The following is a 57,367-nucleotide window of genomic DNA, read 5'->3' as shown; positions in this document are numbered from 1 at the left end:
ACGAGGCGTTTGCCGCGCAGGCGTGCGCGGTCACGCAGGAGCTCGGCCTCGACCCGGCGAAGGTCAATCCGAACGGCTCGGGCATCTCGCTCGGCCATCCGATCGGCGCGACCGGCGCGCTCATTACGGTGAAGGCGCTGTACGAACTCAAGCGCATCGGCGGACGCTACGCGCTCGTGACGATGTGCATCGGCGGCGGTCAGGGCATTGCGGCGATCTTCGAGAACGTTTGATAATCGGCCGCTCGGGATCCGAACACGGAGAAATCGTCATGACCATCGAAACCGTCGGCGTCGTGGGCGCCGGAACCATGGGCAACGGCATTGCGCAGACCGCCGCCGTTGCCGGACTCAACGTCGTGATGATCGACGTGACCGATGCCGCGCTCGACAAGGGGCTCGCGACGCTGAAGGGCAGCCTCGAGCGGCTCGTGTCGAAGGACAAGCTCGATGCGGCCACGCGCGATGCGGCGCTTGCGCGCATCGCGACGTCGACCGATTACGCGAAGCTCGCGTCCGTCGACATCGTGATCGAAGCGGCGACCGAGAACGTCGAGCTGAAAAGCCGCATCCTGAAGCAGATCGAATCCGTCGCGCGGCCCGACGCGATCATCGCGACGAACACGTCGTCGATTTCGATCACCGCGCTCGCGGCGCTGCTGGCCGATCCGTCGCGCTTCGTCGGCATGCACTTCTTCAATCCGGTGCCGCTGATGCCGCTCGTCGAAATCATCCGCGGGCTGCAGACGAGCGACGCGACGGCGGCGGCCGTGCGCGCGCTGACCGAGCGTTTCGACAAGTCGCCGATCGGCGTGCGCAACGCACCCGGTTTCGTCGTGAACCGGATCCTCGTGCCGATGATCAACGAGGCGTTCTTCGTGCTCGCGGAAGGGATCGCGTCGGCCGAGGAGATCGACGCGGGGATGAAGCTCGGCGCGAATCATCCGATCGGGCCGCTCGCGCTCGCGGATCTCGTCGGGCTGGACGTGTGTCTCGCGGTGATGGACGTGTTCCTGAAGGACTTCGGCGACCCGAAGTATCGCGCGTGCCCGCTGCTGCGCGAGATGGTTGCCGCGGGGCGGTTGGGGAGGAAGACGGGGCGGGGCGTATACGAGTACGCGTAGTCGTCCGCGATCGCGGCCGTGGCAAAACGGCCGCGCGATCCGATGCACTGCGGAGAACCGCGTTGCCGTCCCGGCAGCGTATCCGCGCATGCCCCGCGCTCAATACCCCGAATCGCTCGCGTCCCGATCGGTCACGATCGCGACCCCCGAACTCGTGCCGAGCCGCGTCGCGCCGGCCTCGAGCATCGCGAGCGCCGTCGCCCGGTCGCGCACGCCGCCCGACGCCTTCACGCCGAGCGTCGGCCCGGCCGTCCGACGCATCAGCGCGACATCGCCGAGCGTCGCACCGCCGTGACCGAACCCCGTCGACGTCTTCACGAACGCGACGCCCAGTTCGCGACACATCTCGCACACGCGTACCTTCTCGTCGTCGGTCAGCAGACCGGTTTCGAGGATCACCTTGAGCGGCACCGCGCCGCACGCACGATGCACGGCGTCGATATCGGCCTTCACGTCACCGTCGCGGCCGCTCTTCAGCGCGCCGATGTTGATCACCATGTCGATCTCGCGTGCGCCCGCGTCGATCGCAGCCGACGCCTCGAACGCCTTCGCGGCCGACAGCGCCGCGCCGAGCGGAAAGCCGACCACCGCACAGACGAGCACGCCGGTGTCGGCGAGTTCGCGCGCGGCGAGCGGCACGTTCGCCGAATTCACGCAGACCGAATAGAAGCGATGCTCGGCCGCCTGCCGGCAGAGTTCGCGGATCTGCGCGTCGGTGGCGTCAGGCGCGAGCAGCGTGTGATCGATGGTGCGGGCAAGCTGGGCGTTGGAAAGCGGCATGTTTGTGAACTCCACGGCGATGTGCCGGAACGGCACACGCAAAGTTGATGTTTTCACATCGGTTTGTTACAAATACGACATTCCGTCCGGGCCCGCGTGCCCGGCACGACGACCGACGGGCACGCAGGATACAGGCATGGAAACGAGGAAGGGCGAACGGATCAAGACGTTGATGAACGTGCTGCAAGGGCAGAACGCGATTCATCTGAGAGAAGTCGCCGAGTTGTTCGGCGTGTCGGAGATGACGATCCGCCGCGATCTCGCGGACAACCCGCACGGGCTGAGCCTGATCGGCGGCTACGTGACGCGCCATTTCGCCGCGCAGCGCAGCGACATCGGCGAATACCTGATCAGCGCCGAGAACAACCGGCAAATCGAGGAGAAGCGCCGGATCGGCAAGCTGGCCGCGCAGTTCGTGACGACGGGCGACACGATCTTCGTCGACTGCGGATCGACCACGCCGTTCATCGTCGATTTCATTCCGGACGACCTCGAATTCACCGCGGTGTGCAATTCGCTGAACGTGTTCGCGAAGCTGCAGCAGAAGCCGCATTGCAGCGTGATCCTGTGCGGCGGCGTGTATCACCGCAAGAACATGGTGTTCGAGTCGGTCGCCGAGGCCGGCATCCTCGATACGGTGCGCGTGTCGAAGGCGTTCATCTCGGCGGCGGGCGTCAGCGATCGATGCGGCGTCACGTGCTTCAACTTTCACGAAGTCGATGCGAAGAAGAAGGTGATGCAGCGCGCGCAGAACCGCTTTCTGCTCGTCGATCACACGAAGTTCGACGAAGTGCGCGCCGCGTATTTCGCCGAGCTGACCGACTTCAACTACGTGATTTCCGACGGACAACTGAGCCGCCGTTACGAAACCGCGATCCGCGAACACGGAATCGCGCTCGTGACCTGACGAACGGCGGCCGCGCATCGCTTCACGCATCGCGCGCCTCCGTCATCGCGCGCGCTTCGGCCGCGTTCAGATAGCCGGTGACGACGTCGAACCGGCGCGTCGCGCCCGGCGCGAGCGTTGCGACGTGGCCCTTGCGGCGCTCGGCCTCATAGCCTTCCGGCTCGCACGTCGACGGCAGCGCGAACGCGGCGACCTGCTGATCCGCGTTGTGCAGAATCCAGCGCGTCGCGTGCGGAAACTGCTCGGGGCGATACGCGGTGTGAAACGCGCCGCCGTCCGGATGCGCGAGCAGGAAATGCGCGACGCCATGCGCGTCGGTCTGCACGCCGTCCATGAAAAACACGATCTCGGGATCGTACAACGCCGGCGAATCGAGCACGACGAGCCGTTCCGGTTCGCGCGCGAGCGTCGCGGTGTAGTCGCGCCACGCGTCGGTGGGCTTCACGTGCGCGGGCACGCTGCCGCGCACGCGCAATCCGCCGCGCGGCAGCGACTGCACGAAGCGGCCGCCCGGCACGTACGCGTAGTTCAGATGCGCCATGTACATCAGCTCCATCGGCGCGCCGGCGAGATTCGTCACGTCCATCGCGATCGTCATCCGCGCGTCGTGCTCCGCGAGCCGCACCGACGGACGCGCGACGTAGCGGCTGCCGAAACCCTGCACGTATTCGTATTCGCCGGTCACTTCGACAGCGGCGCCGTGCGCATCGGCGCCGACGATCAAGCTCGCGCGATCCATCGGCGCGCACGGCATCTCGCCGTGCAGCGTGTGCGTGTCGTTCGGCCCCGGGCAGCCGTTGCGCAGCAGTCCGCTGTGGAACATGAAGCAGCCGTACGTATCGACGATCGATGCCGCGCGCTTCGGCTGCCGGAACATGTGCTTCATCGTCAGGTCGCGGCCGTCGAACGCGGCCGCCCAGATCATCTGGCCGAGATACGGCAGCACGACGACGTGACCGCGCCGGTTCTCGATCTTCAGCGCTTCGACGCCGGACGGATACGCGAACGCGGTCACGACGAGGCCGTCGGTGCGATACAGCGTGCGCGGCATCTCGCGGAAGTCGTCGCGCCGCAGTTCGATCTCGCCTCGCATGTCAGGCTCCCGACGTGTGGCGCGTGTCGACGTAGCGTGCGGTCGCGTCGCCGTCGCCGTCGGCGGCGGCGGCGGCGTCCGGCGTGGCGGCCGGCAGGTGGCGCAGGCAGTAGAAGCCGTAGTAGACGATCACGACGAAGCATGCGAGCGGCACGACGAACGCGAGCTGCATGTTGCCGCCGGTATGGTCGGAGATCAGCCCCTGGATCAGCGGCACGACCGCGCCGCCGACGATGCTCATCACGAGAATCGAGCCGCCGTATTCGGTGTCCTTGCCGAGGCCGTCGATCGTGAGGCCGTAGATCGTCGGCCAGCACGGGCCGAGAAACACGCTGACGCCGACGGCCGCATAGACGGCCGTGATGTTGTGCACGCTGATCGTGTACGCGAGCAGCGCGATGCACAGCACGCCGTAGACGATCAGCACTTTTGCCGGGCCGACGCGCTTCATCACGAGCGTCGCGATCAGCTTGCCGACGAAGAACGCGAAGAACGTCGCGAGCAGATAGCGCGACGCGCCGCGTTCGGTGAGCCCGCCGATCTGCATCGCGAGCCGGATCGTGAAGCTCCACACGCCGACTTGCGCGCCGACGTACAGGAACTGCGCGACGACGCCCGCGACGAAACGCCGGTTGCCGGCAAGGCGCGCGAGCGTGCCGCGCGCGTCGATCCGGTGCGCGGCCGCGCTCGCGCCGTTGCCCTTGCAGGCCGGGTACGGCGTCAGCGCGAATACGACGAACACGGCTGCGAGCACGACGATCAGCCATTTGTACGGCTCGAGCGTCGCCTGGATCATCGCGAGCTGGTGCACGTGCGCTTCGGCGGCCGACATCGCCGCGAGCTGCGCGTGCGACGCATCGCCTTCCTTGAAGATCAGGAAGCTGCCCATGTAGACGCCCGCCATCGCGCCGAACGGATAGAACGTCTGCGAGATGTTCAGGCGGCGCGTGCTGGTTTCGCGCGGCCCCATCAGCGTCGAATACGAGTTCGACGCGGTCTCGAGGAACGACAGGCCGGCCGCGATCACGAACAGCGCGACGAGGAACATCCCGTACTTCGCCATCGACGCGGCCGGGAAGAACAGCAGGCAGCCGATCGTGTAGAACAGCAGGCCGACGAGGATCGTCGTCTTGTAGCTGAACTTCTTCACGACGGTCGCGGCCGGGATCGCGAGGAAGAAGTAGCCGAGATAGAACGCGGACTGCACGAACGCCGATTCGAAATCGGACAGGAAGAACGATTTCTTGAACTGGGCGATCAGCACGTCGTTCAGGTTCGCGGCGGTGCCCCACAGCGCGAACAGGCAGCAGAGCAGCGTGAACGCGAACAGCGGCGTGCGGTTCAGGTAGTAGCCGTCGGGCGTGTGTTCGATCCGGGTTCGGCTCATGGGTGTCTCCTTCCGAAGTGGTCTCGTCGATGGACGGCGCCGTTCAGAGGCCGGCGTCGTGCAGGAAGCGTTCGAACGTCGCGGCGTCGGCGTACGACTTCTGCGTGCCGAAGCCCGTGACCGAATGCGCGGCGTACGCGGACGCGTAGCGCATCGCGTCGAGCGCGTCGCGCGATGCGGCGTAGTAGCGCGCGAAGCAGCCGATGTATGCGTCGCCGGCGCCGGTCGTGTCGCGCGCGTCGACCGCGACGCCGCGCACATGCTGTGCGCTGTCGCGCGATACGAGCAGCGAGCCTTTGTCGCCGAGCGTGACGAGTACGTGCTTCAGCCCGCGTGCGACCAGCGATTCGGCCGCGCGCGTCGCGGTTTCGCGCGAGTCGACCGGCATCCCGGCCACGGTCGCGAGCTCGGTTTCGTTCGGCACGAAGAATTCGACGGAGCGGATTCGCTCGAAGTCGAGATCCGCGACCGCGGGCGCGGGGTTCAGCAGCACCGGAATGCCGTGTCGCGCGCCGAACTCGATCGCGTGATAGACGGTGTCGAGCTCGATTTCCAGTTGCAGCACGATCAGCGCGCATTCGACGAGCCGCGGTGCGGCCGCGTCGATGTCGGCCGGCCTCAGGTGGCGGTTCGCGCCCTTGACGATCAGGATGCTGTTGCTCGAATCGGGCTCGACGAAGATCGGCGCGACGCCGCTCGGTACGCCGGCGACCCGGCTCACGTGCGTGGTGTCGATGCCTTCGCGCTCGAAGTTGCGGATCGTGTTGTCGGCGAATACGTCGTCGCCGACCTTCGTGACCATCACGACGCGCGCGCCGAGGCGCGCGGCGGCGACGGCCTGGTTCGCGCCCTTGCCGCCGCAGCCGAGCTCGAAGTTCGGCGCTTCGAGCGTTTCGCCCCGGGCGGGCATGCGCGTGACGTAGGTCACGAGATCGACCATGTTGCTGCCGATGACGGCGATTGTCTCCATCTGCGTCTCTTCCTTGGAATGAGGCGTCGCATCCGCGAACGGAGCGTGCGACGAGTGATAATAAAATCACAAACAATGTGAGAATGCAATCAAATAGATGTGAAGGCGCTCACGATCGGACGGCGTGGCGATCGCTTGGGGCGGCGGTTCATCGCGTGGCAGGCGTGCTGGTCGACGTTGCAGGACAGCGTGCCGCGCGAGCGCGGCACGTTCGTCGGGCGGTTTCCTGACGGCGCCGCGGTCGAGCGCGACCGGCACGCTAGTGCAGTACGGCGGCGGCTACGGAAGCGCTTTTTCCGTGCTCGCGGGCGCGTCGGCGCGGGCCGGCGCGACGGGGGCGACGTTCGCGGTACGCCGCGCGGTCGCCCGGACGCGCGGCGCCGCTCGATCGTCGTCGTGGCGGCGCGCGTTGCCGCCGGCATTGCGCGTCGCGCACGCGCCCGCTCCGCCCGAGTTCCTCGAGGCGCCGCCGCCCGGCCGCATGAAGCAGCGTCCGGGCACACGAATTGCACGCCGCCGCGACCAGAACCGCTTCGGAGATCGACCATGAAACGACCCTGGACGCGACGCCCGCTGCTCGCGATCTATGCGCTCGCAACGTTCGGATTCGGCAGCGTCGCGGCGTCGGCGGCGCCCGACGTGTCCATCGCGCGCGCGGACTACGGGAAGACCGCATCCGGACAGGCAGTGAGCCGCTACACGCTCGCGAACGCGCGCGGCGTGACGCTGCGGGTGATCACGTACGGCGGCATCGTCACGAATCTCGACGTGCCGGATCGGACGGGCAGGATCGCCGACATCGTGCTCGGCTTCGATTCGTTGCGCGATTACGAAGCGCACAACGGCAATATCCATTTCGGCGCGTTGATCGGCCGCTATGCGAACCGGATCGCGGGCGGGCGCTTTTCGCTCGACGGCACGACGTGGCAGCTGCCGGTCAACGACGGCCCGAATACGCTGCACGGCGGCCCCGACAGTTTCGATGCGAAGGTGTGGACGGTGGTCGGCACGCGCAGCGACGCGACGAGCGCGAGCGTCACGCTGCGCTATGTGAGCCCCGACGGAGAGAACGGCTTTCCCGGTACGCTGACGACCGACGTGACCTACACGCTGACCGGCGACAACGTGATACGCATCGACTATCGCGCGACGACGGACAAGGACACGGTCGTCAACCTGACGAACCACAGCTATTTCAATCTGGCCGGGCACGATCGCGGCAGTGTCGAGCATCAGCTGATCGAGATCGCCGCGTCGCGCTTTACGCCGACCGACGCGACGTCGATTCCGACCGGGCAGCTGGCGGACGTCGGCGGCACGCCGATGGATCTGCGCGAGCCGACGCCGATCGGCGCGCGTCTGCGCAGTGCATATCCGCAACTCGTCATCGCGCACGGCTACGACCAGAACTGGGTGCTCGACCGCGGCGGCCGATCGACGCCGGAATTTGCCGCGCGCGCGTACGACCCGGCGTCGGGACGTTTCCTCGAGCTGTATACGACGCAGCCGGGGCTGCAGTTCTATACGTCCAACGGGCTGAACGGCAGCGTCGTCGGCAAGGGCGGCACCGTTTATCGGCAGACGGACGCGTTCGCGCTCGAGGCGGAACATTTTCCCGATTCGCCGAACCATCCGTCGTTCCCGACGACCGTGCTGAAGGCCGGACAGACGCTGCACGAGGTGACGTTGTGGAAGGTCGGCGCGCGTTGAACGACGGCGCCGCGACGACCGAACGCGCGACGGTCAATGCGACGACACATATTCGGCATCCGCGAACGGCGCCGGAATCGCGAAGCTGTCGCGCATGCGCTTCGTCTCCTTCGCAGGCGTCAGCCCGAACAGCCGCTTGAATTCGCGGCTGAACTGCGACGGGCTCGTATAGCCGACCGCGTAGCCGGCCGCCTCCGCCGTCAGGTCCTCGCGTACCATCAGCAGGCGCGCCTGATGCAGGCGCGTCGACTTCAGATACTGCATCGGCGGCACCTGCGTGATCGCCTTGAAGTGGCTGTGAAAGCTTGCCACGCTCATCCCCGCTTCGGCCGCGAGCTGCCTGACGTCGAGCGGCTGCGCGTAGTCGGCGTGGATGCGGCGCAGCGATCTGCCGATCCGGCCGAACTGTCCGCGCATCGCCAGCGCGCTGCGCATCGCGCGACCCTGCGCGCCGGTCAGCACGCGGAAATACAGCTCGCGAAGCAGCGCCGGACCCAATATCGCGGCCTCGAGCGGCCGATGCATCGCTTCGACGAAACGCAGCACGGATGCGTGCATCGCGTCGTCCATCGGCGTCGACATCATGCTTCTGGGCGCCTGCACCAATTCGGCGCCGCCCTCGCGGTCGATCCGTTCCGCGAGCTCCGCGGCGAGCGCGAAATCGAGGTGCAGATACAGCGCGAGCAGCGGGCGGTCGGGCGTCGCGTCGGTTTCCATGCTGAACGGCACGGGAACGGACACGGCCAGATAGTGATGCTCGTCGTACAGATAGCGTTCGCCGCCGAAGTAGCCGCGCTTGCTCCCCTGACACACGATCACGATGCCCGGATCGTACAGAACCGGCGTGCGCGACAGCGCGCGGTTCGAGCGCAGGATGCGCACGCTCGGCAGCGCGGTCAGGTTGTAGCCCTCGTGCGGCGCGAGCTCGAGCAACAGCGCGACGAGACGCTCGCGGTTGCGCGACGCCGGCGATGGATCGCGGGTGGGCGAGTATTCGGCGCTCATAGTTTTGTGCAAGAAAATCAGCGGATTCGGACTTATTCGGCGTCGATCGTCAAACTAGTATGCATTCTCCAACGATATTCGGAGAAGCGCCAATGGAATCCGCCAACATCATGCTCATTACCGGCGTCAGCAGCGGCTTCGGCCGTGCGCTCGCACAGGAAGCGCTCGCCGCCGGCCACACGGTGGTCGGTACGGTGCGCAGCGAGGAGGCCGCGCACGCGTTCGCCGCGCTGTCGGAGCGCGCGTTCGCGCGCGTGCTCGACGTCACCGACTTCGATCGGATCGACGGCATCGTCGCGGAAATCGACGCGAGCGTCGGGCCGATCGACGTGCTCGTGAACAACGCCGGCTACGGCCACGAAGGCGTGATGGAAGAGGCGCCGCTCGCCGAGATGCGCCGGCAGTTCGACGTGAACGTGTTCGGCGCCGTCGCGATGATGAAGGCCGTCGTGCCGTACATGCGCGCACGTCGCCGCGGCCGCATTCTGAACATCACGTCGATGGGCGGCCACATCACGATGCCGGGCATCGCGTACTACTGCGGCAGCAAGTTCGCGCTCGAGGGCGTGTCGGAAGCGGTCGGCAAGGAACTCGAGCCTTTCGGCATCTCCGTGACGGCCGTCGCGCCCGGGTCGTTCCGCACCGACTGGGCCGGCCGCTCGATGGTGCGAACGCCGCGCTCGATCGCCGACTATGACGACCTGTTCAATCCGATTCGCCGTGCGCGCGAGGAGAAGAGCGGCAAGCAGCTCGGCGATCCGGTGAAGGCAGCGCGCGCGATGCTCGCCATCATCGACGCGCAGCGTCCGCCCGCGCATCTGCTGCTCGGCAGCGACGCGCTTCAGCTCGTGCGTGCGAAGCTGGCCGCGCTCGAACAGGAGATTCGGGCATGGGAGACGCTCACCGTGTCGACGGACGGCTGAAACGGCCTCGGGGCCGAATCGGCTGCGTTCCGCACGGCGCGTGGGCGGCGCGGCACGCTGCGATGCGGACCTGGCGTGCCGACCGCCGCCGCGCGACGACGCCGGCGGCGGTCGTCCATGGACGCCGCGACCCGCGCGCCGCCGTCCGGCGGTGCCGCCGCTTCAGCGGAAAGCCGCGCCGCCGCCGTCAACCTTCGGGACGGTGGCAGACCACTTCGATGTTGTGTCCGTCCGGGCCGATCACGAACGCCGCGTAGTAGTTCGCGTGGTACTGCGGCCGCAGCCCGGGCGGCCCGTTGTCTTTCGCGCCGGCCGCGAGCGCCGCGCGATAGAATGCGTCGACTTGCCCGCGATCGTCTGCCGCGAACGCCAGATGAAGATGCGCGGGTTTTTCATCGGTCTGAAACAGGCATAGCGACGGCTTGCCGGGCGGGCTCATTTCAACGCCGTACGTCGGCGTTCCCTCCGACACGATCGCGACGCCGAGCGGCGCGAGTGCGTCGAGAAAGAAGGTTTTGCTCGCTGCATAGTCGCTGACGCCGAATTTGACGTGATCGAACATGCGTTCTCCTGATGCGGGACGACGCACCGCTTGACGTGGCTGACGGATCGCCACGATGTTGCCACAGGCGCCGCCGACGACGGTCGGACACGGCGCCGCCCCGATGCACGCATTGCCCGAAGCTGTCGCAGCAACCGCGTCGATGCCCGACGCTGCGCCGTTCACGATGCCGTCGCAGTTCCCGGCTACAACTCGGACGGCGCTCGTCGAGCGTCGCGCCGTGCCGTGTTGCCGTCGCGACGCCAGGCGGCGATGCGATACCGATGTCCGAACCCTGGCTTTGCGCCAGTACGCCGCGTTGATCCACCGTCAAAGGAGTCCATAGCCATGCCGACCATCACCACGAACGACAGTGTCGAGATCTTCTACAAGGACTGGGGGCCGAAGGATGCGCAACCCATCGTGTTCCATCACGGCTGGCCGCTTTCGTCCGACGACTGGGACGCGCAGATGCTTTTCTTCGTGCAGAAAGGCTATCGCGTGATCGCGCACGACCGGCGCGGGCACGGCCGCTCGTCGCAGGTGCCGGACGGGCACGACATGGATCACTACGCGGCGGACGCGTTCGCGGTCGTCGAGGCGCTCGATCTGCGCAATGCGGTGCACATCGGCCACTCGACCGGCGGCGGCGAAGTCGCGCGCTATGTCGCGAAACATGGGCAGCCGGCGCGGCGCGTCGCGAAGGCGGTGCTGGTCAGCGCGGTGCCGCCGCTGATGCTGAAGACCGAAGCGAACCCGGAAGGCTTGCCGATCGACGTGTTCGACGGCTTTCGACACGCGCTTGCGGCGAATCGCGCGCAGTTCTTTCTCGACGTGCCGAGCGGTCCGTTCTACGGATTCAACCGCCCGGGCGCGACGGTGCAGGAAGGCGTGATCCGGAACTGGTGGCGGCAGGGCATGGCCGGCAGCGCGAAAGCGCATTACGACGGCATCAAGGCGTTTTCGGAAACGGATCAGACGGAGGATCTGAAGGCGATCGACGTGCCGACGCTCGTGCTGCACGGCGAAGACGACCAGATCGTGCCGATCGCCGATGCCGCGCTGAAGTCGATCAAGCTGCTGAAGAACGGCACGCTGAAAACGTATCCAGGCTATTCGCACGGAATGCTGACCGTCAACGCGGACGTGCTGAACGCGGACCTGCTCGCGTTCATCCAGTCGTAACGGCGGCAAGCTGTGCATGCCCGCGTCGGCGCGGTGCGCGGCGACGTCGGGCACGCGCAGCCGCACGCACGCGTGCGGCGCTTTTTCGTCGCAGCGCTCGACGTTTCGTCAGCCCGTCGCGCTGACGCTCGCGTCGCCGGCATCGCGAATCGCGGCCGTCAGATCGTCGATGCCGACCATCAGCTCGCGGACCTGCCGCAGCGACGGATATTGATTCAACACCGCCCGCCACTGCGGCAGCTCCAGCAGCGCATGCCATACGACGGCCAGATCGTCCGGATCGGCGGGGACGTGTCGCGCGAGCGCGCTCGCATAGTCGAGGCTGGCCTGCGCGGACAGCAGCTGCATCCGGCTCGCGGCGCTCAGCAGCCGCGGCGAGCGTTCGGCCGGCGCATCGCAGCAATAGAGCACCTCGCGCGATAGTGCCGCGTGCTCGGTACTCAGCATCGCGAGCGACGCGCCGTGTATGCGCACCGCGCCTTCGCGGGTATCGAACGAATAGATCGTGTCGTCGTCGGCCTGCGCGAGCAGCGTCAGCCCGCGCAGCAGGCGCGGCAGATCGGTCGTCGCGGCATCCGCGGACGCCTTCGCCTCGACGAGAAAGCGCACGTTCCACGCGGCGGCCGGCGCGCCGTCGCGCGGCCGTTCGAGTAGCACCGCATCCCATTCGGTCTTCGCGCGGTCGTGTTTGCCGGGTATCGACGCGGGCACGCGCATCGACGTCACCACGCGGTACGTCCGCCGCTCGTCCATCGCGTCGAGCCGCGCGGCGAGTTCATCGAGCGCTTGCGCGGCCAGCGCCTCGACCGCCGCGCCGCGCTGCTGCGACGTCGCGCCCTGCGCGGCAGCGAGCGGGCTGCCTTCGGCCGGCCCGCGCCGTTCCCACAGCGCGCGATACTGCTCGACCTGCGCGTCGGAGGCCAGCGCATCGACGCGCAGCAGGCGGCCGAGCGCCGGGCTGTCTTTCAGTTCGGCGACGTTGCGCTCGAATGCGGCGTCCGTTGCCGTTTCCGGCAGCGCGAGCAACTGCTGCAGCGTCGAATCGAGCTCGGCCCAGCGCGCGGCGGCGGCCGCCGCGTGCAGGCGCGCGAGCGCGTCGCGCTGCCACGCCTGCGCATGACGTTCGAGCTTGGCCGGATGCGCGATCGCGTTCACGGCCGCGCGCAGCGCGCGGCGATCCTGGTCGGCATGCGCGGACAACGACGCGTATTCGCGCACGCTCGGCGCGCCGTGCCGCAGCATCGCCGCCCGAAACGCCGGATCGCCGGCACGCGCATCCATTGCGTCGCGGATCATCTGCGCGAGCGCGTCGACGAAGTGGCGTTGCAGCGCCGGCTCCGGCGTGCGGCCGTCGGCCAGCATCCGGCGCGCGTCCTCGATCGCGATTGCAATTGCGGTAGCCGGATTCGACGCCGCGGCGACCGACGCCGCGCGATCGAGCGGCGGCAGCCGATAGCGGCGATCGACGGCGTGCAGGATTTCGTCGAACAGGGCGGGCAGCGGTGTCAACGACATGGCAGAGATCGGGGAAAGCGATGAAGCGCTCGAACCGCGCGATGTGCAACGTTATCACGCAAGCTCGACTGCGGCTTGCGTGCGGTACGGTGTGCCGCGCGGGAATCGCGCATTCGGCGCTGGGATGTCGCCGCCGTGATCGCCGAGCGGCAGGTGCGATGCCGCCGAAATCGTTGTGTCGTGGCGGTTACGGATCGCAGGAGCGGGACAACGACGTTGCGCACGGTCTGGCCGGTCTGCGGCGAAGCGGCGCGGCGGCGCCGCGCCCGTGCACCGCGCACCGCGCGCCGCGTGTGGCGCTCCGCCGGCGGAATTCCGACGCGGCATGTGGCTCTCGCGCCGCACGCCGCGACTTCTTACGCGGTCAGCGTCACCGACAGGCTGCCGAGATCGCCGAACCGCACGGTCAGCACGTCGCCGAGCGGCACGTCGATCACGCCCGCGTACGAACCGGTCGTCACGATCTGGCCGGCGCGCGCCGCATCGCCGCGCGACGCGAGGAAATTGACGAGCCATACCAGCGGCTTCAGCGGATCGCCGTCCGGATGAAGGCCGTCGATCGTGCGGTTCAGCGCGCCGTCGAACGACAGTGCGAACCCGGCGAGCGGCGCGCGCACGCCGTCCGGCACGACGGGGCCGACGCACAGCCCCTGATTGAACTGGCCGTCGGCGAGCAGCTCGAATTTCGACGCGCGTGCCGGCTCCGCATAGCGGCAACCGAGCACTTCGAGTACGAGACGCACCTCGCGAATCGCGTCGCGCACGTCGTTCTCGTCGTACGGCTGCGCGCGTGCGGGCAGATCGCGGTCGAGCACGAAGGCGATTTCCGGTTCGATCCGCGCGATCGGCGTGTCGCCGGCGACGCGGTACGCGTCGCCGGCTTCGCGAATCGTCGACGCGAAGATCGGCGCGACGATCACGCGGTCGGGCGGCGGCGATGCGCATTTCCATCCGCCGACGGCTTCGCCGAGCAGGTCGGCAACGCGATGCTGGATCGCCAGTGCCGTGTCGACGTCCTCGGGGCGGAATGCATCGGGCAGCAGCGGGCCGGGCACGCCGGCATGGCGGGCGGCGACGAGATGCTGGGCGGCGCCGTCCACGCGTTCGGTAGTCGTTGTCATGTCGGTTGAGCAAGTTGAAGATGAGCCCGGCAAAAAAGGGGCCGGACGAAGGTTGAAGGTTTGATGATAGCGCCTTCGGCGCAGTCGCTGCGCGGCCCGCCGCCGCGCGCGGTGCGGCGCCGGCCGTGCCGGTTCGTGCGCGCTCGGCGAACGCACCGATTGCCGCCGCGTGTCGGTTTGCCGCACGGGCGCGCACCGGCGGTGCTTGATCGCCGTCAACGTCGGCACCCGCCGTGCGCCGATGATGGTGACATGGCCGCGCGCACCGCAGCGTGCGGCAGTTCACGCGAGCGAGGTCGATATGTACGAGAACATCATGGTGGCCGTCGACGGCAGTGCGTCGTCGAAGCAGGCGCTGGCCGAAGCGTTGAAGGTGGCGCGCGCAAGCGGCGCGCACGTCAGCGTCGTTTATGTGGTCGACAAGTCGCCGCTGTTTACCTATGCGGGCCGTTTCGATCCGCATGCGCTGATCGACGAAATCCGCAGCGACGGCATCAAGGTGCTGCGCGACGCGGAGCGCGCGATCGCGCAGGCGGGTGTGAGCGGCGATGCCGAACTCGTCGAAACCGAAAGCGTCGGCGAAGACATCGCGGAACGCCTGCAGCGTTACGTGGACGAGCATCGCATCGATCTCGCGGTAGTCGGCACGCATGGGCGACGCGGGCTTCGACGCGTGCTGCTCGGCAGCGTCGCCGAACGGTTCCTGCGGGGTGCGCGTTGCCCGGTGCTGATGATTCGCGGCGACGACGCGGCGGCTCCGGAAACTGCCGCGGCAGCGTAAGTCCGCGCGACGACTTATCGTCCGAATCGCGCATTCGACGCGCGCGCGTCGAGCTGCGCGATATTCGCTTTTGCGATTCGACGGTTTTGCCACGAATAAAACGCTTTCAACGGGATTTTCCCATTCCTGCAAGAAGGAGCCGCATTGCATGATCGCGGCGGCTTCTTTGCGCATTCGCATGCGCGCCGCATAACGACCGAATATTCGCCAACGTCGCGATCGTTTTCGGCAGCATTTTCCCGCTATATCCGGAAATCCTCCGCCCGGCCGATATGGTCGGCGCCGCGTCGCGCCGGCGATTCCCGTCCGCGGAACGCTCGCCCCATTTCTTGAATTATTACGACGCGAAGAACGATATCGTGATTTGTATCAACTCGTGATACGTCGATCGGAAAGACAATCGACTCGATACGGTCGAAAAGCACGCAACGGCAAATAGCCGTGCTTTACAAACCGATTCGACTCCTTGAATAACCAGGGTCCGCCCCAGACCGAAAAAACGAGATCCCCATGAGCCATTTTCTGGATAGATTGCGTTATTTCACGACAACGAGGCCGCGCTTTTCCGACGGTCACGGCGCCGTCACGGACGAGGACAGAAAGTGGGAGGACGGCTACCGGCTGCGCTGGCAGCATGACAAGATCGTCCGCTCGACGCATGGCGTGAACTGCACGGGTTCGTGCTCGTGGAAGGTCTACGTGAAAGGCGGGATCGTCACGTGGGAGACGCAGCAGACCGACTATCCGCGCACACGCCCCGACATGCCGAATCACGAGCCGCGCGGCTGCTCGCGCGGCGCGTCGTACTCGTGGTATCTGTACAGCGCGAATCGCCTGAAGCATCCGCTCGTGCGCAGCGCGCTCGTGAAGCTGTGGCGCGAACGGCGTCGCACGCTCGCGCCGGTCGATGCGTGGCGCTCGATCGTCGACGACGATGAAGCGCGCCGTTCGTATCAGAGCCGGCGCGGGCTCGGCGGCTTCGTGCGTGCGAGCTGGGACGAAGTCGACGAGATCGTTGCGGCCGCAAACGTCCACACGGTCGAGCGGCACGGCCCCGATCGCGTGGTCGGCTTCTCGCCGATTCCGGCGATGTCGATGGTGTCGTATGCGGCCGGCTCGCGCTACCTGTCGCTGATCGGCGGCGTGTGCCTGAGCTTCTACGACTGGTATTGCGACCTGCCGCCAGCGTCGCCGCAGACGTGGGGCGAGCAGACCGACGTGCCCGAATCGGCCGACTGGTACAACTCGACGTTCATCATGATGTGGGGCTCCAACGTCCCGCAGACGCGCACGCCGGACGCGCACTTTCTCGTCGAGGCGCGCTATCGCGGCACGAAGGTCGTGTCGGTGTTTCCCGACTACTCGGAAGGCGCGAAGTTCGGCGATCTGTGGCTGCACCCGAAGCAGGGCACCGATGCGGCGCTCGCGCTCGCGATGGGCCACGTGATCCTGAAGGAATTTCATGCGGCCGGCATAGGCGCGGCCGGCATCGGTGTGGCCGGCTCAGGCGCGGCCGGCAAGAGCGACTACTTCATCGACTACTGCAAGCGCTATACCGACATGCCGTGCGTCGTGCGCCTCGTGCCGCACGGCGACGGCTACGTGCCCGAGCGGCTCGTGCGCGCGTCCGATTTCGACGACGCGCTCGGCGAGGCCGCGCGCCCGGAATGGAAGACCGTGATGATCGACGATGCGACCGGCGAATTCGTCGTGCCGGTCGGATCGATCGGCTTTCGCTGGGCGCAGCAGGCCGACGGGGACAACGCGGACAACGGCAAGTGGAACCTGCGCGGCGAGACGTCGAAAGGGGCGGCGCTGTCGCCGCGGCTGTCGTGCGCGGCCGAGCACGACGACGTGGTCGACGTGCTGTTCCCGTACTTCGGCAACCAGCCGCACGCGCACTTCAACTCGACCGCGCACGGCTCGACGCTGTCGCGCCGGATCGGCGTGCGGCGCGTCGCGACGCGCGGCGGCGAGATGCTGGTGGCGACCGTGTACGACCTGTTCGTCGCGAACTACGGGGTCGATCAGGGACTCGGCGGGCGCGACGTGGCCGCGAGCTACGACGACGATGTTCCGTACACGCCGGCGTGGCAGGAGGCGATCACCGGCGTGAAGCGCGCGGACGTGATCTCGGTCGCGCGGCAGTTCGCGGAGAACGCGCACGACACGCAAGGCAAGTCGATGGTGATCGTCGGCGCGGGGATCAACCACTGGTTCCACATGGACATGTCGTACCGCGCGATCATCAACATGCTGATCATGTGCGGCTGCATCGGCAAGCCGGGCGGCGGCTGGTCGCATTACGTGGGCCAGGAGAAGCTGCGTCCGCAAACGGGCTGGACCGCGCTCGCGTTCGCGCTCGACTGGAATCGCCCGCCGCGCCAGATGAACGCGACGTCGTTCTTCTACGCGCATACCGACCAGTGGCGCTACGACCCGATGGACCCGAGCGCGCTGCTGTCGCCGCTTGCGGATGCCGCGCAATTTCACGGCTCGCCGATCGACTACAACGTGCGCGCGGAACGGATGGGCTGGCTGCCGTCCGCGCCGCAGCTCGCGCGCAATCCGCTGCAGGTCGGCGCGCAGCTCGCTGACCCTGCGCGCGCGGGTGCCGACGTCGCACAGCAGCTGAAGTCCGGCACGCTGCGCATGGCGAGCGAAGATCCGGATGCGCCCGAAAACTTCCCGCGCAACCTGTTCGTGTGGCGCTCGAACCTGCTCGGCTCGTCGGGCAAGGGACACGAGTATTTCCTGAAGCATCTGCTCGGCACGACGCACGGCGTGCAGGGCGACGATCTCGGCGCCACCGGCGGCGCGCGCCCCGAGGAAGTCGCGTGGCACGACGACGCGCCGCGCGGCAAGCTCGACCTGCTCGTCACGCTCGACTTCCGGATGTCGACCACGTGCATGTATTCGGACGTCGTGCTGCCGACGGCGACGTGGTACGAGAAGGACGACATGAACACGTCCGACATGCATCCGTTCATCCATCCGCTGTCGGCGGCCGTCGATCCCGCGTGGGAATCGAAGAGCGACTGGGAAATCTTCAAGGGCATCGCGAAGCGCTTCTCCGAGCTGTGCGACGGGCATCTCGGCGTCGAGCGCGACGTGGTGCTCGCGCCGATCGCGCACGACACGCCCGGCGAACTCGCGCAGCCGTTCGACGTGCGCGACTGGAAGCGCGGCGAATGCGAACCGGTGCCCGGCCGCACGATGCCGGCGGTGACCGTCGTCGAGCGCGATTACCCGAACACGTACGCGCGCTTCACGTCGCTCGGCCCGCTGATGGATACGCTCGGCAATGCGGGCAAGGGCATCGGCTGGGACACGAAGGACGAAGTGAAGCTGCTCGGCGAACTCAACTACACGGTCGCCGGCGGCGCCGCGCAGGGTCGCCCGCGCATCGACACGGCGCTCGATGCGGCCGAGGTGATCCTCGCGCTCGCGCCCGAAACCAACGGCGAGGTCGCGGTGAAGGCGTGGCGCGCGCTGTCCGGCGTGACGGGCATCGACCATACGCATCTGGCCGCCGCGCGCGCGGACGAGAAGATCCGCTTTCGCGACATCCAGGCGCAGCCGCGCAAGATCATCTCGTCGCCGACGTGGAGCGGGATCGAATCCGAGCACGTGTCGTACAACGCCGGCTACGTGAACGTGCACGAGCTCGTGCCGTGGCGCACGCTGACCGGCCGTCAGCAGCTTTATCAGGACCATCCGTGGATGCGCGCGTTCGGCGAGTCGCTGTGCGTGTACAAGCCGCCGGTCGACACCGGCAGCTATGCGCACATGGTCGGCCGGCGCTCGAACGGCAACCCCGAACGCGTGCTGAACTTCCTGACGCCGCATCAGAAGTGGGGGATTCACAGCACGTACACGGACAACCTGCTGATGCTCACGCTGTCGCGCGGCGGCCCGATCGTGTGGATGTCGGAAGACGACGCGAAGGCGATCGGCGCGGCCGACAACGACTGGATCGAGTGCTACAACTCGAACGGCGCGTTGTGCGCGCGGGCCGTCGTCAGCCAGCGGATTCCGTCCGGGATGGCGATGATGTACCACGCGCAGGAAAAGATCGTGAATACGCCGGGCTCCGAAATCACCGGTACGCGCGGCGGCATTCACAACTCGGTCACGCGTATCGCGCTGAAGCCGACGCACATGATCGGCGGCTACGCGCAGCTGTCGTACGGCTTCAACTACTACGGCACGGTCGGCTCGAATCGCGACGAGTTCCTGATCGTGCGCAAGATGAACAGGGTCGACTGGCTCGACGGCGAAGAAGCCGGAACCGCCACGCACGCAGCCCGCGCCGGAGAAACGTCATGAAGATACGCGCACAGATCGCGATGGTGCTGAACCTCGACAAGTGCATCGGTTGCCACACGTGCTCGGTGACCTGCAAGAACGTGTGGACGAGCCGCGAAGGGATGGAATACGCGTGGTTCAACAACGTCGAGACGAAGCCGGGCATTGGCTATCCGAAGGACTGGGAGAACCAGGACCGCTGGCGCGGCGGCTGGCGGCGGCGCGCGGACGGCAGCATCGAACCGCGGCTCGGCGGCAAGTGGCGGCTGCTCGCGCAGATCTTCGCGAACCCGCATTTGCCGGAGATCGACGACTACTACGAGCCGTTCACGTTCGATTACGCGCATCTGCAGCAGGCGGGCGACACGCGCGCGATGCCGGTCGCGCGGCCGCGCTCGCTCGTGAGCGGCCAGCGGCTCGAGAAGATCGAGTGGGGGCCGAACTGGGAGGAGATCCTCGGCGGCGAGTTCGAGAAGCGCGCGCAGGACTACAACTTCGAGAACGTGCAGAAGGCGATCTACGGGCAGTTCGAGCACACGTTCATGATGTATCTGCCGCGCCTGTGCGAGCACTGCCTGAACCCGGCGTGCGTCGCCGCGTGTCCGTCGGGCTCGATCTACAAGCGCGAGGAAGACGGCATCGTGCTGATCGACCAGGACAAGTGCCGCGGCTGGCGCATGTGCGTGTCGGGATGCCCGTACAAGAAGATCTACTACAACTGGCAGAGCGGCAAGGCCGAGAAGTGCATCTTCTGCTATCCGCGCATCGAGGCCGGGCAGCCGACCGTGTGCTCTGAAACCTGCGTCGGGCGCATCCGCTATCTCGGCGTGCTGCTGTACGACGCGGACCGGATCGGCGAAGCCGCGAGCGCCGAGCATGAAAAGGATCTGTACGAAGCGCAGCTGTCGCTGTTTCTCGACCCGAACGATCCGGCCGTGATCGCGCAGGCCGAACGCGACGGCGTGCCGGCCGCATGGCTCGACGCCGCGCGCCGGTCGCCGACATACAAGATGGCGATCGACTGGAAGATCGCGTTCCCGCTGCATCCCGAATACCGGACGCTGCCGATGGTCTGGTACGTGCCGCCGCTGTCGCCGATCAACGCGGCCGCGAACAGCGGCGCGCTCGGAATGAACGGCTACCTGCCGGACGTCGATTCGCTGCGCATTCCGCTGCGCTATCTCGCGAACCTGCTGACGGCCGGCGACGAAGCGCCGGTGAAGCGCGCGCTCGAACGGCTGCTCGCGATGCGCGCGTTCATGCGCGCGCGCCACGTGGACGGCATCGACGCGCGCGGCGTGCTCGACCAGGTCGGGCTGTCGGTCGCGCAGGTCGACGACATGTACCGGTATCTCGCGATCGCGAACTACGAGGACCGTTTCGTGATTCCGACGACGCACCGCGAATACGCGGAGAACGCATACGACCTGCGCGCATCGTGCGGGTTCTCGTTCGGCAACGGCTGTTCGGACGGCCGCTCGACCGCCAGCCTGTTCAGCACGAAGAAGGGCACGAAAACGATTCCGATTCGCGAGGCATCCCGATGAACACCGCACCCGATCCGACCTATGCGGCGCTGTCCGTGCTGCTCGACTATCCGGACGCGTCGCTCGTCGACGTGCTCGATTCGATCGACGCGCATCTGCGCGAACATGCATGCTTGCCGAAGGCGGTGCGCGCGGGCCTCGACCGGTTCTTCGCGTATCTGCGCGAGCGCGACCTGCTGACGCTGCAGGAAAACTACGGCGCGCTGTTCGATCGCGGCCGCGCGACGTCGCTGCACCTGTTCGAGCACGTGCACGGCGAATCGCGCGACCGCGGACAGGCGATGGTCGACCTGCTGCAGATGTACGAGCGGCACGGGCTCCATCTGAACGCCGGAGAACTGCCCGACTACTTGCCGGTGTTCCTCGAATACCTGTCGCGGCTGCCGGCGCCGCAAGCGCGCGAGCTGCTCGGCGAGACGGGCGACATCCTGCGCGCGCTGGCCACGCAGCTCGCCGAGCGCGGCAGTCATTACGGCTGCGTCGTCGGCGCGCTGCTGCCGATGGCGGGCCTCGCGCCGATCGACGCGCCGGCCGCCGCGCACGACGACGTCGGCGCCGCCCGCCCGACAGCCGACGACTACCGCGCGCTCGATGCCGCGTATGCGGACGAAGCGGTGCGCTTCGTCGGTGCGGCGACGCCCGCGCCGGTCGACGAACCGGTGCACTTCTACGAACGGCGGCCTGCGCGGCGCGAGCATGCGCGGCACTCCAACGGGGGAACGCGATGAACGGCTACCTGCATCAATTCCTGTTCGGAATCTATCCGTACATCTGTGTCGCCGTGCTGCTGGTCGGCAGCCTGATCCGCTTCGACCGCGAGCAGTACACGTGGAAGAGCGATTCATCGCAGCTGTTGCGGCACGGGATGTTGCGGCTCGGCAGCAACCTGTTCCACTGGGGCGTGCTCGTCGTCGTGATCGGACACTTCGCGGGTTTTCTCGCGCCGCACTGGCTCGTGTCGCCGTTCCTGTCGGCGTCCGCGCACCAGCTCGTCGCGATGGTGGCCGGAGGCGCGGCCGGCGTCGCGGCGATCGTCGGGCTGACGATCCTGATCTGGCGGCGCGTCGGCGACGTGCGTATCCGCCGCAGCAGCCGCCGGTCGGACATCCTGATCGTGCTGATGTTGTGGGCGCAACTGGCGCTCGGGCTCGGCACCGTCGTGCTGTCGACGCGCCACATGGACGGCGCGATGTTCGAGCAGCTGACCGACTACGTGAAAGGCGTGGTCACGTTCCGGCCGGACATCGCGAACCTGCTCGTCGGTGTGCCGCTGACCTACCGGCTGCACATCCTGCTCGGCTTCACGATCTTCCTGGTGTCGCCGTTCACGCGGATGGTGCACATCTGGAGCGGCATCGCGTCGGTCGCGTATCTGATCCGCCCGTATCAGCTCGTGCGCAAGCGCTGAGGAGACGCAATGAACGGCGTTCTGTCCGAAGCCGCGTCCGTGCCGCTTGTCGTCGACGGCGTGGCGATCGGCGACGAAGCGATCGCGGCCGAGGCCGAGCATCACCGCGATGCGCGCGATCCGCTCGACGCCGCACGCCGCGCGCTCGCGGTGCGCGAGCTGCTGCGTCGGCGCGCGGTATCGCTCGCGCTGCTCGACGAGCACGCGCCGCTCGACGATGCGGCGGTCGATGCGCTGCTCGAACGCGAGCTCACGCACGTGCCCGAGCCCGATCGTGCGGATTGCGCGCGCTATTACGCACGGCATCCGGCGCGCTTTCGTCGCAACGACGTCGTGCATGCGAGCCACGTGCTGTTCGCGGTCACTCGCCGCGTGCCGCTCGTGCCGCTGCGGGCGCGTGCGGAAAGCGTGCTCGCCGGCGTGCGCGCCGCGCCCGACACGTTCGAAGCGGTGGCGCGCGCATCGTCGAACTGTCCGTCCGCGCAGGTCGGCGGCAGCCTCGGGCAACTGCTGCGCGGCGACACCGTGCCGGAATTCGAAGCCGCGCTGTTCGACACCGACGCGCTCGGCGTGCTGCCGAAGCTCGTCAATACGAGGTTCGGCTTTCACATCGTGCGCATCGAGCGCCGCGTGCCGGGCGACACGGTGCCGTTCGACGAAGCCGCCGCGCAGATCGCCGTGTATCTGTCCGCGCGCGTGCGCGAGCGGGCGATGCGGCAGTACGTGGCGATACTCGCGGGCGGCGCGCGTCTCGAAGGCGTGCGCTTCGACGGCGCGAACGGACCGCTGGTCCAATGAAACGGGGATTTTCGTATGGCAACCCAACAACGTAACGTCGGCCCGGCCGCGCACACGCAGGCGGTGCCGCTGCGCGCGTGGTCGGTGCTCGCCGCGAGCACGCTCGCGTTCATGGTGTGTTTCGTCGTGTGGATGATGTTCGGCGTGCTGGGTGTGCAGCTGCGTACCGATCTCGGCTTGAACGGCACCGAGTTCGGGCTGCTCACATCGACGCCGGTGCTGACCGGCGCGCTGATGCGTCTGCCGCTCGGCACGTGGACCGACCGCTTCGGCGGCCGCATCGTGATGACGGTGCTGCTCGTCGTGTGCGCGGTGCCCGTCTACGTCGTCAGCTACGCGACGCAGCTGTGGCAGTTTCTCGTGATCGGGCTGTTTCTCGGCTGCGTCGGCGCATCGTTCGCGGTCGGCACGCCGTACGTCGCGCGCTTCTTTCCGCCGCAGCGGCGCGGGCTTGCGATGGGGGTGTTCGGCGCGGGCACCGCCGGCGCAGCGGTGAACCTGTTCGTCACGCCGCTGCTGCTCGACGCGTACGGCTGGCGCTTCGTGCCGCGCGTGTACGCGGTCGCGCTGCTCGTCACGGCCGCGATCTTCTGGTTCGCGTCGGCGCGCGATCCGGGTGCGGGCAAGCGCGGCGGCTCGTGGCTCGACGCGTTCAAGGTCTTGCGCGATCCGCGCGTATGGCGCTTGTGCCAGTACTACTCGATCACGTTCGGCGGCTTCACCGCGCTGTCGCTGTGGATTCCGCAGTATCTGAAGAGCGAATACGGGATGTCGCTCGTGATGGCGTCCGCGTTCGCCGCCGGCTTCTCGCTGCCGGGCTCGGTGCTGCGCGCACTGGGCGGCGCGCTGTCCGACCGCTTCGGCGCACATGCGGTCACGTGGTGGGGACTGTGGGTCGCATGGATCTGCCTGTTCCTGCTGTCGTACCCGGCGACCGACTTCGTGATCCACACGATCGACGGCACCGCGACGCTGAACGTCGCGATGCCGGTGGCCGGGTTCGTTGCGCTGACGTTCGTGCTCGGTGCGGTGTTCGCGCTCGGGATGGCGTCGACGTTCAAGTACGTCGCCGACGATTTCCCGGACAACATGGGCGTCGTCACCGGCATCGTCGGGCTCGCGGGCGGGCTCGGCGGCTTCCTGCTGCCGATCCTGTTCGGCGCGCTGCTCGACCTGCTGCGCGTGCGCACGACGTGCTTCATGTTCCTGTACGGGATCGTGTGGGTGTCGCTGATCCTGATCTATCTGACCGAGGTTCGCCGCACGCCGGTGACCGGCTGACCGCGCGCGCTTGATCCGCTCGTGCGGTGCCGGCCGCATCCGGCATCGCGCGTTCGCGCGTCGCGTGAGCGACGCCCGGGCGACCTCGCGCTGCCCGGCGTATTCTGTGACGCATCTGCGCAATCGTCGCGCATTCGCTGGAGCAGACGAATGGAGACAACCCGATCCGCACGCGCGATGCGGCTCGTCCGCCGGGGATGCCGGGCGCTCGTCGCGGCGCTTTGCGTCGCCTGCAGCGCGCCGTCGTTCGGCGCCGACGGCGCCGCCGCGCTGCTCGAACGCTACCGCAGCCTCGGCGACCAGTTGAAGCGCAACCCGTTTCATCGCCCGCTGTACCTCGAATCGTCGGAGGCATCGTCGACGCTGAAGGGCGACATCTACGCCGTGGTCGACTATCCGTTCTCCGTCGTGAACGGCAAGCTGAACGATCCGTCGCAGGGCCCGGCGAACTGGTGCGCGGTGCTGATCCTGCATCTGAACACGAAGTACTGTCATGCATCGAGCGGCAGCAACGGCGCGGTGCTCGACGTGAACGTCGGCCGCAAGATCGAGCAAAAGCTGTCGGACACCTATCGCGTGCAGTTCCGCTATCGCGTCGCGGCCGCGACGCCCGACTATTTCCAGGTCGATCTGACTGCCGACAGCGGCCCGATGGGCACGAAGGACTACCGGATCGCGCTCGAGGCGGTGCCGGTCGGCGAGTCGCGCACGTTCCTGCATCTGACGTATGCGTACGGGTTCGGCGCGGTCGGGCGCATGGCGATGAAGACGTACCTCGCGACGGTCGGCAGCGACAAGGTCGGGTTCACGACCGTCGGCGGCGCATCGGGCGACCCGCAATACGTCGGCGGCGTGCGCGGGCTGCTCGAGCGCAACACGATGCGCTACTACCTGGCGATCGACGCGTATCTCGCGACGCTCGACAAACCGCTCGACCAGCGGCTCGCGCGCTGGTTCGACGCGACCGAGCAGTATCCGCGGCAGCTGCACGAAGTCGACCGCAACGCCTATCTGCAGATGAAAGCGCAGGAGGTTCAGCGGCAGCAGACCGCCAGGTAAGCGGCGGCGCCGGCATGTCGTTGCGAGTTGCCGCGGCCGTTTCTCGTTCGGCGAAGCGGCGCCGCCGCCGGAGCTCGGCGGCCGCTGCGTCCTTGTAACCGACGTCGAGCGCGCGGTCGGTCGATACGCCGGCGACTTTTCCCGCGATTCCGGCTGCTCGCCGTGGAGTTGCGCTGGTCCACGGTTTCGCCGGCGTCAGCGATATCGGAGCCGGAACACGCCCGTGGCCGGCCGTTCCGCCGCCTGCCGCGTGCTTCCCCGCTATCGCCATTTCGTCAGACGTACAGTTCGCCAAAGATGCGCGATTTGCGCCGAACTGTACTCTTGTTTGCGTGCCCGATGTGTGCGCTCGCCGCCAACTGTTCTTCTTTTACGATTCGCTCGTCAAGTACACAGTGCCACGGATTCGGTCCTGCCCGAGTCCGCCGGCGCATCTTCAACAGCGAGTCAGCACGATGGAAAAGGCGAAACAGCGCGGAAAGGCCGGGCGTCGCGACGGCCGGGTAGAACGACGACGCACGCGACATTCGCGACCCACGATCACGCACGCGATGGCGACACGGTCGCGCGACCGAACGGCAGGCGCGCGATGAAGCTGTACGAAAAACTCGCGGACGATATCGAACGCCTGATCCGCCGAGGCGTGTACCGGCACGGCGACCGGATTCCGTCGGTGCGGCAGGCGAGCCAGCAGCATCGGATCAGCATCACGACCGTGCTGCATGCGTATCTGCTGCTCGAAAGCCGCGGGCTGCTCGAGAGCCGGCCGCAATCCGGCTACTTCGTGAACCTGCGTCACGACGGCGGCCATCCGGCGGTGCGCGAGTTGCGAGCGTCGAAGCCGATCGCGATCTCGTCGTCGGTCGACGTGAGCCGGCTCGTGCTGTCGACGCTGCGCTCGATCGAGGCCGACGACGCGGTGCCGCTCGGCTCGCCGTATCCGGACCCGAGCCTGTTTCCGTTCGAGAAGCTCAACCGGTACACGTATGCGGCCGGCCGCGACCGGTCGTCGTGGGGCGTCGCGGACGGGTTGCCGCCCGGCCATCCGCGGCTGATCCGTCAGATCGCGCGCCGCTACCTCGAGAACGGGATGTCGGTGGACCCGAACGAAATCGTCGTGACGGTCGGCGCGACCGAGGCGATCAATCTGTGTCTGCAGGCGGTCGCGAAGCCGGGCGACACGATCGCGGTCGAATCCCCGACGTTCTACGCGATGCTGCACGCGATCGAACGGATGGGGATGAAGGCGATCGAGGTGGCCACACATCCGGAGCTCGGCATCGACATCGCGGCGCTCGCGGCGATCGCGAAGTCGCAGCCCGTTGTCGCGTGCATGGTGATGCCGAACTTCCAGAATCCGCTCGGCTTTCAGATGCCCGACGAGCGCAAGCGCGAACTGGTGGAGTTCGCAACGAAAGCGGGGATGCCGATCATCGAGAACGGCGTGTACAACGAGCTGTATTTCGGCCATTCGCACCCGAGCACGCTGAAGTCCTACGACCGCAACGGGATCGTGCTGCATTGTTCGTCGTTCTCGAAGAGCCTGACGGCCGCGTACCGGATCGGCTGGGCGCTGCCCGGCCGATATCGCGATCAGGTCGAGAAGCTGAAGTTTCTGAACACGCTCGCGACGCCGTCGCTGCCGCAGCTGGCGATCGCCGAGTTTCTCGAGCGCGACGGCTTCGAGCATCACCTGCGGCGGATCCGCAAGGCGTATGCGCAGCAGGCGAGCGTGATGCGCGCGATGGTGTCGCGGTTCTTTCCGGACGGCACGCGCATGTCGAGCCCGGCGGGCGGGTACGTGCTGTGGGTCGAGCTGCCCGCGCAGGTCGATGCGATGCGCCTGTATCAGCTCGCGCTCGAGCAGGGAATCACGATCGGGCCCGGCTACATGTTCTCGATCACCGACAATTACCGGAACTTCATCCGGCTCAACTACAGCAGCCCGTGGTCGGCGGAGATCGAGCAGGCCGTGATTGCGGTCGGCAAGCTGGCGGCGGCGTGTATGGCATAACGGTGGGCGCTCGACAGCGCGTGCCGGATTGCCGACAATCGCTGCACGTCGATCGTGGAGCACGGAACGCGCGACGCGAGCGCAGCGATCGGCCGCCGGACGTCGGTACGCCGCGCAGCTTCGCAGAACGCTTCGACGCCGCCCCGACGACATCCGGTTTCCGCATGGACCTCGAACAGGTCTGCCGACGCAAAAGCAGGGAAATGGCAATGAGCAACCTCGATCTGAATCTGCTGCGTGTGTTCGACGCGATCCTCCGCGAGCGGAACGTGCTTCGTGCCAGCGAGGCGATCCATCTGAGTCCGTCGGCGGTCAGCCATGCGCTGTCGCGTCTGCGGGCGTTTCTCGACGACGACTTGTTCATACGAACGGTCGGCGGGATGGAGCCCACGGCGCGCGCGCTCGAGATGGCGCCGCTCGTGCGCGACGCGCTCGTCATCATCGATCGCGCGATCGGACCGAAACGGTTCGATCCCGGCAGCACGGAACGGCAATTCTGCGTCGCGGCGACCGATTACATGACCGCGGTCGTGTTGCCGCCGTTCTTCCGCGCGACGTCGATCGCAGCGCCGCACGCGAGCATCACGCTGTTGCCGGCGAGCAGAATCGACCTGACCACGCAGATCGACGTCGGTCGCGTCGAGATCGCGCTCGGATCTTTTTCGAACGTGCCGTCGCGCATTCGCGAGCAGACCTTGTTCGAAGAGCGCGACATGATGGTGATCGCGTCCGATCATCCGCTCGCCGGACGGCAAATCGGCCTGAGCGAGTTCGCTGCTTTGCCGTTGCTCGTCGTCTCCACCGGCGGTTCGGACGACGGCTTCCTGTCCGAACGAGGTCTGACGCGCCGGACCGAGATGTTCGACCGCTCGGCGCTGACGGCCGCATTCGAATCGATCGGCAGGAAGCCCGAGTTCAAGATCGTCCAGCCTCATTTCCTCGCGATTCCGAGCCTGTTGTCGGGTACGCGCACGGCCGCGATCGTGCCGGCATCGCTCGCCCGGCTTTTCAGCCGGTCGGGGGCCGCCTATGCGGCGGAATTGCCGTGGCAGGCCACGCCGCGCGCATTGCAGATGATCTGGCACGAGCGGCACACGGACGATCAAGGGCACGTGTGGCTGCGCACGATGCTGGCAGATGCCGCGCGCGAAGTCGCGACGGCCGACGCGCAATGGACGGACGCGCCGCGCGCGCACTGAACTGCACGGCGTGCAGTTGCCTGTTCGGGAAAATGCACTTCTTCGATGCAAACCGCCGATGTAGCCTCTAGCCATGCAATCAACGAGGGGCTTTCCCATGTTCATTGACGATATCGAAGCAACCCACGAAGTGACCGAACTCGAGAAAATCATGATGAGTCGGTTCGCCAATCGCTTTTATCTGGATCGCGAAGTCGATCTTGCCGTCGTGACCGGCATTCTCGATTCGGCGCGTTACGCGGCCACCGGCGCGAACGTGCAGCCGTGGCGCGTGCACGTCGCGACCGGCGACGCAAAAGCGCAACTCGTCGACGCGCTCAGCACGGCGCACGACACGTCGCCGGCCGATCATGTGTCCGAGTATCGCTATCTTCCCGACGTGTTGCCCGAGCCGTTCGCATCGCGCCGCCGCGAGTTCGGCGCGGTGTTCTTCGGATCGCTCGGTATCGGCCACGACGACGTCGTTGCGCGCGCAGCCAATACCGCGCGGAATTGCCGATTCTTCGATGCGCCGGTCGCATTGATCTTCACGATCGACCGGCGCCTCGAGAAAGGCAGCTGGCTCGATCTCGGGATGTTCATCCAGAACGTGATGCTGGCCGCGAAGGCGCGCGGGTTGGACACGTGTACGCAGGAGTTTCTTTCGCGCTATCACGCGGTCATTCGTGCGAATCTGCCGCTCGTTGCCGAAGAGATGGTGGTGTGCACGATGGCGCTGGGCTACGGCGACCCGGAATGGGCGAGCCGCCGCCCGCACATGCCGAAGGCGCCCGTCGACGCGTTCGCGTCGTTCTACGGGTTCTGAATCGCTGAACGACGTTCGTCTCGGCGAGTGCGTTCGGCGCTCGCCGATGCCCGGTCCGCATCGCGCGGCCGGGCGTTTGCGTCGAGCGCGCTGCATCGCGTCGCGCGCAGTCGCAGTACGGCGTATGCCGCCGCGGGCCGCGCGCCGACGATGCGATCGACGGCCGCGCGGCGACGCGAACGACCACGGGCACGCGCGCGTCGCGTGCGAGACGTCGCCCGATCGCATGCGGCTGCGAGCCGCGTGAAAGCGCGTTGACAAGCTGCGTGCGTGCGACGGCGTCAACGCGCTTTTCCCTGAACGGCATCGACCGCAGCGAGCCTCGTGCGAGGCCCGCTGCTCGCGCGTTCAATGAACGGGCGGCTCGACGTCGTATGCGATTCGTCCTGCCGGCAGGAAAAACAGTGCGATCACCGCGCCGCCTTTCGCTTCCGGGAAGTGGCGGCTGCCGGGCGCGGGTGCGGTCCAGCCGCCGTAGCACCATCCATTCGGCCCGGCCAGCGCGGCGCCGTCGTCGAGCGGCACGACGAGATTGAACTCGCCATACGGATGGGCGTGATAGTCGCCGCGGAATACGTGTTCGGGATTGCCCTGCGTGTTGCCGGTGCTGTCCATCAGCACCGCGGTAATGCTGAAGAAGCACGTCTGCTCGCTCGGCGCGGCAAGTCGCGCACGGCGATATTTCGGACCGGCGATTTCGACGTCGGCCGCCCAGCCTTCTTCGACGCCCAGCTTGATCAGGCGGGCGAGATCCTTGTACAAGTCGCTGTCGACACCGTAGCGCGTATTCAGCCATCGTTCGGCTTCCGTACCTGCGGTCATGTCTTTTACTTCGTTCAGAAACGGCAGACAGCGCGCGATGAGCTGTTCTTTCGCGCTTGAAATGGCGGCTTCGGACATTCGCGTTCTCCTTGATTCGTCAGTCTCGGGCTCGACCGTCGCGGGCGGTTTGCGCCCGCGCGTTCGATCGCGTTCACGATGCCAGATCGACGCCGGTCGATGAAGCGAATGTATTGCAGCAGCGAACTGCATGCGGTGCATTGCGGAGTGCGCCGGATCGATTGCGTCGGGCGCGCGCAGTCGACCGCTTGCGTTTCGGTCGCGTAATCGTATGCGGGAAAGCGGCCGCGCTCGATTGCGCGGTCGCGTCTTCACGCCGGAAGGCATCGTGGTGCGAATCGGCGTAATTCGACGTGCGTGCAGCGGTGAAGGCCGCGCATGCGCGCACGTCGCATCGCGGCAGAACCCGCACAGTGCACAACCGGCCCGCTTCCACGCGGGCCGGCATGCGGCCTGTCGCATCGGCGCAGCGCGCGAGCCGCTTCACTGCTCCAGCACGGCCTGCGGCGTGTTGCGGAAGCTGATCGCCATCCGGTTGTAGGTGTTCATCAGACCGATGGCAATCGTGAGGTCGACGATCTCGCGCTCGTCGAACACCGCGCGGACGGCTTCATACGCGTCGTCCGGCACGCCGGTCGCGGCGACCAGCGTGACCGATTCGGCCCATGCGAGCGCGGCGCGCTCGCGCTCGTCGAACAGCGGGCCGGCCTCTTTCCAAACCTGGACGAGCGCGAGCTTGTCGATCTTCACGCCTTTTTTCAGCAGGTCGCGCGTGTGCATGTCGAGGCAGTACGCGCAGTTGTTGATCTGCGACACGCGAAGGTAGACGAGATCGACGAGAACCGGCGACAGGCCGCTCTGCGCGACGTAGCCGTAGACGCCGCCGAGCGCTTTGACGCCCGCGGGCGCGATCTGGTTGTAGTCGAGACGCTTGCTCATGACGTGACTCCTTGATGCAGTGATTTACTTGACCGGGGTGGTGAGAACCTTGTCGTCGCTGTCCGCGACGAACACCGCGAGCAGCCTGGCAGGTCGCGAATCGCTCGCATTGCGGCTCACGCGATGCACGGCGCCCGGCTCCTCGAAGAAGCTTTCGCCGGCGTGATACACGCGCTTCGGGCCGTCGTTCACCTGCGATTCGATGTCGCCCGACAGCACGTATGCATAGATGAACGCGGACCGTGCGTGCGTATGGGCCGGCGACGCCGCGCCGGGCGCGTAGTCGACCACCACGGCGGTCAGCGACTTGCCGGGCAGATTCGGAATCGCGTGCCGGAAATTCGGCGGGACGGTTTCACCCGCACCGTGCGCGGCGGCCGGTGCCGCGATGCCGAGCGCGATCGCTGCGCCGGCGGCAATTGCAATGGACTGGATGTTCATGGACGTCTGGCTCGTTGAGATACCCGCATTGTTGTATCGAGCCGGTACAGGCGAAAGCACCAGGAACGAACATTTGCGATGTACCAAGACGCGGTCGTGCAACCGGTCTTCGCGACCGTCAGTCGCGCGCGTTCATCAGCGCCAGCAGCCGGCCGCAGTCGGCCGCGAGCGTGCGTTCGTCCACGTTGGTCACGCCGAGCAGCAGCCCTTGTTGTCCGGCGGCGTTCGCATACCACGGCGACAGCGCGACCGGCGCGAGGCCGTAAGCTCGCGCGCGCAACGCGATATCGACGTCGGACGCGGATTCCGGCAGCGCAGCGATGACCGCCATGCCTGCGGTGGTCCGCACGCCGATCGAGCCGGGCGGCAGCGCGTTCAGGCAGCGAAGCAGCGCTTCGCGTCGTGCGGCATAGAGCCGCTTCATCCGGCGCAGATGGCGAAGATAGTGGCCGTCGCGCATGAACTCGGTGACGGCATGCTGCACGCCTGCTGCGGGCGCGGGGGCGAGGCAGGCCGCGATGTCGCCGAAGCGGCCTGCCAGGTCCGGCGGCACCACGAGAAAGCCGAGACGCAGCGCGGGACTGATCGTCTTGCTGAAGCTGCCGATGTGGAGGACCCGCCCATCCTGATCGACCGATGCGAGCGCGGGCGCCGCACGTCCGGTCAGCTGGAGTTCGCTCAGGTAATCGTCCTCGACGATCCACGCGTCGTTCTGCCGGGCCCACGCGAGCAGCGAAATACGCCGCGCGAGCGACATCGTCATCCCGAGCGGCGCCTGCTGGCCCGGCGTGACCACCGCGAGCGCGGCGCCGTTCGCGTGCCGGATCCCCGCATCGACGTCGAGCCCGTCCGCGTCCACCGGCACCGCGGTCGCCGTCATGCCCGCGAGCGTCAGCGCCGTGCGTGTGAGCGGGAAGCCCGGGTCTTCCATCCATGCGTGCTTGCCTTCCAGCTGAAGGCCGCGTATCGCGAGGCCGAGCGCGCCGGAGAAGCCGGCCGTGATGAACACCTGGGACGGACTGCATCGAAGGCCGCGCGCAACGCCGAGATAGGCGGCAATCTCCCTGCGCAGATCCGGCTCTCCGCGCGGATCCGGGTAGCCGACCGGCGCCGCGGCCGCGCGACGCGCCGCGCGCGCGTGGACGCGCGACCATAGCTTGAACGGAAACGCGTCCTGCGACGGCACGCCCATCTGAAACTTCAGCGGCACCGTGCCGAACGCGTCGAACAGGTTCGGAAGCGGCGGCGCTTCCGGCGACCAGCGGCCTGCCGCCGGCAGAGCGGGACGCTCGGCCACCCGCGTGCCGGCCGCTCCGAGCCCGATCGCGAACTGCTCGTCGATCAGGCGCTCGTACGCGGCGCGGACGGTGCCTCGCGATACGCCGAGCTGCGCGGCCAGATCCGACCAGGAAGGCAGCCGTGCGCCGGACGCGAGCTGGCCCGACTCGATCGCGTCGCGGATCGACGAATAAATCTGAACGGACAACGACGTGCGTCCGGTGCGATCGAGGCCGATAGGGAAAGTCGCCATACGCGCGATAGTACATTCGAATTTCCCGATCTTGGTCCTGTTTCCTGATCCATGACAAGCGTAGCTTTCCATATGCGACGCGACGGCCGGTTCCGGTTGGCATCCAGCCGCCCGCGTCGAGCGGCGCGGGCGACGAGCGCGTCGAGCGCGACGAGCGCCGCATCGGAAGCGGCCTTCACAGATCGAGTAACCAGATGACGCACGATAAGACTCCGCCGGCGAGCGCACTGTCCGGCATCGCGATCCCCGACAGCCAGCTGGCGCGCGACGTGACGCAGCTGATCCGCGACACCGAAGGCGAACTGCTGTTCAATCATTCGACGCGCGTGTACCTGTGGGGCGCTTTGCTCGGGAAGCGACGGAACGTCGCGTTCGATCCCGAGCTGCTGTACGTCGCGGCGATGTTCCACGATATCGGGCTGACGCCCGTCTATCGCGACAGCCAGCTGCGTTTCGAAGTGGACGGCGCAAATGCCGCGCGCGATTTTCTGCGTAGCCGGCATATCGCCGACGCGGACATAGAGAAGGTGTGGACCGCCGTCGCGCTGCACACGACGCCCGGCATTCCCGAGCACATGCATGCCGAAATCGCGCTCCTGCAGGCAGGCGCGGGCATGGACGTCGCCGGACGCGGCTTCGAACAGTTCACGGACGCGCAGCGCGCGGCCGTCGTCGATGCGTATCCGCGCGGCGCCGATTTTGCCGGCAGGATGATCGACGCGTTCTACGAAGGCCTCAAGCATCGTCCCGGCACGACGTTCGGCACCTTCAACGACGACTTCCTCGCGTACAAGGATCCCGGCTTCGTCCGCGTCGACCTGTGCAGCATCATGCTGAATTCGAACTGGCAGCCGGATTCTGCGCACTGCACACACTCGGCTGCGGGACACGGCGGCGCGTCCTGCGCGTAGCACAACCTGACGGGCGGCTTTCGCGGCCGCCGATACCGGCGCTTCGACGGCCGCTTCGGCATCGGGCGCTGCTTCGATACTCATGGAATCTTTGTCATGCTTGAACGGACCTTTTTGATCACGGGTGCCAGCAAGGGCATCGGGCGCGCGCTGTCGGACCGGCTCGCCGCGGACGGCCATCGCGTCGTCGGCCTCGCACGCGGTGCCGACGATCCGAGCTTTCCGGGCACGCTGGTGTCCGTCGATCTGACCGATCGCGATGCGACCGCGCGCACGCTCGCGACGCTGGCCGAGCGTTACGCGTTCGACGGCGTCGTCAACAACGCCGGATTCGTTCGCCTGGCCGGCGTCGAGGCCGTCGATCTCGACGATCTCGACGCGTCGTTTCGCCATAACCTGCACGCGGCGGTGCAGACCGTGCAGGCGTTGTTGCCGGGCATGCGGTCGCGCGGCTGGGGGCGCATCGTGAATCTGTCGAGCCTCGTCGTGCTCGGCGTCGCGAACCGGACCGCTTACGCGGCGGCGAAGGCGGCGATGGTGAGCTTTACGCGCACGTGGGCGCTCGAACTCGCGGAGACCGGCATCACCGTCAATGCCGTCGCGCCGGGCCCGACCGAGACGGAGCTCTTTCGGCAGAACACGCCGGTCGGCAGCGACGCCGAGCAGCGCTTTCTGTCGCTGGTTCCGATGAAGCGGTTCGGCAAACCGGCGGAACTCGCTGCTGCCGTCGCATTCCTGCTGTCCGACGATGCGGGATTCATCACCGGGCAGACGCTGTTCGTCGACGGCGGCGCGTCGGTGGGCCGGGCGGCGTTGTAGCCGTGCATCTATGGGTGGCACCGCAACGGCCGAGAGCGGCGCACGCGCGAATGTTCCGATCGGCGTCGAGGCCGTCGATTTCGACGATCTCGACGCGTCGCTTCGCTATGACCTGCACGCGGCGGTGCAGACCGTGCAGCGGTTGTTGCCGGGCATGCGGGCGCGCGGCTGGGCGCGCATCGTGAATCTGTCGAGCGTCGTCGTGCTGGGCGTCGCGAACCGGACCGCTTATGCGGCGGCGAAAGCGGCGACGGCGAGCGTTACGCGCACGTGGACGCGGCTTGATCGGCGGCCATGACTTCCAGAAGATTGCCGTCCACATCGCGAAAGAACACGGACTGGCCCGGTCGTCTGTCCGCCGTCATGCGCGGCACCGGACCTTCAAGAATGTCGACGTTTTTTGCGTCGAGCAGGCCGACGAGGTCGCACACCGTACCGGTCCAGCGCAAGCATATGTCGGCTGCGCCTACCGTCGGCCGGGCGGCGACCAGATCGACGCCGTTGCCGGCTTGATGAACGCTCACGACTGCGCCGCCGATGGCGAGCTGACGTACGAGCACGCGGCCGTTCACGACATGCTCGGCGACCACTTCAGTGCCGAAGAGCGCGTCGTAGAATGCGCAGCTTGCGGCAAGGTCGGTGACGGTAATTGCAACGTGGTCGATTCCGGCGATTTTCGGCATGTGAATCCCCAAAGAGACCAGCCTATCCGTCGAAAGTGAGCGGCGAATGACGACGCTCTTGTTCGGGCTGCTGCAATGCCTGCAGCAGAAGACGCGACGCGCTGTTCGGTCGATATTCATCGTCCGGGCGTGAACCTGGGCATTGCGACGCCGTAAGATCTGCGCGCACGTCGCCGCATCGGATTCCACAGCGGCCCGTCCCGATCCGCTGCGCGACGAGACTGGAATCCTGCAACGCGCCGAAGCGGATCGCGACGCCGACGTGTTCCGCGATCGGATCGAGGAACGCGTTCGTGAAGTAAAGAGCGACCTGAACCTGCGGATAGTCGTTCGGAAACGACGCCATGAACGCGTAAAGCGGTTCCTGTTCGAGTATCAGCGGGCCGAAGATGCGCAAGAGTGCGGCGGGCTTTTTCCGCGTGTCGGTGATCACGCGCTGCGCGTCGTGCAGCCTGATCGCAACGCGCTAGTGCGTGAGCAGCCGAACCGTTGCGGCCGCAATCGATGGTGCGGCGTGCTCACGCACCGTCGATCAGCGATCGCGATGAGCGCTGCGATCGTCCGCCGCGCCCCGAACGAAGCGGATCTACAGCACGCGATCCAGCGCGCTCGCGAACCGCGCGACCGCGCCTTCGATATCGTGCAGCTTGTCGAGGCCGAACAGGCCGATGCGGAAGGTCTTGAAGTCGGCCGGCTCGTCGCATTGCAACGGCACGCCGGCGGCGATCTGCACGCCCGCATCGGCGAACTTCTGGCCGGACCGGATCCCGTCGTCGTCGGTGTAGCTGACGACGACGCCCGGCGCCTGAAAGCCCGCGGCCGCCACGCTCCTGAAGCCCTTTTCCTCGAGCAGCGCGCGAATGCGCGTGCCGAGCTCGAGCTGTTCGGCTTTCACCTTGTCGAAACCGTACGCTTCGGTTTCGTTGATCACGTCGCGCAGCGTCGCGAGGCTGTCCGTCGGCATCGTCGCGTGATATGCGAAGCCGCCGTTCTCGTACGCTTCCATGATCTGCAGCCATTTGCGCAGATCGCACGCGAAGCTCGTGCTCGTCGTCGCGTCGATGCGCTCGCGTGCGCGCGCGCCGAGCATCACGAGCGCGCAGCCGGGCGACGCGCTCCAGCCTTTCTGCGGCGCACTGATCAGCACGTCGACGCCGCTCGCGTCCATGTCGACCCACACCGTGCCGGACGCGATGCAGTCGAGCACGAACATGCCGCCGACCGCATGCACGGCGTCCGCCACCGCGCGCAGATACGCGTCGGGCAGCATCATCCCGGACGCCGTTTCGACATGCGGCGCGAACACGAGGTCCGGCTTGTGCTCGCGGATCGCGGCGACGACTTCGTCGATCGGAGCCGGTGCGTATGCGGCCTGCCTTCCCGATTCGACCGGCCGCGCCTTCAGCACGATCGATTCGGACGGAATACCGCCCATGTCGAAAATCTGCGACCAGCGGAAGCTGAACCAGCCGTTGCGGATCACCAGGCATTTGCGGTTCGTCGCGAACTGACGGGCAACGGCTTCCATGCCGAACGTGCCGCTGCCCGGCACGATGACGACCGATTGCGCGTTGTAGACTTTTTTCAGCGCGGCGGAAATGTCGCGCATCACGTGTTGAAAGCGTTGCGACATGTGATTGATCGAGCGGTCGGTGTAGACCACCGAATACTCGAGCAGCCCGTCGCGATCGACGTCGGGAAGGAGTCCTGGCACGTTCGCCTCCGGCAAAGGATGAACCATGTGAGGGCAGCGAGCGCGGCGACGGGCCGATGCCGCTGCACCGACGCCCGTCCGCTGGCTGCGCAGACGAAGATCGATTCTAGCGAAAGCGGCCGAAGCCCGGAGACTTCGACGTGCGGCGGCGCAGCGCGCGCACGACGCGCGATGCTGGCGAACGGGCCGCATCCGCTCGCATCGATCGCCGCGCCGGTAAACGAAAACGGCGCCGCAGGCCTTCACCTGCGGCGCCATTGCGCAGACGCGGCGGCCGCACAAGCCGCCGCCGCCCGACAGGGTGCTTACAGCTGCACGGTGTCGGCCACTTCCTTGAAGTCCTCGATCTGGTCGAAGTTCATGTACTTGTAGATCTGGTCGCCGTTCGCGTTGATCACGCCGATGTCGGCCATGTACTCGTCCTTCGTCGGGATCCGGCCGAGTCGCGAGCAGATCGCCGCCAGCTCCGCCGAGCCGAGATACACGTTCGTGTTCTTGCCGAGGCGGTTCGGGAAGTTGCGGGTCGACGTCGACATCACCGTCGCGCCTTCGCGCACCTGCGCCTGGTTGCCCATGCACAGCGAGCAGCCCGGCATCTCGGTGCGCGCGCCGGCCGTGCCGAACACGCCGTAGTGGCCTTCCTCGGTCAGCTGCTTCTGATCCATCTTGGTCGGCGGCGCGACCCACAGCTTGACCGGAATGTCGCGCTTGCCTTCGAGCAGCTTCGATGCGGCACGGAAGTGACCGATGTTCGTCATGCACGAGCCGATGAACACTTCGTCGATCTTCGCGCCGGCGACGTCGGACAGCGTCTTCACGTCGTCCGGATCGTTCGGGCACGCGACGATCGGCTCATGGATGTCGGCGAGGTCGATCTCGATGACGGCCGCGTATTCGGCGTCCGCGTCCGGCTCGAGCAGCTTCGGATCGGCGAGCCACTGTTCCATTGCCGCGATGCGGCGCTGCAGGCTGCGCGCGTCCTGGTAGCCCTGCGCGATCATCCACTTGAGCAGCGTGATGTTGCTGTTCAGATACTCGATGATCGGTTCCTTGTTCAGGCGCACCGTGCAGCCGGCGGCCGAACGCTCGGCGGACGCATCCGACAGCTCGAACGCCTGCTCGACCTTCAGGTCGGGCAGCCCTTCGATTTCGAGAATGCGGCCCGAGAACACGTTCTTCTTGCCTTGCTTCGCGACGGTCAGCAGACCCTGCTTGATCGCATACAGCGGAATCGCGTTGACGAGGTCGCGCAGCGTGACGCCCGGCTGCATCTTGCCCTTGAAGCGGACCAGCACCGATTCCGGCATGTCGAGCGGCATCGTGCCGGTCGCGGCGGCGAACGCGACCAGGCCCGAACCGGCCGGGAAGCTGATGCCGATCGGGAAGCGCGTGTGCGAGTCGCCGCCGGTGCCGACCGTGTCGGGCAGCAGCATGCGGTTCAGCCACGAGTGGATCACGCCGTCGCCCGGACGCAGCGCGATGCCGCCGCGCGTGCTGATGAAGTTCGGCAGCGTCTGGTGCGTCTTCACGTCGACCGGCTTCGGATACGCGGCCGTGTGGCAGAACGACTGCATCACGAGGTCGGCCGAGAAGCCGAGGCACGCGAGATCCTTCAGTTCGTCGCGCGTCATCGGGCCGGTGGTGTCCTGCGAGCCGACCGACGTCATCTTCGGTTCGCAGTACGTGCCCGGACGAACGCCCTGGCCTTCCGGCAGCCCGCACGCGCGGCCGACCATCTTCTGCGCGAGCGAGAAGCCCTTGCCGCTGTCGGCCGGCTGGTGCGGCAGGCGGAACAGCGTCGACGGCGGCAGGCCCAGCGCTTCACGCGCCTTCGCGGTCAGCCCGCGGCCGATGATCAGCGGAATGCGGCCGCCGGCGCGCACTTCGTCGAACAGCACGTCGGACTTGACCTGGAACTCGGCGATCACTTCGCCGTTCTTCAGCGCCTTGCCTTCGTACGGACGCAGTTCGACGACGTCGCCCATTTCCATCTTCGACACGTCGAGCTCGATCGGCAGCGCGCCGGCGTCTTCCATCGTGTTGTAGAAGATCGGCGCGATCTTGCCGCCGAGGCACACGCCGCCGAAGCGCTTGTTCGGCACGTACGGGATGTCTTCGCCGGTGAACCACAGCACCGAGTTGGTGGCCGACTTGCGCGACGAGCCGGTGCCGACCACGTCGCCGACGTACGCGACGAGGTGGCCCTTTTCCTTCAGCGATTCGATGAACTTGACCGGGCCGCGCTTGCCGTCTTCTTCGGGCGTGATGCCGGGACGCGCGTTCTTCAGCATCGCGAGCGCGTGCAGCGGGATGTCGGGGCGCGTGGTCGCGTCCGGGGCCGGCGACAGGTCGTCGGTGTTCGTTTCGCCCGGCACCTTGAACACGGTGACGGTCAGGCTTTGCGGCACTTCCGGACGGCTGGTGAACCATTCGGCATCGGCCCAGCTCTGCATCACGGCCTTCGCGTTCGCATTGCCTTTCTCGGCCAGTTCCTTCACGTCGTGGAACTGGTCGAACATCAGCAGGGTTTTCTTCAGCGCATCGGCGGCCACGGCGCCGACTTCCGCGTCGGACAGCAGCTCGATCAGCGGCTGGATGTTGTAGCCGCCGAGCATCGTGCCGAGCAGCTCGGTCGCGCGGGCGCGCGAGATCAGCGGGCACGCGGTCTCGCCCTTCGCGACGGCGGCGAGGAAGCCGGCCTTCACGCGGGCGGCTTCGTCGACGCCGGCGGGCACGCGGTGGGTGATCAGGTCGAGCAGCGTCTGCTCTTCGCCGGCCGGCGGGTTCGTCAGCAGTTCCACCAGTTCGGCGGTCTGCTGGGCGGTCAGCGGCAGGGGAGGAATACCGAGCGCGGCGCGGGCGGCCACGTGAGCGCGAAAGTTTTCAAGCATGGGGAGGCCTGCTGAGGGTGTGTTTCAGGGGAAGGCTTTATCGCGCGCGCCGGGACCGCAGTGGGCCGGGGCGCCGCGCCGGTCGGGATTTTAATCGTTGTCGCGGAAATCGTCAAATATCTTATATCTTATATAAGACTTGCGGCCGGGACTGTCGAGTCGCGAATGTCGCAGTGCACGACGGGGACCTCCATTCGTCAGAAGAAATGGCGCGGAACGAACCGCCCGACGCTGCGCCGGGAGCGTGGGGCGGCGAGACGTCGCGGCTTGCCGGTTGACGTCGGCGTGTGCTCGACAGCTTCGAATACCGCAGCGCCGGGCCGATCCACGAGTGTGCGGTTGCCCGGCGCCGTGCGTGCATACGGCTCGATCGCGGCGCAGCGGATCGCTTCGACGGCGTCGCTCTGCTGCTCGAAGACGACGATCTGTTCGTCGCTTGCGCGGAGGCGTATGCGAACCGATGCGTCGGCGCACCGGGCTCGAAGCGAGACGTCGTCCGTATCGTCCGGCGGACTTTCCCGGTGCGAGCACAGTCGCGCGCGACATGCACGAATACAGTTCGTCGCGATGTGGCGCTCACGCCACGCGATCGGCCGACGCGAGCGGACGCGCACGCACCGGGCCGAGCAGTACAGCGCACCGTTTCCCGGCGCCGGCCGGCGTTTTCCGTGTACACCTGTTCGGCGGCGCGGCCGGTACAGTTTCAGCGCACGTCCTGGCGATTGCGAGTATCGTTCCGAACGCGATATCGTCGTTCTCGCTTCGACGCCGTGCGGCACCAACCGGTTGCGCGCGCACCTGCCGTCGGCGAACCGTCGCGCGATTTCCGGCTTCTGGCGCACGTCCTCACAACCACGAGCAAATTACGGTCATGGAAATCTTCGATGCGTTCCATCTCGCCCGTTTGCAGTTCGCGTTCACGGTGTCGTTCCACATCGTGTTTCCCGCGATCAGCATTGGCATGGCGAGCTTCCTCGCGGTGCTCGAATGGCGTTATCTCGTCACCGGCGACGCGGCCTACAAATCCATGTTCCAGTTCTGGTCGAAGATCTTCGCGATCGGATTCGGGCTGGGCGTGGTGTCCGGCGTCGTGATGGCATACGAGTTCGGCACGAACTGGTCGGGCTTCTCGCGCGTCGCGGGCAACATCACCGGGCCGCTGCTCACGTACGAGGTGCTGACGGCGTTCTTCCTCGAAGCGGGCTTTCTCGGCGTGATGCTGTTCGGCTGGCAGCGCGTGAGCCCGCGTGCGCACTTCTTCGCGACCGTGATGGTCGCGCTCGGCACGCTGATCTCGACGTTCTGGATCCTCGCGTCGAACAGCTTCATGCAGACACCGCAGGGCTACCGGATCGAGAACGGGCTGATCGTGCCGGTCGACTGGTTCAAGGTCGTGTTCAACCCGTCGTTCCCGTATCGCCTCGCGCACATGACGATCGCCGCGTTCATCGTCGCGGGCTTCATCGTCGCCGCATGCGGCGCGTGGCATCTGCTCAAGGGGCGCCGCGACGAGCCGGTGAAGCGCAGTTTCTCGATGGCGCTGTGGATCCTGCTGCTGCTCGCGCCGATCCAGATTGTCGTCGGCGATGCGCACGGCCTGAACACGCGCGAATATCAGCCGGCGAAGATCGCGGCGATCGAAGGACTGTGGGACACGGAGAAGGGCGGCACCGCGCTGAATCTCGTCGGCCTGCCCGACATGAAGGCCGAGACGACCCGCTACGCGATCAAGGTGCCGCACCTCGGCAGCCTGATCCTCACGCACAGCTGGGACGGCGAGATTCGCGGATTGAAAGCGTTCCCGCCGCAGGATCGCCCGTACTCGCCGATCGTGTTCTGGACGTTTCGCATCATGGCCGGCCTCGGGATGCTGATGCTGCTGACCGCGCTGCTCGGGCTGCTGCTGCGCAGGGGCGGGCGGCTGTATGAAACGCGCTGGTTCCAGTGGTTCGTCGTCTGCATGGGGCCGTCCGGCATCGTCGCGCTGCTCGCCGGGTGGGTCACGACCGAGGTCGGCCGGCAGCCGTGGACCGTCTACGGCGTGCTGCGCACCGTCGACTCGGTCGCGCCGCTGACGTCGCAGCAGGTCGGCGTGTCGCTGCTGATCTTCGTGGTCGTGTATTTCCTCGTGTTCGGCACCGGCGCGTATTACATGCTGAAGCTGATGAAGCACGGGCCGGCCGCGCAAGCCGGGTACATCGAGCTTCACCGGCATCCGGGCCTGCGCAATCGCGCGCTGTCGAAGTCGCTGGAACCCACGGAGGCGGAATGACCATGCAGATCGATCTTCCTGTCGTATGGGCCGCGATCATCGGCCTGGGCGTGTTTCTCTACGTGATGCTCGACGGCTTCGATCTCGGCATCGGGCTGCTGTTTCCGTTCTTCGATGCGAAAGCCGAGCGGCAGGTGATGCTCGACACCGTCGCACCGGTATGGGACGGCAACGAAACGTTCCTCGTGCTCGGCGGCGCGGGGCTGTACGGCGCGTTTCCGGTCGTCTATTCGACGCTGCTGCCCGCGAACTATCTGCCGCTGATCCTGATGCTGATCGGGCTGATCTTTCGCGGCGCGGCGTTCGAGCTGCGGGCGAAGGCGAACCGCACGCAGCATCTGTGGGATCTCGCGTTCATCGGCGGCTCCGCGCTCGCCGCGTTCTGCCAGGGAATCGTGCTCGGCTCGCTGCTGCAGGGCGTCCACGTCGAGCACGGCCGGTTCGCCGGCGGGCCGTTCGACTGGCTGTCGCCGTTCAGCGTGTTCTGCGGGATCGGCGTGCTCGTCACGTATGCGACGCTCGGCTGCGGCTGGCTGATCCTGAAGGTCGACGGCGAGCTGCAGCGCAAGATGCGCATGCTGATGAAGCCGCTGACGGGCGTGCTGCTCGGCGTGATAGCCGTCGTCAGCCTGTGGACGGTGGTCGGGCTGCCGGCCGTCGCGCATCGCTGGTTCGGCAGCGGCGATCTGGGCTGGTTCCTGCCGGTACCGATTCTCGTCGTCGCATGCGTGTGGGGCATCTTCGAAACGGTGAAGCGCGAGCACGAAGCGACGCCGTTCCTGCTGACGCTCGCGCTGGTGTTCCTCGGCTATACGGGGCTCGTGATCAGCATCTGGCCGAACATCGTGCCGCCGTCGCTGACGATCTGGGACGCGTCGTCGAGCCGTTCGAGCCAGCTGTTCACGCTCGTCGGCACGGTGATCGTGCTGCCGATCATCCTCGTCTACAACGCGATGCAGTACCGCGTGTTCCGCGGCAAGGTACGCGAGGGCGACATCGGCTATCACTGAGCGGCGACGCGCAGCGTCGGGCTCGCACCGCATCGTGCGGCCCGCGTGCGCATGCCGGTCATGCATCGTCGCGCAGTCGGGAAACCCATCATGATCGTCAGACCGAGACAGAACTGGCTGCGGATGCTGTTCGTATGGAACGGCTCCGTGCTGCAGTCGATCATTCCGCAGCTGGCGTTCATGGCGATCGTCAGCACGCTGGCCGTCTTCACGAAAGGGCGCATCTTCGGCGAGAAGATTCCGCTCAATACCGCGCCGTTTACGTTGTTCGGGCTCGCGCTCGCGATCTTTCTCGCGTTTCGCAACAACGCGAGCTTCGAGCGTTTCAAGGAGGCGCGGCTGCTGTGGGGCAACCTGCTGATCGCCGCGCGCACGCTGACGTCGCAACTGCAGCGCTATCTGCCCGACACGGTCGACGATGCGCAGCGAGACCGGCTCGCCGATCTGCTGATCGCGTTCACGTACGCGCTCAAGCATCAGCTTCGCCACACCGATCCGACGCGGGATCTGCAGCGCATCCTCGGCGCGCAGCGTGCCGACGCGTTCGCACGCAAGTGCTACAAGCCCGTCGCGATTCTCGACGCGCTGCGCGGCGGGATCGTCGACGCGCTGGATCGCACGCCGGGCAGCGCGGCGACGTGCTGGATGTTCGACGCGCAGCTCGCCGAGCTCGGCAAGACGGTCGGCGGTTGCGAGCGCATCCTGTCGACGCCGATTCCGTTCTCGTACAGCGTGCTGCTGCATCGCACCGTGTATGCATACTGCGTGCTGCTACCGTTCGGGCTCGTCGATTCGACGGAGTTCTTCACGCCGCTGATCTGCGTGTTCATCTCGTACACGCTGATCGCGCTCGAAGCGATCGCGAACGAGGTTGCCGATCCGTTCGGCCTCGCACCGAACGCGCTCGCGCTCGATGCGATGACGCGCACGATCGAGCGCTCGGTGCTCGAGCTCGGCGATCGCGCGATGCCGGACGAGTTCGTGCCGGCGTCGACGTATCAGATCACGTAGGCGACGCGACTCTTTCGTTCAATTCGTCAACGGGCGAGCTGCGACGTATGCGTGGCGTTCGCGAGCGTCGCGGACGCCACGTCGCGCGACGTGCGTCGCACCACGGTTCAGGATCGCCTCTGCGCTCGCATCGTGCGTGTCGAGCAAGCGGGCGGCACCAAGCGGGCGGCACCTCATCCCGAACCTTTTCGGCCGCCCCGTCACCGCATCGCCGACTCCAGCGCGAGGCACGCGATTTCGGCTGAAGGCCACAGCAGATACAGCAGTGCCGCCATCAGCAGCACCGCACACGCACGCACGAGCGGCGTCGGATCTTTGTCGCGCAGCACGCGGATGCGCTGCTTCAGGTTCTTCATGCTTGCCGGCGCGTCGCGCCGCTCCAACGGTTGCTGCTACAACGGGTCGGCCGTGCCGACGCCGGAGACGAATCGGGTTGAACGAGGCCCGCATGCGCAACGGGCGGTGCGGCTTCATCGGTGGACGATCGTTCGCCGATGAATGCAGCGGGCGGGCCCGATACGCCGCAGCGAATCAGGGAGCGATCGATTCGGCTGCGTCGCGGCAATCAGATACCGGCCGCACGCGCCGCACACGCATCGCGCATGGCGGGCAGACGCGCATGCTACCCGTTCGCCGACGTAAAAACCGTCAAGAATTGTCGGACGCCGAGCGACGCGTCGAATCGCCACGCGTGACGCGGAGGCGTCGTGCGCATGCACATCGACGCGCCGACATCGCGCCGCAGGGCCAGCTTTTTTCTCGTCAACAACGACAAAAAACATCATTTCGCGCGCGGCCGCGTGTCAGCAGAATGTGTCCATCCCGCTCGCGCGATCGCACGAGTCGACACGATGGCCGCTCCGCGCGACGTGCGCGGCGCAGCGGTATCGCGACGACGAACGCGTCGACGAGCCGCACTTCCGAAGGAGACGCGCGTGACAGCTGAAACAACATCGATCGATACGCTCGTCGTCGGCGCCGGCCAGGCCGGCGTCGCGATGAGCGAACATCTGGGCAAGCTCGGCGTGCCCCACCTCGTGCTCGAGCGCAGCCGCATCGCCGAACGCTGGCGCACGGGTCGCTGGGATTCGCTGGTCGCGAACGGACCGGCGTGGCACGACCGCTTTCCGGGGCTCGAGTTCGAAGGCCTCGATCCCGATGCGTTCGCATCGAAGGATCAGGTCGCCGACTACTTCGAAGCGTATGCACGCAAGATCGACGCGCCGATTCGCACGGGCGTCGACGTGACGAACGTCGTGCGCAACGTCGGCAAGCCGGGCTTCGTCGTCCGCACGTCCGACGGGACGATTCACGCGAACCGCGTGGTGGTCGCGACCGGGCCGTTCCAGCGCCCGGTCATTCCGCCGATCGCACCGCGCGACGCGCGCATCGTGCAGATTCATTCCGCCGATTACCGGAATCCGGCACAGCTGCCGAGCGGCGCGGTGCTCGTGGTCGGCGCCGGTTCGTCCGGCGTGCAGATCGCCGACGAGCTGCAGCGCGCGGGCCGCCAGGTCTATCTGTCGGTCGGCCCGCACGATCGTCCGCCGCGCGCGTATCGCGGCCGCGACTTCTGCTGGTGGCTCGGTGTGCTCGGCGAATGGGACAAGGAAATCGCGACGCCGGGCCGCGAACACGTGACGATCGCCGTCAGCGGTGCGCGCGGCGGGCACACCGTCGACTTCCGGGCGCTCGCGAATCAGGGCGTGACGCTCGTCGGATTGACGAAATCGTTCGACGACGGCGTGGCGGTGTTCGAACGCGATCTTGCCGCGAATCTCGCGCGCGGCGACGAGAACTACCTGTCGCTGCTCGACGCGGCCGATGCGTACGCGGCGCGCAACGGGCTCGACCTGCCGGAAGAACCGCATGCGCGCCGCATCCTGCCCGATCCGCCGTGCGTCGCGCAGCCGATTCTCACGCTCGATCTGGTCGCGGCCGGCGTCACGTCGATCGTGTGGGCGACCGGCTACGCGCTCGACTACGGCTGGCTGAACGTCGACGCGTTCGACGAGAACGGCAAGCCGAAGCATCAGCGCGGCGTATCGAAGGAGCCGGGCCTGTATTTCGTCGGGCTGCCGTGGCTGTCGCGGCGCGGCTCGAGCTTCATCTGGGGCGTGTGGCACGACGCGAAGCACATCGCCGATCACATCGCGACGCAGCGCAAGTACCTCGCGTACCACGACGCGTCGCAGCAGCGCGCACGGTTGCGCGCGCATCCGAACGGCGACGGCGCACCGGCCGGCGCGCGTCCGCTGGCCGACGCGATGAACTGACGGCGCGCGGCGCCGTACGACGCGAAACTGCACCGCCACGACGCCGCCGCACCGCGACCGACCGCGGCGCAGCGGCCGCTTTCACTGACGATCGAAGGACATCGATGAGCGAACCTACCCATACCCGTATCCGCATGTTCAACACGCGCGACACGTATCCGAACCAGACGCTCGACAACGACCTGTGCCAGGCCGTGCGGGCCGGCAACACGGTGTACGTGCGCGGCCAGGTCGGCACCGATTTCGACGGCAATCTGATCGGGCTCGGCGATCCGCGCGCGCAGGCCGAGCAGGCGATGAAGAACGTCAAGCAGTTGCTCGAGGAAGCCGGCAGCGACCTCACGCACATCGTGAAGACCACGACGTACCTGATCGACCCGCGCTATCGCGAGCCCGTGTATCAGGAAGTCGGCAAGTGGCTGAAGGGCGTGTATCCGATCTCGACGGGGCTCGTCGTATCGGCGCTCGGTCAGCCGCAGTGGCTGATGGAGATCGACGTGATCGCGGTGATTCCGGACAACTGGCAGCCGAACGCGACGCGGGAGACGACATGACGTTCTCCATCGTCGGACGCTGCCCGGAAACGGGGCAGCTCGGGATCGCGATCAGCTCGTCGAGCATCGCAGTGGGCGCGCGCTGCCCGTGGGTGCGCGCGGGCGTCGGCGCGGTCGCGACGCAGAACGTCACGCTGCCCGCGCTCGGCCCGCAGATCCTCGATCTGATCGAACACGAGCAGCTCGCGCCGGGCGCCGCGCTCGACCGCGCGCTCAGCGCGAACGGCTGGAGCCAGCACCGGCAGGTCACGGTCATCGACGGGCAGGGGCAAACCGCATGCTTCACCGGCAGGGAAGCGCTCGGCACGCACCACGCGGTGCGCGGCGAGCAGTGCGTCGCGGCCGGCAATCTGCTTGCCGCGCCGGCCGTGATCGATGCGATGGCGCGTGCGTTCGAGCTTGCGCACGGCTTGCTCGCGGACCGGCTGCTCGCGGCGATGCATGCGGCGATCGCGGCCGGCGGCGAGGCGGGGCCGGTTCATTCGGCCGCGCTGAAGGTGGCCGGCGACGTGATCTGGCCGATCGTCGATCTGCGCGTCGACTGGGCCGACGCCGATCCGATCGGCCAGCTGGACGCGCTGTGGCGCGCGTACCGCCCGCAGATGCACGACTATCAGACGCGCGCGCTGAACCCGACCGCCGCGCCGAGCTACGGAGTGCCCGGCGATGAGTGACACGTCGAGCCGCGCGCTGCTCGAGCGCCTGATTGCGTTCGCAACGGTCAGCCGCGAGTCGAACCTCGCGCTGATCGATTTCGTCCGCGACTATCTCGACGGTTTCGGCATATCGAGCGAGCTGTTCTACAACGCGGAGCGCACGAAGGCGAGCCTGTATGCAACGATCGGGCCGCCGGAGCGCGGCGGCATCGCGCTGTCGGGCCATACCGACGTGGTACCGGTGGACGGGCAGGCGTGGACGGTCGAGCCGTTCCGGCTGACCGAGCGCGACGGCCGGCTGTACGGACGCGGGACGGCCGACATGAAGGGCTTCATCGCGTCGGTGCTCGCCGCCGTGCCGACGTTTGCGGCGCGACCGCTGAGCATGCCCGTGCATCTGGCGTTCTCGTACGACGAGGAAGTCGGCTGCGTCGGCGTGCGGCCGATGCTCGAAGCCCTTGCCGCGCGCGAACATCGGCCGCGGCTGTGCGTGATCGGCGAGCCCACCGAACTGAAACCCGTGCTCGGCCACAAGGGCAAGCTCGCGATGCGCTGCCACGTGAAGGGCGCCGCCTGTCATTCGGCATACGCGCCGTACGGCGTCAACGCGATCGACTATGCGGCGAAGCTGATCGGCCGGCTCGGCGAGATCGGCGCAGCGCTCGCGCAGCCCGAGCGTCACGACGCGCGCTTCGATCCGCCGTTCTCGACCGTGCAGACCGGGCTGATCGGCGGCGGCCGCGCGCTGAACATCGTGCCGGCCGAATGCACGTTCGATTTCGAGGTGCGCGCGCTGCCGGACTTCGACGCGCACGACGTGCCGAAGCAACTGCAGGACTACGCGGAAACCGAGCTGCTGCCGGCGATGCGCCGCGTGCAGCCGGACACCGACATTCGGCTGCAGCCGCTCGGCGCGTATCCGGGGCTGGCGACCGCGCCCGACAGCGGCGCTGCGCGCGTGCTCGCGATGCTGAGCGGCTCCGACGCGTTCGGCACCGTCGCGTTCGGCACCGAAGGCGGGCTGTTCGGGCAGGCCGGCATTCCCGCGGTGGTATGCGGGCCGGGCAGCATGGATCAGGGGCACAAGCCCGACGAGTTCGTCACGCTCGAGCAGTTGCACGGCTGCGACGCGATGCTGGGCCGTCTGGCCGCGTATCTTTCCGGCACCGCGTGATGCGCGCGCTTCGGCGCACGCGCACGAGCGGCGGCGCGTACGCCCGCGTACACGGTTGCGCGCGCATCATTGCGCGGGTTGCCCGTTGATCTGCGCGAGCCGCTCGCGGCAGAAATCGACGAACGACTGCGCCTGCTTCGTCAGCTGCCCGCGCTTGAGCCGCGCGCTCACGAGCCCCGACGGACTCACCGTTTCGCTGAGCGCGATCGTCACGACGCGCTTGCCATCGTACGTGTATTCGGAGTGCGGCCGCGTGACGAGCAGCGAGAAGCCGAAGCCCTGACCGACCATCCCGCGTACCATCTCGATCGACGGCGACGCGAACACGATGTTCGGCGTCAGCCCGAGTTCATGAAACAGGCTGACGAAATACGTGCGGCTCGGCAGCACGTCGAGCAGGATCATCGGCTCGACGCACAGGTCGCGCAGCGACACCTGCGCCTGATCCGCGAACCGGTGCTGCTCGGGGAGCAGCACGTACGGCTGCTGCGGCGGCATCAGCGGCTCGGTCTCGATCGTGCCGTCGAGATCGTGGTCGTAGAGGAACGCGAGATCGAACGTGCCGGCCGTGAGCCCCTGCACGAGCTCCTGCTGGTCGCCGTCGCGCAGCCGGATGTTCACGCCCGGATAGCGCTCGCGAAACCTCGCGATCAGCTGCGGCAGATAGAGCGGCGCGACCGTCTCGAAGCAGCCGATGTCGATCTGCCCGGTCACGACGTCGTTGTCCGCGAGCGCGTTCTGTTCGAACTCGTGCGCGATGCGCAGCAGTTCCTGCGCCTTCCGGTAGAAGCGCGTGCCGCTCGGCGTCAGCGACACGCCCTGCGCATGATGGCGGATGAACAGCTTCACGCCGAAGCTTTCCTCGAGCCCCTTGATCGCGCTGGAGATCGACGGCTGCGCGATGAAGAGCTGCCGCGACGCCTCGGCGACGCTGCCGGACTCGACCGTCGTCACGAAATATTTCAGTTGCCGCAAAGTGTAGTGAGCCACGATCACCTCTGCCACTCGGCGCCGGCGTGCGGCGCCGGCGCGCATTCAGTCCATTGTTTCGCGTAGCACCTTACCTGAAGAAAATCGGTGCCGCGTTCGGCGCTGCAGAGCTTTTTCGTATGTCTCGAAAATATTTTTAGTATTTCTCCGTCCGCCGCACCGTGGCGCACCATCGTCTCCAGGCATCGATCGGGTGCAGGCGCGTGCCGTCGCGCGCCGGCCCAAACGGAACGCGCGCCGTGCCGCGCACGACAGGAGACTTCATCATGACGACCGTGGAACGCAATGCGTCCCCAATGATAGAGAAGCATACGATCGGCTACGTGCCGCCCGCGGACCGGCACGGCAACGTGCGCGACTTGTTCACGCTCTGGTTCGGCGGCAACATCGCGCCGCTGCCGATCGTGACCGGCGCGCTCGGCGTGCAGATCTTCCACCTGAACCTGATGTGGGGCATCGTCGCGATCGTCGTCGGCCAGGCGGTCGGCGGCGTGCTGATGGCGCTGCATTCGGCGCAAGGCCCGCAGATGGGCATCCCGCAGATGATCCAGAGCCGCGCGCAGTTCGGTTCGTGGGGCGCGCTGCTCGTCACCGTGATCGCGGCTGTGATGTACGTCGGCTTCTTCGCGTCGAACATCGTGCTCGCCGGCAAGTCGGTGCACGGGATCGCCGCGTCGGTGCCGGTGCCGGTCGGCATCGTGATCGGCGCGGTGGGCTCCGCGCTGATCGGGATCGTCGGCTACCGGTTCATCCACATCCTGAACCGCATCGGCACGTGGGTGCTCGGCATCGGCATCGTCGTCGGCTTCTGGACGATCCTGTCGCACGTGAGCACCGACGATTTCTTCACGCGCGGCGGCTTCAGCTTTGCGGGCTGGCTCGCGACGGTGTCGCTGTCTGCGCTGTGGCAGATCGCGTTCGCGCCGTACGTGTCGGACTACTCGCGCTATCTGCCGGAGAACGTCGGCGTCGCGTCGACGTTCTGGGCGACCTATCTGGGCTGCACGATCGGCTCGACGCTCGCGTTCATCTTCGGCGCGGTCGCGGTGCTCGCGGTGCCGGCCGGCGCGGATACGATGGACGCGGTCAAGCAGGCGACGGGCCCGCTCGGCTCGCTGATGCTCGTGCTGTTCCTGCTCAGCGTGATCAGCCACAACGCGCTGAACCTGTACGGCGCGGTGCTCGCGGTGATCACGTCGGTGCAGACGTTCGCGTATCGATGGATTCCGACCGCGAAGGCGCGCGCGGTGCTGTCGGTCGTGATCTTCGTCGCGTGCTGCTACGCGGCGATCGGCGCGTCGACGAACTTCGTCGGCCATCTCGTCGATCTCGTGCTCGCGCTGCTCGTCGTGCTGGTGCCGTGGACGGCGATCAACCTGATCGACTTCTACGTGATCCACAAGGGGAAGTACGACATCCAGTCGATCTTCATGGCCGACGGCGGCGTCTACGGCCGCTTCAATCCGCAGGCGCTGCTCGCGTACGCGATCGGGATCGTCGTGCAGATTCCGTTCATGAATACGCCGATGTATGCGGGCCCGATTCCCGCGCATCTCGACGGCGCGGACTTGTCGTGGCTCGTGGGCCTGCTGCTGACGTCACCGCTGTACTACTGGCTCGCGACGCGCGACAGCGCGTATCGGCGCCGGCAGGGCGGCGCGCATCTGCCGCCGACCGCCGCGCAATGACGGCAGCGCGCGCGCGGCCGGCCGCGTGCCGCGCGCGCCGGTGCGTCAGACGGCGGCCGAGCGCGCGACGCGCACCGGCACCGACTTGTACGACGGCGTGCCGCTTTCCTTGTCGATGTAGTCGAGCGGCACGAGCACGTTCGCTTCCGGGTAATACGCGCCGACCGACCCCGGCGCGATGTCGTATTCGATCGCGGTGATCTTTTCGAGGCGCAGCCGGCGGCCCGACGCGGCCACCGTCTCGATGTCGACGAGGTCGCCGTGTTCGAGCCCGTGCTTCTCGAGATCCGCCGCGTTCATGAACAGCACGTCGCGCCGGCCGAACACGCCGCGGTAGCGGTCGTCGAGCCCGTAGATCGTCGTGTTGTATTGATCGTGGCTGCGCAGCGTGATCAGCCGCAGCGCGCGCTCGTCGCGCGGCACGCCCGCATCCTCGACGATCCCCTTGTACAGCGAGAACATCGCCTTGCCGGTCGGCGTTGGCCACACGCGCTCGGTCGGCGGCAGCGGCAGCCGGAAGCCGCCCGGCTTGCGGATGCGTTCGTTGAACGCTTCGAAGCCCGGGATCGTGCGTTCGATCAGGTCTCGGATGCGATCGTAGTCGGCAATCAGGTCGAGCCACGGCACCTTGCTCGTCGGCAGCGTCGCATGCGCGATGCCCGCGACGATCGCCGGCTCCGAGCGCAACCGGTCGGACGCGGGCTTCAGCTTGCCCGACGACGCGTGCACCATCGACATCGAATCCTCCACCGTGATCGACTGCGGGCCGCTCGCCCGGATGTCGAGTTCGGTGCGGCCGAGCACCGGCAGGATGTAGGTTTCCTTCGCGACCAGCAGGTGCGAGCGGTTCAGCTTCGTGCCGAGATGCACGCTCAGGTCGAGCTTCGCCATCGCCGGGAACGACTGCTCCGAATCGGGCAGCGCGACCGCGAAGTTGCCGCCGAGGCACAGCAGCGCCTTCGCGCGGCCTTCGATCATCGCCTGCATCGCGTGCACCGCATCGTGCCCGTGCTGCGACGGCGGCTTGAACCCGCACACCTCCTCGATCTTCCGCAGGAATCCGGGCGACGGCTTCTCGGTGATGCCGACCGTGCGGTTGCCCTGCACGTTCGAGTGGCCGCGCAGCGGGCAGATGCCCGCGCCCGGCTTGCCGAAGTTGCCGCGCATCAGCAGCAGGTCGGCGATCAGCCGCACGGTCGCGGTGCCCTTGTTGTGCTGCGTGACGCCCATCCCGTACGTGACGATCGTCGCGTTCGACTTCGCGTACGCACGCGCGACCTCTTCGAGCTGCGCGCGGGCGAGCCCGCTCGCGCGCTCGATGTCGTCCCACGACGTCGCGTGCAGATCGGCCGCGAACGCGTCGAAGCCTTCGGTGTGCTCCGCGATGAACGCGCGGTCGAGCACGTCGCCGCGGCCGGCGTCGAGCTGCAGCAGCGCCTTCATGATGCCTTTCAGCGCAGCTGCGTCGCCGCCTGCGTCGACCTGGTAGTACGTCGACGCGATGCGCGTCGAGCCGAACGACGCCATTTCGAGCATGTTCTGCGGATCCGCGAAGCGTTCGAGCGCGCGCTCGCGCAGCGGATTGAACACGATGATCGGTACGTTGCGCCGCGCGCATTCGTGCAGCGTGCCCATCATCCGCGGGTGGTTCGTGCCGGGGTTGTGGCCGATCGAGATGATCAGCTCGCAGTGGTCGAAATCGTCGAGCGACACGGTGCCCTTGCCGATGCCGATCGACTGCGGCAGGCCGACGCTGGTCGGCTCGTGGCACATGTTCGAGCAGTCGGGGAAGTTGTTGCTGCCGAGTTCGCGCGCGAACAGCTGATACAGGAACGCGGCCTCGTTCGACGCGCGGCCCGACGTGTAGAACTCGACCTGCTCCGGCGGCAGCGCGCGCAGCACCGCGCCGATGCGCGCGAACGCGTCGTCCCATTCGACCGCGCGGAACGTGTCGGTCGCGCGATCGTACGCGAGCGGATGCGTGAGCCGGCCCATGTTCTCCAGCTCGTAGTCGGACAGGCGCAACAGCGACGACACGGGATTCGCCGCGAAGAATTCCGGCGTCACGCGCTTGGTCGTCGCCTCCCACGTGACGGCCTTCGCGCCGTTCTCGCAGAACTGGAACGTCGACTTGTGCTCCTTGTCGGGCCACGCGCAGCCGGGACAGTCGAAGCCGTCGGGCTGGTTCGTCCGCATCAGCGTGATCGGCGCCTCGATGGTTTCCATCTGCGTGCGTACGGCCTCGGCCGTCGCGCGCAGCGCGCCCCAGCCGCCGGCCGGCCCGTCGTATCTCCTGATGCCTGGCACTTCCCGTCGATTCGTCATCTGAGTCTCCAGGAGCCTGCCCGGTGCGGGCGGCTCGGGGTTGCACCGCGTGGCGGCGTGGGGCGGCGCCGTCGTGCGGACGGTGCCGAACGTGCATGCCTGCGTGCGGCGAGGCATGCTTTTTTTCTGCGAGCGGCTTGCTGGCGGCTCGGCGCGCGTGTCATTTCACGCGCTCCGTGCACGTCGTGCGCTTCGCGTGTCGTGCGTCCGTCGCGTTCTCCGCTGCGGGCGCAATCGGCTGGTGGAACTTTACTGCAGTGCCGTTTTTGATGTCGTGAATGTGCAATGGCCGGATGTCGGCGTGTCGTCGCACGCCTTCGCGCGGCATCGCCGGTCGTTGCGATCGCGGTCGCCGACGCGTTTGCGGCATCGCTGCGACTGCGTTCAAAAATAGCGAATCGGCCGTGCGCAACCAAGACACAGTTGCGGATGGCGCGCGCCGGTGAATTGCATCCCTTCACGCACGCGTGCGAGCGCGCGACGAGTACAGATGCGCGCACGGCATGCAGTGCCGCGCATCGGCACTGCGGCGACGAAGGCGGGCAGGACGCCGTACAGCATCGACGCGTACGGCGGGCGTTATCGGGACGCGTGGAGGGAAATGCGGCGGCGCATGTACCGCCTCGCGAGCGCGTGCCGGCGTGCATGCGCGTCATCCGGATCGCGCATGCACGCGCCGCGCACCGCGTCGGTGCACGGCGTGACGGCAACGAATGGCGGATTGTCCGGCTCGGCCCGCAGCAGGCCGGACCGCGACCGCGGCGCGTCAGTCGACGAGCTTCATGCCGAGCCGCTGCCGCGCGATCTCCTTTGCCTGCGCGGCGAGCGCCGGATCGGACAGCCCGTCCGCCCACACGGACAGCGAATCCTCGATCAGTACGCGCGTGTCGGGCGGCAGCTCGGCGAGCATCAGCGACACCACGGTGAACAGCACGGCCGTCTCGGCGGCCCGTGTGCCGGTGTTCGAATCGACCGTCTTCTTCAGGTCGTCGATCGACGCTTGCAGCGCCTGCAGTGCATCATTCGTATCGCTCATGACGTTTCTCCATACGAGAAGGGTTCGATTCGCGACGAACATGCGGCCGGCGGCGCGGCCCGTCGTGCGCGACGCCCCGGCAGGCATCGCGCACCGGCAGCCCGCGTCAGGCCACCGCGCTGCCTTGCGGCGCGACGGCCACCGACGCCTCGCTCGTCAGCATCAGGAACGTAAAGGTTTCGCGCAGATACAGCCGCACGACCTTGTCGGTGTGGCTCGTGTAGCCGATCGACACGTCCTCGCCGAGGTGCAGCTCGTAGTCGCCGCCGCGCGTGGACAGCACGCAGCCGCCGCTGATCGCCGGCGCCCAGATGATCTCGCCGCTGACGATCCGCTTGATGTGATCGATCACCGGATAGCCCTGGTCGCGCGCCTCGCTGAGCGCGGTATACGCGTCGGCGCCGAGCAGCACCGAATACGGACCGTCGACGCCCGCGAGCCGCAGCGCTTCGAGCGCATCGCTGATCGCGTCCGGATACGCGCCGACGTCGTCGGGCAGCGTGAGACGGCGGTTCGACGAGCCTTCGCGGATGCCGATGATCCCGGCCGCCGCGTAGCCGTCGAAGATCGCGTGATCCTCGGCGAACGCGAGCCGCTGCGCGGCATCCTTCGCCGGCTGCCAGTCGGCGTCCCGCGCGCCGCGCTCGACGCTGTCGATCGCATCGCGGCTCAGCTCGAACGGGACGGTCAGCTCGACGATCGCGCGCACTTCGCGCAGCCGCGCGCTCACTTGCTCGCGCGGCGCGTCGACGTCGCGCAGATGGCCGGTGCCGACCGCCGACAGCGCGGGCCCCTTCGGGCCCTCGACGTCGACGACGCGGCGGCCGGCCACCGACCGCTTGAACGTGCGCGCCACTTCTTCCTCGATTTGCTCCCACGCGGCAGATGCGATCGGTGCGAGTTCGCGGTGCAGGTTATTCATCGATTTTTACTCCTTTCAGCGATCCGATATTCAGCGAGCCGTCGCGGCGCGGCTCGGGCGATGAGGGTTCCGGCTGCGCGGCGTCGGCGGGCGCGTCGGCGCCGGGTGCCGGGCGATCGGCAAGCGCTTCGAGCAGGTCGGCCGACGGCACGAAGAACAGCGAGCCGGTGATCGCGCGGCTGAAGTCGAGCAGGCGATCGTAGTTGCCGGGCGGCCGGCCGACGAACATGTTCTCGAGCATCTGCTCGACCGGCGCCGGCGAGCGCGCATAGCCGATGAAATACGTGCCGAATTCGCCGAAGCCGGGCCGCCCGAACGGCATGTTGTCGCGCAGGATCTTCACTTCCCGGCCGTCTTCTTCGAGCGTCGTCAGCGAGCTGTGCGAGCACGACGGCTTCACGTCGTCCGGAAGCTCGATGTCGGACAGCTTCGTGCGCCCGATGATCCGCTCCTGCGTCTCGACCGGCAGCGCATTCCAGCCGGCCATGTCGTGCAGGTATTTCTGCACGATCACGTAGCTGCCGCCCGCGAATTCCGGATCTTCGTCGCCGATCACGGTGAAGTCGACCGCTTCGCGGCCTTCCGGGTTCTCGGTGCCGTCGACGAAACCGATGATCGCGCGCTGCTCGAAATTGCGGAAGCCGTGCACTTCGTCGACGACGGTCACCGCATCGCCGAGCGCGGCGAGCAATTGCGTCGCGAGCTCGAAGCACAGGTCCATCGCGTCCGCGCGGATGTGCAGCAGGATATCGCCGGGCGTCGCGATCGCCTTGCGCTCTCCGGCGCCGAATTCGCGGAACGGATGCAGCGACGCGGGGCGCGGTTCGCCGAACAGCGCGTCCCACGCGGTCGAGCCGAATCCGCAGACGCAGGACAGATTGCCCGACGGCGCGCGCTTGCCGACCGAGCGCACGAGCGCGGCAATGTCGCCGCACCACGAACGGATCGTGTCGGCGTGCGCGGCGCCGGGATTGACGGTCGCCACGATGAAGATCGCGCTGCGCGTGATCGGACTGTGGACGTTCTGGGGAAGCGGGGGACGTGTGTGCATCGCGTTCGGCCGGTCAGTCATGTCGGAACCGATGGGCCGCGAATGCCGCGGCGCGCGAAGACGAACGATCGGACTGTGTCATGCAACTGTTCTCTTTTGTGACGTGCGGATGAATGGCGCTGCGGCGCGTCGCGACGACGCGTGCATGGCCGGCCGGCGGCCGGGCGACGCAT

Annotated in this window: 50 protein-coding genes and 1 pseudogene (1 of these 51 cut by a window edge); 29 read left to right on the top strand and 22 right to left on the bottom strand. The window is 67.2% G+C overall.

The window, feature by feature from the left end; translation table 11 throughout:
- Positions 1-233: the final stretch of a beta-ketothiolase BktB gene (gene bktB, locus BUB20358_RS12005; RefSeq protein ID WP_035976279.1), read on the top strand. 961 nt of this gene lie to the left of the window's left edge; the window shows 233 of its 1,194 coding nt (coding positions 962-1,194); its start codon lies beyond the left edge, outside the window; its stop codon occupies positions 231-233.
- Positions 234-271: 38 nt separating this feature from the next.
- Complete coding sequence (locus BUB20358_RS12000) at positions 272-1,123, top strand: 3-hydroxybutyryl-CoA dehydrogenase (RefSeq protein WP_006767517.1); 852 nt, start codon at positions 272-274, stop codon at positions 1,121-1,123.
- A gap of 99 nt (positions 1,124-1,222) precedes the next feature.
- On the opposite strand, the gene deoC is transcribed toward BUB20358_RS12000, so the two are convergent.
- The gene (gene deoC, locus BUB20358_RS11995) at positions 1,223-1,903 is read right to left on the bottom strand and encodes a deoxyribose-phosphate aldolase (RefSeq protein WP_006767515.1); all 681 of its coding nucleotides are present in this window, start codon (positions 1,901-1,903) and stop codon (positions 1,223-1,225) included.
- A 136-nt stretch (positions 1,904-2,039) separates the two neighbouring features.
- Between deoC and deoR the strand changes: the two genes are divergently transcribed.
- A complete protein-coding gene (gene deoR, locus BUB20358_RS11990; protein WP_035976014.1) occupies positions 2,040-2,810 on the top strand; it encodes a DNA-binding transcriptional repressor DeoR in 771 nt (256 codons plus the stop codon).
- Positions 2,811-2,832: 22 nt separating this feature from the next.
- Here the strand turns inward: deoR and BUB20358_RS11985 are convergent, their stop codons facing one another.
- From BUB20358_RS11985 to rbsK, 3 genes are read right to left on the bottom strand one after another with little or no spacing between them, the layout of a single operon-like run.
- Complete coding sequence (locus BUB20358_RS11985; RefSeq protein ID WP_035976013.1) at positions 2,833-3,903, bottom strand: aldose 1-epimerase family protein; 1,071 nt, start codon at positions 3,901-3,903, stop codon at positions 2,833-2,835.
- A gap of 1 nt (position 3,904) precedes the next feature.
- On the bottom strand, positions 3,905-5,290 hold the full coding sequence (gene fucP / locus BUB20358_RS11980) for an L-fucose:H+ symporter permease (RefSeq protein ID WP_006767513.1): 1,386 nt from the start codon (positions 5,288-5,290) through the stop codon (positions 3,905-3,907).
- A 43-nt stretch (positions 5,291-5,333) separates the two neighbouring features.
- Entirely contained in the window at positions 5,334-6,260 is a 927-nt protein-coding gene (gene rbsK / locus BUB20358_RS11975) for a ribokinase (RefSeq protein ID WP_006767512.1), read from the bottom strand.
- Between the two features lie 546 nt (positions 6,261-6,806).
- Here rbsK and BUB20358_RS11970 point away from each other — a divergent pair.
- The gene (locus BUB20358_RS11970) at positions 6,807-7,970 is read left to right on the top strand and encodes an aldose epimerase family protein (protein WP_035976010.1); all 1,164 of its coding nucleotides are present in this window, start codon (positions 6,807-6,809) and stop codon (positions 7,968-7,970) included.
- Positions 7,971-8,003: 33 nt separating this feature from the next.
- Here BUB20358_RS11970 and BUB20358_RS11965 read toward each other — a convergent pair whose 3' ends face one another.
- The gene (locus BUB20358_RS11965) at positions 8,004-8,975 is read right to left on the bottom strand and encodes an AraC family transcriptional regulator (RefSeq protein WP_006767510.1); all 972 of its coding nucleotides are present in this window, start codon (positions 8,973-8,975) and stop codon (positions 8,004-8,006) included.
- 92 nt (positions 8,976-9,067) lie between these two features.
- On the opposite strand from BUB20358_RS11965, the gene BUB20358_RS11960 reads away from it, so the two are divergent.
- Positions 9,068-9,898 (top strand): oxidoreductase, encoded by an 831-nt coding sequence (locus BUB20358_RS11960; RefSeq protein ID WP_006767509.1) that lies wholly within the window; start codon positions 9,068-9,070, stop codon positions 9,896-9,898.
- Positions 9,899-10,085: 187 nt separating this feature from the next.
- Here BUB20358_RS11960 and BUB20358_RS11955 read toward each other — a convergent pair whose 3' ends face one another.
- Positions 10,086-10,460, bottom strand: a complete 375-nt coding sequence (locus BUB20358_RS11955; protein ID WP_006767508.1) for a VOC family protein — start codon at positions 10,458-10,460, stop codon at positions 10,086-10,088.
- A 327-nt stretch (positions 10,461-10,787) separates the two neighbouring features.
- On the opposite strand from BUB20358_RS11955, the gene BUB20358_RS11950 reads away from it, so the two are divergent.
- Positions 10,788-11,624, top strand: coding sequence for an alpha/beta fold hydrolase (locus BUB20358_RS11950; protein ID WP_035976009.1), 837 nt, complete (start codon positions 10,788-10,790; stop codon positions 11,622-11,624).
- Positions 11,625-11,732: 108 nt separating this feature from the next.
- On the opposite strand, the gene BUB20358_RS11945 is transcribed toward BUB20358_RS11950, so the two are convergent.
- Together BUB20358_RS11945 and BUB20358_RS11940 are read right to left on the bottom strand one after the other, a co-directional pair.
- Positions 11,733-13,139 (bottom strand): hypothetical protein, encoded by a 1,407-nt coding sequence (locus BUB20358_RS11945; protein WP_006767506.1) that lies wholly within the window; start codon positions 13,137-13,139, stop codon positions 11,733-11,735.
- Positions 13,140-13,495: 356 nt separating this feature from the next.
- Positions 13,496-14,260, bottom strand: a complete 765-nt coding sequence (locus BUB20358_RS11940; protein WP_035976007.1) for a 2-keto-4-pentenoate hydratase — start codon at positions 14,258-14,260, stop codon at positions 13,496-13,498.
- Positions 14,261-14,561: 301 nt separating this feature from the next.
- Here BUB20358_RS11940 and BUB20358_RS11935 point away from each other — a divergent pair, with 301 nt between their 5' ends.
- The 11 genes from BUB20358_RS11935 (at position 14,562) to BUB20358_RS11885 (ending at position 29,460) form a co-directional block, all read left to right on the top strand.
- Positions 14,562-15,041 (top strand): universal stress protein, encoded by a 480-nt coding sequence (locus tag BUB20358_RS11935; RefSeq protein ID WP_035976276.1) that lies wholly within the window; start codon positions 14,562-14,564, stop codon positions 15,039-15,041.
- A 510-nt stretch (positions 15,042-15,551) separates the two neighbouring features.
- Positions 15,552-19,370: a nitrate reductase subunit alpha gene (locus BUB20358_RS11930; protein WP_035976005.1), complete on the top strand. Its 3,819-nt coding sequence runs from the start codon at positions 15,552-15,554 to the stop codon at positions 19,368-19,370.
- The gene (gene narH, locus BUB20358_RS11925) at positions 19,367-20,896 is read left to right on the top strand and encodes a nitrate reductase subunit beta (protein WP_035976003.1); all 1,530 of its coding nucleotides are present in this window, start codon (positions 19,367-19,369) and stop codon (positions 20,894-20,896) included. The genes BUB20358_RS11930 and narH overlap by 4 nt, the downstream gene beginning before the upstream one ends.
- Positions 20,893-21,624 carry a nitrate reductase molybdenum cofactor assembly chaperone gene (gene narJ / locus BUB20358_RS11920; RefSeq protein ID WP_006767503.1) on the top strand — a complete coding sequence of 244 codons (732 nt, stop codon included), beginning with the start codon at positions 20,893-20,895 and terminating at the stop codon, positions 21,622-21,624. The genes narH and narJ overlap by 4 nt, the downstream gene beginning before the upstream one ends.
- On the top strand, positions 21,621-22,304 hold the full coding sequence (gene narI, locus BUB20358_RS11915; protein WP_006767502.1) for a respiratory nitrate reductase subunit gamma: 684 nt from the start codon (positions 21,621-21,623) through the stop codon (positions 22,302-22,304). The genes narJ and narI overlap by 4 nt, the downstream gene beginning before the upstream one ends.
- Positions 22,305-22,313: 9 nt before the next feature.
- A complete protein-coding gene (locus BUB20358_RS11910) occupies positions 22,314-23,102 on the top strand; it encodes a peptidylprolyl isomerase (protein ID WP_035976001.1) in 789 nt (262 codons plus the stop codon).
- Between the two features lie 15 nt (positions 23,103-23,117).
- Complete coding sequence (locus tag BUB20358_RS11905) at positions 23,118-24,383, top strand: MFS transporter (protein WP_006767501.1); 1,266 nt, start codon at positions 23,118-23,120, stop codon at positions 24,381-24,383.
- 150 nt (positions 24,384-24,533) lie between these two features.
- Entirely contained in the window at positions 24,534-25,442 is a 909-nt protein-coding gene (locus tag BUB20358_RS11900) for a hypothetical protein (RefSeq protein ID WP_006767500.1), read from the top strand.
- Between the two features lie 589 nt (positions 25,443-26,031).
- On the top strand, positions 26,032-27,456 hold the full coding sequence (locus tag BUB20358_RS11895) for an aminotransferase-like domain-containing protein (protein WP_035975999.1): 1,425 nt from the start codon (positions 26,032-26,034) through the stop codon (positions 27,454-27,456).
- 209 nt (positions 27,457-27,665) lie between these two features.
- A complete protein-coding gene (locus tag BUB20358_RS11890) occupies positions 27,666-28,655 on the top strand; it encodes a LysR substrate-binding domain-containing protein (protein WP_035976271.1) in 990 nt (329 codons plus the stop codon).
- Between the two features lie 97 nt (positions 28,656-28,752).
- Positions 28,753-29,460 (top strand): nitroreductase, encoded by a 708-nt coding sequence (locus tag BUB20358_RS11885; RefSeq protein ID WP_035975995.1) that lies wholly within the window; start codon positions 28,753-28,755, stop codon positions 29,458-29,460.
- Between the two features lie 348 nt (positions 29,461-29,808).
- Here BUB20358_RS11885 and BUB20358_RS11880 read toward each other — a convergent pair whose 3' ends face one another.
- The 4 genes from BUB20358_RS11880 to pdxR form a co-directional block, all read right to left on the bottom strand.
- Positions 29,809-30,360: a 4-hydroxylaminobenzoate lyase gene (locus tag BUB20358_RS11880; protein ID WP_006767497.1), complete on the bottom strand. Its 552-nt coding sequence runs from the start codon at positions 30,358-30,360 to the stop codon at positions 29,809-29,811.
- A gap of 423 nt (positions 30,361-30,783) precedes the next feature.
- Positions 30,784-31,239: a carboxymuconolactone decarboxylase family protein gene (locus BUB20358_RS11875; protein ID WP_006767496.1), complete on the bottom strand. Its 456-nt coding sequence runs from the start codon at positions 31,237-31,239 to the stop codon at positions 30,784-30,786.
- Positions 31,240-31,263: 24 nt separating this feature from the next.
- On the bottom strand, positions 31,264-31,680 hold the full coding sequence (locus tag BUB20358_RS11870) for a cupin domain-containing protein (RefSeq protein WP_035975993.1): 417 nt from the start codon (positions 31,678-31,680) through the stop codon (positions 31,264-31,266).
- 118 nt (positions 31,681-31,798) lie between these two features.
- Positions 31,799-33,211 (bottom strand): MocR-like pyridoxine biosynthesis transcription factor PdxR, encoded by a 1,413-nt coding sequence (gene pdxR / locus BUB20358_RS11865; RefSeq protein WP_035975992.1) that lies wholly within the window; start codon positions 33,209-33,211, stop codon positions 31,799-31,801.
- Positions 33,212-33,405: 194 nt separating this feature from the next.
- Between pdxR and BUB20358_RS11860 the strand changes: the two genes are divergently transcribed.
- From BUB20358_RS11860 to BUB20358_RS11850, 3 genes and pseudogenes are all read left to right on the top strand, one after another.
- Complete coding sequence (locus tag BUB20358_RS11860) at positions 33,406-34,122, top strand: HD domain-containing protein (protein WP_006767494.1); 717 nt, start codon at positions 33,406-33,408, stop codon at positions 34,120-34,122.
- 96 nt (positions 34,123-34,218) lie between these two features.
- Positions 34,219-34,941 carry an SDR family oxidoreductase gene (locus BUB20358_RS11855; RefSeq protein ID WP_006767492.1) on the top strand — a complete coding sequence of 241 codons (723 nt, stop codon included), beginning with the start codon at positions 34,219-34,221 and terminating at the stop codon, positions 34,939-34,941.
- Positions 34,942-35,002: 61 nt separating this feature from the next.
- Positions 35,003-35,215 (top strand): annotated as a pseudogene (locus tag BUB20358_RS11850) (SDR family NAD(P)-dependent oxidoreductase); the annotation flags it as partial.
- On the opposite strand, the gene BUB20358_RS11845 reads toward BUB20358_RS11850, so the two are convergent.
- The 4 genes from BUB20358_RS11845 to acnB form a co-directional block, all read right to left on the bottom strand.
- The gene (locus BUB20358_RS11845) at positions 35,202-35,624 is read right to left on the bottom strand and encodes a VOC family protein (RefSeq protein WP_035975988.1); all 423 of its coding nucleotides are present in this window, start codon (positions 35,622-35,624) and stop codon (positions 35,202-35,204) included. The pseudogene BUB20358_RS11850 and the gene BUB20358_RS11845 sit on opposite strands and share 14 nt — an antisense overlap.
- Before the next feature lie 22 nt (positions 35,625-35,646).
- The gene (locus BUB20358_RS28815; protein ID WP_223297002.1) at positions 35,647-36,057 is read right to left on the bottom strand and encodes a LysR substrate-binding domain-containing protein; all 411 of its coding nucleotides are present in this window, start codon (positions 36,055-36,057) and stop codon (positions 35,647-35,649) included.
- 153 nt (positions 36,058-36,210) lie between these two features.
- Positions 36,211-37,338: an aminotransferase class V-fold PLP-dependent enzyme gene (locus tag BUB20358_RS11835; RefSeq protein WP_006767491.1), complete on the bottom strand. Its 1,128-nt coding sequence runs from the start codon at positions 37,336-37,338 to the stop codon at positions 36,211-36,213.
- 305 nt (positions 37,339-37,643) lie between these two features.
- Positions 37,644-40,229 (bottom strand): bifunctional aconitate hydratase 2/2-methylisocitrate dehydratase, encoded by a 2,586-nt coding sequence (gene acnB, locus BUB20358_RS11830; RefSeq protein ID WP_006767490.1) that lies wholly within the window; start codon positions 40,227-40,229, stop codon positions 37,644-37,646.
- A gap of 871 nt (positions 40,230-41,100) precedes the next feature.
- On the opposite strand from acnB, the gene BUB20358_RS11825 reads away from it, so the two are divergent.
- From BUB20358_RS11825 to BUB20358_RS11815, 3 genes are all read left to right on the top strand, one after another.
- On the top strand, positions 41,101-42,501 hold the full coding sequence (locus tag BUB20358_RS11825; RefSeq protein ID WP_035975983.1) for a cytochrome ubiquinol oxidase subunit I: 1,401 nt from the start codon (positions 41,101-41,103) through the stop codon (positions 42,499-42,501).
- A 2-nt stretch (positions 42,502-42,503) separates the two neighbouring features.
- Positions 42,504-43,511, top strand: a complete 1,008-nt coding sequence (gene cydB / locus BUB20358_RS11820; protein WP_035975981.1) for a cytochrome d ubiquinol oxidase subunit II — start codon at positions 42,504-42,506, stop codon at positions 43,509-43,511.
- A gap of 90 nt (positions 43,512-43,601) precedes the next feature.
- Entirely contained in the window at positions 43,602-44,522 is a 921-nt protein-coding gene (locus tag BUB20358_RS11815; RefSeq protein WP_006767489.1) for a bestrophin family protein, read from the top strand.
- A 200-nt stretch (positions 44,523-44,722) separates the two neighbouring features.
- Here the strand turns inward: BUB20358_RS11815 and BUB20358_RS11810 are convergent, their stop codons facing one another.
- Positions 44,723-44,878 (bottom strand): hypothetical protein, encoded by a 156-nt coding sequence (locus BUB20358_RS11810; RefSeq protein WP_165802984.1) that lies wholly within the window; start codon positions 44,876-44,878, stop codon positions 44,723-44,725.
- 579 nt (positions 44,879-45,457) lie between these two features.
- Between BUB20358_RS11810 and BUB20358_RS11805 the strand changes: the two genes are divergently transcribed.
- The 4 genes from BUB20358_RS11805 to argE all read left to right on the top strand — a co-directional run bounded on the left by BUB20358_RS11805 (position 45,458) and on the right by argE (position 49,182).
- Complete coding sequence (locus BUB20358_RS11805; protein ID WP_035976258.1) at positions 45,458-46,798, top strand: flavin-containing monooxygenase; 1,341 nt, start codon at positions 45,458-45,460, stop codon at positions 46,796-46,798.
- A 104-nt stretch (positions 46,799-46,902) separates the two neighbouring features.
- On the top strand, positions 46,903-47,352 hold the full coding sequence (locus BUB20358_RS11800) for a RidA family protein (protein ID WP_006767486.1): 450 nt from the start codon (positions 46,903-46,905) through the stop codon (positions 47,350-47,352).
- Entirely contained in the window at positions 47,349-48,026 is a 678-nt protein-coding gene (locus BUB20358_RS11795) for a DUF1028 domain-containing protein (RefSeq protein WP_174905074.1), read from the top strand. Before BUB20358_RS11800 ends, BUB20358_RS11795 begins: the two co-directional genes overlap by 4 nt.
- A complete protein-coding gene (argE, locus tag BUB20358_RS11790; RefSeq protein ID WP_006767484.1) occupies positions 48,019-49,182 on the top strand; it encodes an acetylornithine deacetylase in 1,164 nt (387 codons plus the stop codon). The genes BUB20358_RS11795 and argE overlap by 8 nt, the downstream gene beginning before the upstream one ends.
- A gap of 66 nt (positions 49,183-49,248) precedes the next feature.
- Here argE and BUB20358_RS11785 read toward each other — a convergent pair whose 3' ends face one another.
- Positions 49,249-50,172: a LysR substrate-binding domain-containing protein gene (locus tag BUB20358_RS11785; protein WP_035976255.1), complete on the bottom strand. Its 924-nt coding sequence runs from the start codon at positions 50,170-50,172 to the stop codon at positions 49,249-49,251.
- Between the two features lie 266 nt (positions 50,173-50,438).
- Here BUB20358_RS11785 and BUB20358_RS11780 point away from each other — a divergent pair, with 266 nt between their 5' ends.
- Positions 50,439-51,860, top strand: coding sequence for a purine-cytosine permease family protein (locus BUB20358_RS11780; RefSeq protein ID WP_035975978.1), 1,422 nt, complete (start codon positions 50,439-50,441; stop codon positions 51,858-51,860).
- A gap of 45 nt (positions 51,861-51,905) precedes the next feature.
- Here the strand turns inward: BUB20358_RS11780 and BUB20358_RS11775 are convergent, their stop codons facing one another.
- The 4 genes from BUB20358_RS11775 to BUB20358_RS11760 form a co-directional block, all read right to left on the bottom strand.
- Complete coding sequence (locus BUB20358_RS11775; protein WP_035975977.1) at positions 51,906-54,185, bottom strand: FdhF/YdeP family oxidoreductase; 2,280 nt, start codon at positions 54,183-54,185, stop codon at positions 51,906-51,908.
- 766 nt (positions 54,186-54,951) lie between these two features.
- Positions 54,952-55,221 carry a hypothetical protein gene (locus BUB20358_RS11770; protein ID WP_035975976.1) on the bottom strand — a complete coding sequence of 90 codons (270 nt, stop codon included), beginning with the start codon at positions 55,219-55,221 and terminating at the stop codon, positions 54,952-54,954.
- Between the two features lie 106 nt (positions 55,222-55,327).
- A complete protein-coding gene (locus tag BUB20358_RS11765; RefSeq protein ID WP_006767479.1) occupies positions 55,328-56,143 on the bottom strand; it encodes a family 1 encapsulin nanocompartment shell protein in 816 nt (271 codons plus the stop codon).
- Positions 56,136-57,215 carry a Dyp-type peroxidase gene (locus BUB20358_RS11760; RefSeq protein WP_035975975.1) on the bottom strand — a complete coding sequence of 360 codons (1,080 nt, stop codon included), beginning with the start codon at positions 57,213-57,215 and terminating at the stop codon, positions 56,136-56,138. Before BUB20358_RS11760 ends, BUB20358_RS11765 begins: the two co-directional genes overlap by 8 nt.
- Here BUB20358_RS11760 and BUB20358_RS28065 point away from each other — a divergent pair.
- Positions 57,130-57,367 (top strand): hypothetical protein (locus BUB20358_RS28065; RefSeq protein WP_217456684.1); only part of this gene is annotated, 238 nt, incomplete at its 3' end. The two genes, BUB20358_RS11760 and BUB20358_RS28065, sit on opposite strands and share 86 nt — an antisense overlap.

It is taken from the genome of Burkholderia dolosa, assembly GCF_902499135.1.
In the GTDB taxonomy this organism is placed as follows: Bacteria; Pseudomonadota; Gammaproteobacteria; order Burkholderiales; family Burkholderiaceae; genus Burkholderia; species Burkholderia dolosa.
This window is presented reverse-complemented; position numbering and strand designations above follow the sequence as displayed.

Coding starts and splice junctions, on each gene's coding strand:
- BUB20358_RS12000 (WP_006767517.1), top strand. CDS start 272: ATGACCATCGAAACCGTCGGCGTCGTGGGCGCCGGAACCATGGGCAAC.
- deoC (WP_006767515.1), bottom strand. CDS start 1,903: ATGCCGCTTTCCAACGCCCAGCTTGCCCGCACCATCGATCACACGCTG.
- deoR (WP_035976014.1), top strand. CDS start 2,040: ATGGAAACGAGGAAGGGCGAACGGATCAAGACGTTGATGAACGTGCTG.
- BUB20358_RS11985 (WP_035976013.1), bottom strand. CDS start 3,903: ATGCGAGGCGAGATCGAACTGCGGCGCGACGACTTCCGCGAGATGCCG.
- fucP (WP_006767513.1), bottom strand. CDS start 5,290: ATGAGCCGAACCCGGATCGAACACACGCCCGACGGCTACTACCTGAAC.
- rbsK (WP_006767512.1), bottom strand. CDS start 6,260: ATGGAGACAATCGCCGTCATCGGCAGCAACATGGTCGATCTCGTGACC.
- BUB20358_RS11970 (WP_035976010.1), top strand. CDS start 6,807: ATGAAACGACCCTGGACGCGACGCCCGCTGCTCGCGATCTATGCGCTC.
- BUB20358_RS11965 (WP_006767510.1), bottom strand. CDS start 8,975: ATGAGCGCCGAATACTCGCCCACCCGCGATCCATCGCCGGCGTCGCGC.
- BUB20358_RS11960 (WP_006767509.1), top strand. CDS start 9,068: ATGGAATCCGCCAACATCATGCTCATTACCGGCGTCAGCAGCGGCTTC.
- BUB20358_RS11955 (WP_006767508.1), bottom strand. CDS start 10,460: ATGTTCGATCACGTCAAATTCGGCGTCAGCGACTATGCAGCGAGCAAA.
- BUB20358_RS11950 (WP_035976009.1), top strand. CDS start 10,788: ATGCCGACCATCACCACGAACGACAGTGTCGAGATCTTCTACAAGGAC.
- BUB20358_RS11945 (WP_006767506.1), bottom strand. CDS start 13,139: ATGTCGTTGACACCGCTGCCCGCCCTGTTCGACGAAATCCTGCACGCC.
- BUB20358_RS11940 (WP_035976007.1), bottom strand. CDS start 14,260: ATGACAACGACTACCGAACGCGTGGACGGCGCCGCCCAGCATCTCGTC.
- BUB20358_RS11935 (WP_035976276.1), top strand. CDS start 14,562: ATGTACGAGAACATCATGGTGGCCGTCGACGGCAGTGCGTCGTCGAAG.
- BUB20358_RS11930 (WP_035976005.1), top strand. CDS start 15,552: ATGAGCCATTTTCTGGATAGATTGCGTTATTTCACGACAACGAGGCCG.
- narH (WP_035976003.1), top strand. CDS start 19,367: ATGAAGATACGCGCACAGATCGCGATGGTGCTGAACCTCGACAAGTGC.
- narJ (WP_006767503.1), top strand. CDS start 20,893: ATGAACACCGCACCCGATCCGACCTATGCGGCGCTGTCCGTGCTGCTC.
- narI (WP_006767502.1), top strand. CDS start 21,621: ATGAACGGCTACCTGCATCAATTCCTGTTCGGAATCTATCCGTACATC.
- BUB20358_RS11910 (WP_035976001.1), top strand. CDS start 22,314: ATGAACGGCGTTCTGTCCGAAGCCGCGTCCGTGCCGCTTGTCGTCGAC.
- BUB20358_RS11905 (WP_006767501.1), top strand. CDS start 23,118: ATGGCAACCCAACAACGTAACGTCGGCCCGGCCGCGCACACGCAGGCG.
- BUB20358_RS11900 (WP_006767500.1), top strand. CDS start 24,534: ATGGAGACAACCCGATCCGCACGCGCGATGCGGCTCGTCCGCCGGGGA.
- BUB20358_RS11895 (WP_035975999.1), top strand. CDS start 26,032: ATGAAGCTGTACGAAAAACTCGCGGACGATATCGAACGCCTGATCCGC.
- BUB20358_RS11890 (WP_035976271.1), top strand. CDS start 27,666: ATGAGCAACCTCGATCTGAATCTGCTGCGTGTGTTCGACGCGATCCTC.
- BUB20358_RS11885 (WP_035975995.1), top strand. CDS start 28,753: ATGTTCATTGACGATATCGAAGCAACCCACGAAGTGACCGAACTCGAG.
- BUB20358_RS11880 (WP_006767497.1), bottom strand. CDS start 30,360: ATGTCCGAAGCCGCCATTTCAAGCGCGAAAGAACAGCTCATCGCGCGC.
- BUB20358_RS11875 (WP_006767496.1), bottom strand. CDS start 31,239: ATGAGCAAGCGTCTCGACTACAACCAGATCGCGCCCGCGGGCGTCAAA.
- BUB20358_RS11870 (WP_035975993.1), bottom strand. CDS start 31,680: ATGAACATCCAGTCCATTGCAATTGCCGCCGGCGCAGCGATCGCGCTC.
- pdxR (WP_035975992.1), bottom strand. CDS start 33,211: ATGGCGACTTTCCCTATCGGCCTCGATCGCACCGGACGCACGTCGTTG.
- BUB20358_RS11860 (WP_006767494.1), top strand. CDS start 33,406: ATGACGCACGATAAGACTCCGCCGGCGAGCGCACTGTCCGGCATCGCG.
- BUB20358_RS11855 (WP_006767492.1), top strand. CDS start 34,219: ATGCTTGAACGGACCTTTTTGATCACGGGTGCCAGCAAGGGCATCGGG.
- BUB20358_RS11845 (WP_035975988.1), bottom strand. CDS start 35,624: ATGCCGAAAATCGCCGGAATCGACCACGTTGCAATTACCGTCACCGAC.
- acnB (WP_006767490.1), bottom strand. CDS start 40,229: ATGCTTGAAAACTTTCGCGCTCACGTGGCCGCCCGCGCCGCGCTCGGT.
- BUB20358_RS11825 (WP_035975983.1), top strand. CDS start 41,101: ATGGAAATCTTCGATGCGTTCCATCTCGCCCGTTTGCAGTTCGCGTTC.
- cydB (WP_035975981.1), top strand. CDS start 42,504: ATGCAGATCGATCTTCCTGTCGTATGGGCCGCGATCATCGGCCTGGGC.
- BUB20358_RS11815 (WP_006767489.1), top strand. CDS start 43,602: ATGATCGTCAGACCGAGACAGAACTGGCTGCGGATGCTGTTCGTATGG.
- BUB20358_RS11810 (WP_165802984.1), bottom strand. CDS start 44,878: ATGAAGAACCTGAAGCAGCGCATCCGCGTGCTGCGCGACAAAGATCCG.
- BUB20358_RS11800 (WP_006767486.1), top strand. CDS start 46,903: ATGAGCGAACCTACCCATACCCGTATCCGCATGTTCAACACGCGCGAC.
- BUB20358_RS11795 (WP_174905074.1), top strand. CDS start 47,349: ATGACGTTCTCCATCGTCGGACGCTGCCCGGAAACGGGGCAGCTCGGG.
- argE (WP_006767484.1), top strand. CDS start 48,019: ATGAGTGACACGTCGAGCCGCGCGCTGCTCGAGCGCCTGATTGCGTTC.
- BUB20358_RS11780 (WP_035975978.1), top strand. CDS start 50,439: ATGACGACCGTGGAACGCAATGCGTCCCCAATGATAGAGAAGCATACG.
- BUB20358_RS11775 (WP_035975977.1), bottom strand. CDS start 54,185: ATGACGAATCGACGGGAAGTGCCAGGCATCAGGAGATACGACGGGCCG.
- BUB20358_RS11770 (WP_035975976.1), bottom strand. CDS start 55,221: ATGAGCGATACGAATGATGCACTGCAGGCGCTGCAAGCGTCGATCGAC.
- BUB20358_RS11765 (WP_006767479.1), bottom strand. CDS start 56,143: ATGAATAACCTGCACCGCGAACTCGCACCGATCGCATCTGCCGCGTGG.
- BUB20358_RS11760 (WP_035975975.1), bottom strand. CDS start 57,215: ATGACTGACCGGCCGAACGCGATGCACACACGTCCCCCGCTTCCCCAG.